The following is a 56507-nucleotide window of genomic DNA, read 5'->3' as shown; positions in this document are numbered from 1 at the left end:
GATCAATATTTTTTATGCCGACGCTGAAGATCAGGTGTTCTGGCAGGGCCTGGACTATGGCAATGTGCAGGCCGTAATCCTTAGCATGAATGACGTGGAAGCTAAGGTTATTGCCGCTAAAAAGTTGCGGGCATCCGGGTTTAATGGCTTTATCGTCTCGCACAGCATGCACAATGACGAGGCCCGTAATATTATCGCCGCTGGCGCTGATGAAACCTATTTAACGATGTCAGAAGCAGGAGTAGGTATTGCCGAACACGTTAAACAACAGTGTTTTAGCAGTAACACCGGAAAAGGATAAAGGCGCCGATAAGGCGCCTTTATGGGTAAACAGATAGCTTTTTAAAAAGCTGGATTTTGTGACGCAGCTTAGCTGGCGCTACGCTCTTTAATAGCGTTAATTACCGGTGACGCAGCAAAACCATTGCTTTGAGCCCACTCAGCATCACCAGAGGCGGCAACAACGCTGCCAGGTAACTGTTTAATCATAAACTCAGCTGTTTCATTGGCATTGTGTTTAATGGCATGACGCACTAACGGCAAACCGTCACATACTACACCACTGTAAACAGCTGATAAGCGGATGCGGTTGTCACTTAATACTTTGCGCAGGTTGTTACGGCTGTCTGAAGCAACGTAAGAGCAAATAGAGATGGCTAATTGATCGTCGGCGGCAACAGGAGCACTTACAAAAGAGGTGGCAGCGATAACAGCGGCTATAGCGATAAATTTGGTTTTCATATTCAAGCTCCGAATTGAGTCAGTTGACGATCATTGTTAGCAACCGGGGTTGCGGTACACGAAAGGTCTGCGTTTAACTCTGGACGAAACAGAATAAACATCGCAACTTGCGACGGCAGCCCAGCTATCATAGGGTTTCCCCGTTAGACCTGAAGCTTTGCGTGATCATCTTTTCAGATGTCTTGCCTTTCGAATTCGCGCATCTTAATTAATGCTTAATATTTATGCAAGCGTTAAATCTAAAATATTTTTTATGGTGAGAACTGAATAAGTTATCGCAATCTGATCAGACCACTGGCTGTTTAGGTCACTAGCTGGTCAGGGCGTTGCTGTAAGCTGGTTTCAATGACAATTTGCACGGCCGAGATCAACGTAGTCAGTGCCATGCTTGGTGTATTGGGTTTATGTATTACCTGTTCAGGTAAATAGGGTAGATGGATAAAACCACCTTTAATACTGGCGTACTGGTTTTTAATCAGGTGCATTAAACCATAAAAGCTGTGGTTACAGACGTAGCTGCCGGCAGATAACGACAGTTGAGCCGGAATGTGTTGCAGCTGCAGTGCGTTTAGCGAGGCGTGCAGTGGCAAATTACTAAAATAGGCCGCCGGGCCATGTGACGCCGTAAGGGAGTTGCGTGGTTGCTGACCGGCGTTATCAGCGATATGAGCATCAATGTAATTACTGGCAATTTTTTCAAGTTGCAGCTGTGCGCAACCACCAGCCTGGCCAAGCATGATAACCACCGCAGGTTTAAGCTGATTTATGGCTTGCTCCAGGCTAAGCAGGCACTGTTTAAACACACACGGCAGTTGCTGGGCAACCACACTGACCTCGTCATCCAATTGCCAGTGGTGTAACGCGTTGGCAACCTGCCACGAGGTATTTATAGATTCACCGGCAAAAGGTTCAAACCCGGTTATTAGTACCTTTGCCATGTTCAAACCTCTGTTATTAATATTATTTAGTTATTACTGTTATTTAGTTACTACTATAGCTGCTGGCTGAGCACTGCAGCAACTGCTGTTTGCCAGCGTTGATAAAGTTTGTTCTGTTCACTGGCAGCCAGTTGTGGGGTGAATTGCTGCTCGGCTTGCCACAACTGACTTATTGCGTCGATATCAGGGTAGTAATCGAGGCTAAGTGCTGCCAGAAACGCAACACCATACACGGTGGCATCAGCGGTATTACAGCGCAGCACCGGTTGCTGGCATAAGTCAGCCAGTGCCTGCAAAAACCAGTCGTTGCTGGTCATGCCGCCATCTACTCTAAGTTGTGCAACGTCAATACCATCCAGGTTCATGGCACTAAGTAAATCGGCACTTTGATAGGCCACGCTGCATAGCGCAGCGGCAGCCAGCTGCGTTTTGCCGGTATCGCGGGTCATACCAAACAGTGCTGCTTTTGCTTCAGGTTGCCAGTAGGGTGCGCCCAGGCCGGTAAATGCCGGTACCAGTAATTCAGTTTGCTGATAATGACTTTGTGCAGCCAGTGCTTCGGTTTCACAGGCCTGACTGATAATACCCAGTTTATCGCGCAGCCACTGTATGGTGGCGCCCGCCATAAAAATACTGCCTTCGAGCGCATAGGTGGCTTTGCCATTTAACTGCCAGGCGAGGGTACTTAACAGCTGATTTTTACTGCGTACTATCTTATCGCCGGTATTAACCATGGCAAAGCAGCCGGTACCATAGGTGCTTTTCAGCATACCCGGGCTTATACATGCCTGACCCAGCAACGCTGCTTGTTGATCGCCCAACATCGCCATTACCGGAATTTCAGCGCCCAATACGTCGGTCGAGGTGGTGCCAAATACACCGGCACAGTCTTTAATTGTCGGTAACAGGCCTGCTGGAATATTGAAAAGCTGCAGCAGTTCTGGATCCCAGTTCTGGCTGGTCAGATTATACAGCGCTGTGCGACTGGCATTACTGGCGTCGGTGGCATGTACCTTGCCGGCCGTAAGCTTGAATAGCAGATAGCTGTCTATGGTACCGAAACACAGCTGGCCGGCTTCTGCTTTGGCTCTGGCACCGGCAATATTATCGAGCAACCAGCCAATTTTGCTGGCTGAAAAGTATGGATCGGCGCGTAAGCCGGTTTTCTGACTAATGGTGTCTTCTAACCCGCGTTGTTGTAATACTTTGCAAAAGGCAGCTGTTCGCCGATCTTGCCAGACGATAGCGTTCGAAATCGGTTTGGCGGTGTGTCTATCCCATAACACCGTTGTTTCCCGCTGATTGCTAATAGCAATACCGCTGATATCAGCAGCGCATAATCCGGCTTTGCTAAGAACCTCAACAATACAGTCCAGCACGCTTTGCCAGATGTGCTGTGGATCTTGCTCTACCCAGCCGGACTGCGGATAGCTTAAGCTTAACTCGTGTTGAGCCGCAGCAATTTGCTGTAATTGCTGATTAAAAATAACCGCCCGGCTGGACGTTGTGCCTTGATCTATCGCAAGAATATAATGAGCGTTCTTAGTGGTTGCCATGTTAATACTGAAAAGTAAGTTATGCTTGCTATCAGAGTAGCAGGATATAACCAGGCAATACTATTAATGGAGCAATACTATGGTTACCTTTAAAAGCAAAGCAAGCCGGGATGTTGATTACCATACCAATGTGGGCATGCAATTACTGAAAATGATGGGACGTGATACTAAGTTGCCAAGCGCCATGTTTGCTGATGATGTGCCGGACGCGTTATCCCGCTTACAACAGGCCGTGGCAGAGCTGGATGACGATGAAGTGGCCAGGGAAAATAAAACCGGCACTGAAAAAAAGCAGAGTGATGATGAGGACAAGCCCGAGCGGGTAAGCTTGAAACAGCGGGCAGAGCCGCTGCTAAAACTACTGCAAAAAGCCAGCGAGGCTAATGTCGGATTGATGTGGGAGTAGCGCCCACACTTTTTTGTATACTGATAACACACTTGCCTGTTTTAAAATCGATGTTAAGTCCTAAATTGAGAGTTGACGATGGATCCGACGACACCGAAGTACTGTGACAACTGTAATACTGCGTTACACGGTGATTTTTGCCATCAGTGCGGTCAGGAAAAGAAAAATTATATCCGTAATGTCAGTGGAGTAGTAACTGAGTTTTTTGGGGAGTTCAGCAACTGGGATACCCGGCTCTGGCAAACATTAATCCCGCTATGGTTCCGGCCTGCTTTTTTAAGCTGTCGTTATGTTGCCGGTCACCGGGTGCCTTATGTACCGCCGCTAAGACTGTATCTGTTTACGTCGATTATTGCCTTTCTGATTTTTGCCCGGCTGGTGCCGGACACCCCGCCGGTTACCCGAGGGCCAGACAATGTGGTGGTACTGGGCACTGACAATGCGATACCAGATAGTAAAAACCTGACTAACTTAGCAGCTGAGCTGAATAATGATACTGCACAAAGTCAATCACAGACGACACCTGATGAGTCTGCGCCTGGTGTCCGCCTCTCTTTTTTGTCTGATGAAGCAGAGCAAGAGTTTACTGCCAAACTGGATACGATCCTGGCTAACCCCAAACTGGCGATCAGTAAGTTTTTCAGTCTGGCGCCGCAAATGATGTTTCTGTTGCTGCCCATTTTCGCCCTGTTGTTGAAACTGCTGTATCTCCGCTCCAGTCGATATTATATGGAGCACCTGATTGTGGCGTTGCATAGCCACACTTTTATTCTGCAAATGTTAGTTATTTTTCTTGCTATTGACTTGCTCGAAAAAAGCATAAGCTGGAACTGGCTGGCGACCGGATTGATTTTAGCGGGGCTGGAAACCGCCATTTTTTGGTGGATCCCACTGTATTTGTTGCTTTGTCAGAAGTATTACTATCAGCAGAGCTGGGGCAAAACGCTGTTAAAGTTCTGTTTAACCAGTACGATTTATACCGTGCTGTTTATCAGCGCTATGTTAAGCCTTGTTGTGCTGAGCATTCTTTGGGCTTAGCCGGTTACTGCGTGGTCTGCGGCGTCGTTTTACACTGTAGTAATTGTTTTTTTAACGCATTAATCTGCTGCAGGTTGGCTGTTTTATCAGCCGCAAGCATTTGCTGAAAAACAGCAAAGTGCTGATCAATCTGATCCAGCTCACATTTGCATTCGGCTTTAATGGCGTCGCTGCTATAGCCTTTGTTGTTAAGCACCTCAACACAACGTTGCAAATAGCTGTCCATGATGGCAGTTTTAAAAGCGGCGCTATCTGTGTCACTTGCTTGCGGCGCTTTGGTGGCATAAGCGGCCAGGCTGCTGCCAGAGCAGCTAAGGTAAAAGGTAAGCAGCAGATAGCGGGTTTTCATGCAAATAGACCTGTTGTTAAAAACGCTACCATAGCCGATCTCTGGCTTAAAATCAGCTATAAACCTGCTTGCTCCAATAAGCCTGCCATATGCTGCAATGCAGTAAGCCCCTGAATATCAGTGGCTTGCAGTGGCACTTTGTACCGGGTCAATTTGGCAAAATCTTGCTCTATCTGCGCTAAATGCTGCTTTTCCTGGCTGCGACGAGCCGCCAGAAAATCACCATCGGCGTGGTCTGGCAAAATGCGGTTTACCACCAGACCCGCCAATGGCAGGTTTTCCTGCATTAGGCTTTGCACGGCACGACCGGTTTCCAGAATTGGCAGCTTTTCCGGGGTCAGTACAAATAACAGCGCGCTTTGCTGTTTATCGGTCAGTACTTCACGGGTGCGCTGCAATAAACGCTGGCGGGCCAGCAGGGTTTCGGTAATGGCTTTGTTGCGGTCATCCATGCCGTCAGTAGCGTGCTCATTAGGATTTGCCAGTGGGTTGGGGATATCGCGACCGCCTTTAGGCGTTAAATGCGCCAAAACTTCGCCAAGCTTTTCAGAGCGCTTGTTGGCATTAAGTAAGCCCTGAGTCCAGGCGGCCATCGCCTCAGGCAAGCTTAGTAATCGTAAGGTATGACCGGTAGGGGCGGTATCAAAAATGACCAGATCGTAGTCACGTAATCCCAGTTCAATGACATTAGACATGCGTTCGAGCATTGCCGCTTCCTGGGCCCCCGGCGACAGCGCGGTCAGGCGCATTTGGCGTTCAATTTCACGGTACATTTCTGGTCGGGTAAAGCGCTTTAACTGCGCGCTGACTTTAGCTAAGTGCAGGGCAACTTCACGATCCGGATCCAGCTCCAGCCCATCCAGATCAGGGGCTAAGCGGGTGATGGTATCGCCAATGGGCCGGTTAAAGGCATCACTGAGGCTATGCGCCGGATCGGTAGAGACCAACAGCACTTTTTTACCGCGGTTGGTGGCTAACAACGCCAGCGCAGAGCTGGTGGTGGTTTTACCGACACCGCCTTTACCCCCAATCAATAACAACCGTTTATCGGTTAACAGCATTTAATATTATCCAGCGGTGAGTGCTCCATGCCTATCCGGGTATGCCAGTCGTGAAATCGCTCCATCAGTAACGGTTGCAGTTCCAGGGTGTAATAACTGGCTGGGTTGGGGACTCCCATCATTTCAGAGAAGATTAGCAACATAAACAAATCGTCCTGTTCTCGCTTAGCACGGGCAATAGCGCTGCGATAAGGGGCGTTATACGCTTCTTCGGCATAAAAACTGGCCTGGCGATACCAGGCCTTTAGTGTATCGAGTTTTATCACGAGTCACTGACCGGATTAGCTTTGTTGGTTTTGATTTGTTTGGTTAACGTGGCGGCACATTCCAGTGATACTAAAATAGCCGCAGCCAGCACAACTAAGTCCAGTCCAAACAAAAACCAGTCTGCTTTGTCATAGAAGGTTTTTAACTGGGTAAGCAATGCCAGGGTGGTCATGAACAGCAAAAAGATAAGGGGTGCCAGGGTGTACCACATTGGCCGGCGTTTTTTAACCAACATTACCGTAATAACAAGCAAGGTTAAGCCAGCCAGCAATTGGTTAGTGGTGCCAAATAATGGCCAGATAAGCATGCCACCGGCACCATCACCACCGGCGCCAAATGCCAGAAATAAACAGCTTGCGACGGCTAAAAAGGTAGCGGGAGCCGCTTTTTGCATCCAGCTGATATTATAAATGGCTCCCCATTCCTGGAAGATATAGCGTTGCAGGCGCAAGCCGGTATCCATGGTGGTACCGGCAAATAACACCACCATTACGGTCAGCAGCGTTTGTGACAGCACGGTATCCATGCCGATACCGGCCTGCAAAATATTGGCGCCGCCATTTATAAAGGCCGACACACCGCCCTGACCAAAGCTGGAGTATATTGCTTGCCAGTCAGCAAGGCTGGCAAAGCCGGCACAGGCGGCAATGATGGCAGCCAATGCCAACGAGCCCTCACCGACAGCACCAAAGTAGCCGACAAAACGCACATCCGGCTCTTTATCTAATTGTTTAGAGGTAGTACCGCTGGACACTAAGCCATGAAAGCCAGAAATAGCACCACAGGCAATCGTTACAAATAACAGCGGGATGATCGAAGGCGTGCCCTCTGGCACATTAGTATTAAACGCCGGTGCGACTAATTCCGGCCCTGAAATAAGTACCGCACCATAAAGTAAGATTAAGCCGACAAAAAGTTGAATGCCGTTAATGTAATCGCGGGGTTGCAATAACATCCACACCGGTAATAGCGAGGCGATGGCGGCATAGGCAAATAGTAGGATAATCCAGCTCTGATTGTCACTAAGGGGTCCCAGTGTTTCCGGTAGTGCTAAAGGCAACAATGGGCCTGCGTAAATCATTGCATATAACGCCACGACACCAATAATAGTGACGAGAAGTAAGCTAATCAGTTTGCGGTAAATAAGCTGACCGATAATAAGTGCGACCACTATGGCGCCCCAAACTGGCAGGGTGGCACTGGGGAATTTAATCAGCTGACTGGATATTACCACTGCAAACACGGCGTTAACCATCAGCAGCACCAGGAATATCACAATCATAAAAATAATGCGGGCCCGGTTGCCGACAATATCGCCGGTTAATGAGCCAATCGATTTTGCTTTATTGCGGGCACTGGCCCAGATGGCACCGGCATCATGCACACCAGCAAAGAATATGGTACCAAATACCACCCATAAAAACGCCGGCACCCAACCCCAGATAACGGCAATGGCGGGACCAATTATTGGTGCAGCTCCAGCAACAGAAGTAAAGTGATGGCCCCACAGAATGTATTTATTGGTGGGCACATAATCAATGCCATCCTGCATTTCATGAGCAGGCGTGCGAAAGTGTGGATCGACTTTAAAGATTTTCTCGCAGATAAACTTCGCGTAGACAAAATAGCCCAGCGCCATAGCGCCAAGACCCATCAACATCAAAAATATCGCATTCATTCAACACGCTCTGACCAGTCACCAGGAATGCTAAGCATAGTACATCAGGAAGAGGACGAGGGGGATGCGACTAAAGTCTAACGCCAGCGAACCTGAGGGTAGGCTGGCGCAAAACCGGGCTGTTACTAACGCTTCTGCAGCCACTTACCGTCGATCAGAATAAAATGGCCGCTGGCAGTTCGTTCAATGGCTTTCTGACCAGCAATAGCTTCAACATCGGCGACGGCAATATCATTTTGCTTCGCCATTCTGACGTATTCTGCCCGTCTGGCATCGTTAATCAGTTTTACCACTGCTTCAGTATCTGCCGAGCTTTCTACTACGCCCAGATATCCATTAGGTTGCTCCCCCACCAGGCCCTGAACTTTCGCCTGGCTTAACGCGGCCATTGCTTGTTGCAAATTCATCGCCAGCACCGGCAAGCTTACTGCCAATACCAGGGAGGCGAGCAACAGACGGGCTTTTCCAAAGCGTTTTTTGGGATTATTAATATTACTGTTCATTACCGTCTCCTTAGAATAAGCCGCTATTTTCACTGAATAATTCATCAAGTTGTTTATCTACCTTAATATAAATTTCATGCTGAATTTTTACGTTCAGATTAATATTTATCGGCTCGTTAGGTAGCTCTACCTGAACTTTGGGCGTACAGGCGAGCAACAGTACGCAAGCTGTTGCCAGCACTGTGGCTAATCGTCTCATGGTTTTTCTCCGTTGGCGGCAGCCGCCTTATGTTGTTTAAGATACTGTTGCTGTTTAAGATATTGTTGTACTCGTTTTGTGATGACTTCATTTAATTTATTGGTTAACTGCAAACTGGTAATCAGGGCAGGCAAGTCTTCTTCCACATTAACATTTAAATTAATGGCGCGGCCCTGCTGCAGGTTGGGATTGCTGCCCTGTAATCTTAAACCCAGATTGAGTTTGCCACTGGTGTCGTAACTGATCGTGCTGCTAAGCACGGTGTATTGAAAATTCTCCAGCGCATCTAACACCAGTTTCATATTACTGTTGGTTTTCGCCATAGCACCGGCACTCGCTGATTGGTACTGCAAGCGGCCACCCGGTGCTTCAGCGGCAATATTGCCGTCGCTAACACTTACCCCTTTGGCATTGATGGTAATGGGGACTTTACCAGATAGTTTACCGTTACCTGTTAAGTCACTGGATGGGTGCTGCTGCAGCAGGCTGGCTAAATCAATCTGCCGCAAGTGCAGGATAAGCTGGTTCTCTGGCTGGCTGAAATCCAGTTGCTGCTCGTTAACACTAACCATACCCTGCATGATCTGCATTTCAATTTGCTGCAAATCAATCTGCAGTTGCCCGGGGGCCAGCAGTGGCATAGTGGCAGAGGCTTTGACGGTAAGCGGACCCATTTCAATGCCATGATTCAGCCGGTTCAGGGTAAGATTACTGGTATTTAGTTGCAGTGTGTCACTGCTAACCGCGACGTCGACTATGCCATTTAAACCACTGAACAGGCTTCGGTCATAAATACCGGCGACATCGCCAAATTGTAGCTGACTGGCGCTGGTAAATGCGCTACCACGATAATTAGCCTCGCCAGACGCGGTAATTTTGCCCCGATTTACGCTAAGAAGCGGCGGCCAGTTGTTAAATGAGGTTGCTAAAGGGGTTCCTGCCAGCAAAAATATCTCTGCTAGCTGCCAGCGCAGCGCTATCGCTTTGTTTTCTGGCTGAAAACTCAGCTGATGGCTGAGCATCAGCCCGGCATCGTTGCTCAGCTGGGCATTGTCTAGCGCCAGGGTTTCTGCCTCCAGACGGACAGTGCCTTGCCATTGCCAGTGTTTACTAAGCAGTGCCGAGTGGCTTACGCTATTCGCACTGAGCTTAACATCGGTGTTTATGGCCGTGACACCCTTGTTGTCACCTGTGATAGTGCTGTTACTTGCCGTGAGGTCGAGACTGCCTATCTGCAGCAGATCTGACGAGACGCCAGTGCGGATATGAGTGTCGCTGGCCAGGGTCAGTTGCCAGTTCTCTGGTGTCCAGTCGCCACTGAGCGCACTACTTAGCACAATGTCTCTAAGCTTAACTTTAGGTGTGCTGCTCTGTTCGTTGGCAAGATCCAGTTTTGCAATCGCTGCGCTTACTACTGCCTTTTTAATCGTCAGTCCCGGGTTGTCGCTGATATCAAGGGTCAGCTCACTTTCCAGGGTAAAACGATTTTCACCACTACTGTTCAGGTTGAGTTGCAAGGGTAGCGCCTTCAAATCTGGCTTTTCATTTGCTTTAGCGCTAAGTACAACGTTGATTGGGCTTAGGTGAATGCCCATGGCCGTCAGGGCTTCGGGTAATTCAAGCTCAGAGAGCACCGCGCTGGCATTGAGCTGCCAATGCTCTACTATTTGATTTTTAAGTCGTAAATCTGCCGTTAACTCGCCCTGGATTAAGCCGAGTTTGGGTAAATAGAATGGATCGGGTACCCGGGCAACGACAATACCATTAAGATCATGACTGCTTAACAGGTTGGACAGATTACCATCCGCCGGCAGTTGCCACTGCAGCTTGCTATACAGTTGCACCGGTTGCTGGAACTGAGCCAGCCAGGCTTCGGGTAAAGTTACTCCCCATTGTTGAAATAAACGCTGGTTAGTCGGTGAGGGCGGGGAAAGCGCTAACACCAGCTCAGTCTCGGCCTGCCGGCTGTCGGGGTTAATATGCTGTTTTAAACTAAACCCAAGTTGCTGCGCTTGCTGTACCGTTAATTCCAGTGACGGTTGCGGTGTCGGCTGATATCGCAAGTCGATAAGCAGCTCGGCCTGGCCAGGCTCGAGTGGTTGAAACTCGCTAATGCTAAACTGGCTTTGCCAATAAGGTGGTGCAGCGTTATCTTCGGTGGTATTCGTTTCCCCGGAGATTAGCTGAGCCTGACTGGCGTGGTAGCGCAAATAACCCGTTAACTGCAGCGGGCACTGGCCGGCCGGGCAGGGCAGCACAAGCTGAGTATCGGCAAGCTTAATATGCTCTGGCAACCAATCTGGTAATTGCCACTGGCCAGGGACAAGCAAGGGACTGGCATCATTTGCGGTTGCAGGCTTGCTTGGTTTACCAACGATAATTTTACCCGGGCCTGACCCGATATATTGCAGTTGTGGTTTAAAAGCCTGTGGCCACAGCCACCGGAGTTCAACATTCTGTAAATCAAACTGATGCTGTGCGTCGCTCTGTTGCAGCTGAAACCGGACCCGGTGAAAAGAGACGCTGTGAAGGGTCAATCGGTTGAAATCCAATTGCAGCTGACTAATTCCCGCTGCTGCAATACTTTGCTGCAAATACCAATAAGCTGCGGCTGCTATTACCGGTAAGCCGATCACTAAAATGAGCACTGCTTTTAAAAAACGTCGCATAGCATGTCCATAGCAGCCAGAATAAAGTTATTCATTAAGATCAATGATCATCAATGTAGATAACCCTACCTGAATAAGTTCTGAATTAGCAAATTAGCTGGCTAAGACGAGAATAACCAGTAATACCCGGAAAAAAAGGGCAACCATATGGCTGCCCTTCGTCTAACGAATTACAACATCGTTTTGTTTTTACTGGCGGGCGTCGGCTGAGGCATCGCGGATAGCCCGGAATTCATTACCTTCATACCAGTTTGGCCACTGCCGGCTATTGGCCAGCTCATTGCCTACCCGGTAGTACAGGAACAAATCTTGCTGAGCGCCACGTAAGTCGAAATCGGCACGCCATTCATCCTGTACTTTGTGGTAACAACAGCGATTATATTCTGCACGTTGCGCTGCGCCCCATTCAGCACCTTGCTGATAATGATCGTTACCGCCTTTTGCATACAGAATAGGCACGCCTTTTTTCGATAAGTTAAAATGATCTGAGCGATAGGCAATACCTGCTTCCGGATTCGGCTCCTGGACGGCATAGCGGCCTTGCTGCTCAGTATATTTCACCAGAATTTTCTCAACATCAGTATTGCCCAGACCAACAATAACCATGTCTTTCATCGGCCCATACATGTTCATAACGTCCATATTAATAGCCGCAGCGGTTTTCTCCAGTGGGAATACCGGGTTGGCGGCATACCAGGCTGAGCCCAGTAAACCACGCTCTTCTGCTGTTACCAATACAAAGGCAATTGAACGCTCGGGTTGCGGCTGTTTAGCAAAGTGTTCGGCCAGTGCAATAACCGCGCCGGTGCCGCTGGCATTGTCCTGCGCACCGTTAAATACTTTGTTATCAGGGTTGGAGAAATCCATACCCAGATGATCCCAGTGCGCCATATACAGCACGTATTCATCCGGATATTTGCTGCCCTCAATATAGCCCACCACGTTGCTGGAGGTCAGTTCGCGCAGGTTATTATTAACCGTAACCGAAGCTTTAGCCTTCAGCGGTACCGGGCTGAAATCAGGCTCCAGCGCTTTTTTATGCATGGTGGCTAAGTCGGTACCCGCATTGGCAAATAATTTCTCGGCAGATTCAGTTGTCAGCCAGCCTTCAACTTTAGCCCGGTCCATATTTTTGTTGTCATTGACCAGATCAAATTTAATTGGCGAGCCATGGGCGACCACACCCCAACCATAACTGGCTGGTGCGGTCTCATGAATAATCAGCGCCATCGCCGCGCCCTGACGGGCAGCTTCCTCAAATTTATAAGTCCAGCGGCCGTAATAGGTCATGGCATTGCCATTAAACAGCTCTGGGTCCTGAGTTGCATAGCCGGGGTCATTTACGAACATCACTACGGTTTTACCTTTTACATCCAGGCCTTCGTAGTCGTTCCAGTTGTATTCAGGCGCCACGATGCCATAGCCGACAAATACCATTTCACTTTCTTCTACACTTACCTGATCGGTAACCCGGGTGGTCCAGGCAATCATTTCGTCGCGATATTTAAAGTTTTCAGGTAAATTTTCACCCGATAATGTCATATCAGATACTTGTTTTGGATCAATCTGCACCAGTGACACCGGTTGCTTATAACTGTCACCGTCGATTGGTTTTAAACCAATCCGCTTAAAATTTTCTTCCAGATAAGCGACGGTAAGCTCTTCGCCTTTAGTCGCTGGCGCCCGGCCCTGATACTCATCAGAGGCCAGCGTTTTAATATACTCGCCTAAGCGAGGGTTAAAATCGGTATCAACCAGTTCAGTTGTGGTTTCGGGTTCAGCCGGACTGTCGTCAACCGGTGCTGCCGGTTGTTTGGAGCAAGCGCTAAGGGTAAGCGCGCCTGCCAGGATCATAAATAGTGGTGAAAACTTTAGGTACGTTTTCATAGTGGCTCCAGTTATTGAAGGTTGTTTTTAGTTTTATAGTAAAAATGCTAGTCAGCATAGCCCCAGGGTGTTGGCGGTAAAGCAACAGGTTGTGTCAGGTCAAAATCAACCTTAAATTCGCGACCTTCCCGGATCAGCCGGTAGCTGAATTTCTCAGGGTAAATAAACATCTGCCAGATATTGGTATTTGACTGTGGTATCCCCCGCGCCGTAAACAGTTCTTTTGAATACTGATCAGCGTGAAACGACTGGGCATTGGCCCAACCCGCATCCAGTGTCTGGCCGCCATACATGGTTTGCTCATCATGACTGCCATCGGCATTGCGATGGTCATGCTTTAATGTTAAACCTGAGCCGGTTTTCGTGATAATCCAGGTACGTGAATGGTCATTACCAACATGAAACGGTATTTGCAACTGACTGTCGGTGCACTTACGCACATGCATGATTAACGCACCTTCAAACCCCGGAGCGGGCGGGTTGTCGACCGCAATCTCACCGGCGAACGCTTTACCGCAGAGGGCTTTTAGCTGATTAAAATAGGCGTCATGGGTATCGATAGAAACTAACGGCGCATCCTGCACGATGTTGGCGCTGGCACCAAGACTAAAGAGCAGGACGGAAGCGATAAGCGTCTTTTGCATTTTTTTCTCCTGTAAGACAACCGTACTATACCTGCATTACGTAAACTCATCAAACCAATGGCTTTTAACTGCTATGCTAAAAGCCAACCTCAGAATACTCTGCATCACAGAAATACGCACAACCAAAGATAAAGGGCTGACTATGCACAATGAACTTGATGGTAAATTGCTTTTAAATGTCTACGCCAAAGTAGAAAAACATGGCAAAGCGGTAGACACTGATCATGGGGCCGGTTTTACCCTGGATGGGTTGACGGTAAGCCAGGGCTTCGACGGCTACGAAGTTTATTTCCAATCAGCCAAGGTACAGCTGACGCTGGGGTTTCATCATAAATGGCACAGCGATGCTCAGAACGAAAAAGATATGGACACATTTATCGAGCTGATTAAACACATTAACAACCAATACAGTTAATTAAAGTTATCCTTACTAAGGCAGCATTCAGTTATTACTGTTATCATGCGGCGCATTATAACCGATGACAATCGGTAGACGTGCGCTAAGCTGATAGACGGCTAAAAGGCTATTGCTATCTGGCGGCTAACGAGTTAAAGTGGCCGCCGTCAATCATATCTGATAGACCAGAAGAGGCGCGTTAACCAGGTAACCCATGTTAGAAGACTATACTTCGCAGCGTGGGCCAGGGGGATTAACGCCGAGAAAGTGCGCCATATAGTTGGGGGTGCTTTCGGTTGAGCAGGCTGAATCCTGCCAACTGTCACCTGTTTGTTTGGTGGAGAGCTTCTGGCCTTTGTTATCGATAGCAACGGTCTGTACTATTCCCGTTTTGCTGCAATTAGCAAAAGCCATGCTCTGCTTATTTTCTTTGTAAGGAGAGACACCCTTGTCCAATCTTATTATCGCCAAATTTGGTGGCACCAGTGTCGCTGACTTTGATGCCATGAGCCGCTGCGCCGATATTATCCTGGCCAACAATGCCATCAGGGTTGTGGTGGTCAGCGCCAGTTCCGGTGTTACCAATCTGTTAGTCGACATTACCAAAACTACCCGGGTTACCGAGCGCTATGACGCTTACGCCGGCATCGAAGCGATTACCCTGGCGGTACTAAACCGTTTAAACCATCCAGAGCAGGTTGCACAGGCCATTGAGCTGCTGCTGGGCGAGCTTAAGGGGCTGATTGAAAACGGCGGTGCCGTTTACAGCAGTGCCCACAAAGACCTTATTCAATCATTTGGTGAGCGTTTAAGCTCGGCCTTGTTCAGTCAGGTGTTGCTTGAGCGCGGCTTAGCGGCGCAATGTTTCGATATTCGCCGTATTATGCGCACCGATAGCCGCTTTGGCCGGGCGGAGCCACAGGTAAAGCAAATTGCACAACTGGCTGAAGTACATTTGCAACCATTAATTGCCGAGCAGTGTATCGTAACCCAGGGCTTTATTGGTCAGGACGAGTTTGAGCAAACCACAACCCTGGGTCGTGGCGGTTCAGATTATAGTGCGGCTTTGCTGGCAGAAGCCTTACAAGCCAGTACCGTACAAATATGGACTGACGTAGTCGGCATATTTACCACCGACCCTCGCTTAACCGATCAAGCCCGCTGTATTGGTGAGATTAGCTTCGATGAAGCAGCGGAAATGGCCACTTTTGGTGCCAAGGTACTGCATCCTGCAACATTAATACCGGCCATGCGTCGCAATATCGGGGTGTTTGTTGGTTCCAGCCGTGAACCACAGGCAGGCGGTACCTGGATCGCCAAAGAGGTAAAACAGCGGCCACCTTACCGGGCGATTGCGCTGCGTAAATCACAAACGCTAATTACCGTGAAAAGCCCGGACATGCTGCATGCTGCCGGTTTTTTAGCCCGGGTATTTGATATTTTAAGCCGGCATCAAATCTCAGTTGATTTAGTGACTACCTCAGAAATCAGTGTCGCGCTGACCTTAGATGAAGGCGGCATGACCAGCGCGTTTAGTCATGCGGTAGAGCCGGCGCTGCTGGAGCTAAGAGCATTTTGTGATGTGGTGGTGGAGCAGGGATTGAGTCTGGTAGCCGTTATTGGTAACCATTTACATAGCAGTAAAGGTATAACCGGTGAGTTGTTTAAAACCCTGGAGCGGATAAACATGCGGCTTATTTGCCACGGGGCTTCCAAGCACAACCTGTGCTTTTTAGTACAGGATGCCGATGCGCCGGCGGTGGTAAAGCAGCTACATTCAAGTTTGTTCAGCGGTTAACATCGTCGAATGTACCAAGCGGCCACCCGGCCGCTTTTTTACACTCTGAATTATCTAAACAGGAATACGCCGTTACTCATAGGGCAGGGGATCGGTGGCGTTATTCAGGTTAAACGCTTCTAAGCGCTCCTGACAGGAGCCGCACTTGCCGCAGGCTTTATCGCGACCGTTGTAGCAGGTCCAGGTTTTGCTGTAATCAAGGCTCATAGCCAGGCCATCGGCTAAAATTTCAATTTTAGTCTGATACAGGTAGGGACTGACAATATCGACTGGCTGATAGTTGGCAATCTGGCAGACATCATTCATTTTCTGGACAAATTCCGGCCGGCAATCCGGATAAATAAAGTGATCACCCGAATGGGCACCGTAATAGACGGCGCGGGCACCAATTGAATCAGCGTAACCCACTGCCAAAGACAGTAAAATCATATTGCGGTTGGGCACCACGGTTGATTTCATATTATCTGCCGCGTAGTGGCCTTCTGGTACATCAATGTCGCTGGTCAGCGAGGAGCCACTGATTAGCTGATTAATGGCTGAAATATCGACAATTTTATGATTAATATTCAGCTCTTTACAGACTTCAGCCGCACAAATCAGCTCTTTAACATGGCGCTGACCATAGTTGAAAGATAAAGCATAAACGTCGTGGCCGGCAGCAATTGCTTTGTGCAGTATGGTAAAGGAATCCATGCCTCCGGAATAAATAACCACAACTTTTTGGCTCATCTTTGCCTCTCTCTGTATAATAGCGGGTAAACAGGCCGCGCATTGTACTTGAACATTGCGGTCAGATCACCTGCTTGTCATTAAGGAACCCGCGGATTGCTATACAAGGTTAATGAAATATTTGAAACGATTCAGGGGGAAGGCAGCTTTACCGGGGTGCCTGCTATTTTTATCCGGCTGCAGGGCTGTCCGGTCGGATGCTCCTGGTGTGATACGAAGCACACCTGGGTGATTAACCCTGATTTGCAGGTAACACCGAAAATTGTTATGGCAAAATCGGCTGAAACGGAACAGTGGGCAGAGCTTAGTGCCGAGCAGGTACTGACGCTATTTCGTGAAAACAGTTACCAGGCCAAACATGTAGTGATAACCGGTGGTGAACCCTGTATGTATGATTTAAACCCGCTTTGTACCACGCTGCACGATGCGGGTTATCAGACGCAGATTGAAACCAGCGGCACCTTTGACATTTTAGTCCCGCCACAAAGTTGGGTAACCGTTTCACCCAAAGTAAATATGAAAGGCGGCTACAAGGTATTGCAAAGTGCCCTGAACCGGGCTGATGAAATTAAGCATCCGGTGGCAATGGATAAACATGTGGTCGAGTTGCAGCAACTGCTGGCGCAAACTGATATCAGCAAGAAGCTGATTTATCTGCAGCCAATCAGTCAGCAGGCAAAAGCCACTGCACTGGCCATTTCCTATTGTAAAAAACACAATTGGCGCCTAAGTGTGCAGGTTCATAAATACATTGGTATTGAGTAGTAGCCGGGCGGCAATACTGTCAGATGGCGGCAATAGTGCTAGGAATTATGTTCCAGCCAGTGTTGCAGGTTATCCAGACAGACAAAAGGGTCTTGCTCTGCAGACAGTTTTTGTTTTAAGCCCGGCTGTATGGGCATCAGCTCCAGCCAGCGCGATGCCAGCCAACTGGCGTTATCAAGCTCGGGCTCCGGATAAAGTTGTTGCAGTTGCGGATAGTCTGCCAATAATTGGAGGAATGAACGGGATAAATCGGGATAGCGCTGGCTTAAGCGGGTCTCTGGCCAGCTACTCAATTCAGTCACGGATGCAACATTCAAGCTGTCTTCTTCCTGCCAGCGCTCAATAATTTCTATCCGGCGTACCCCTCTGACTGTAATGCCCAGTAAACCATCTGAAAGTTGTTCAAAATCATCGATTACCGCTTCTGTCGCCAGTGGTAAGATCCGGTCTCGATGGTGTTGGGTAGCAAACGGGTTAAGCAATGCCATTGCGAAACTGCGCTTACCCAATCCGGCCTCTTTAACCAGTCTGATATAACGTTTTTCGAACACCCGCAAACGCATTTTACCGCCAGGCAAAATAAAGCTGCTCAATGGAAATAATGCTAATTGTTTACTCATACTGCAATTCACTGCCACTTGTTTCTGACTTGCAAAATAATACGGCCTGCATGGTTTATCAGATCGGCTTTGGCAAAATTTATCTTGAAACCGGTTTTCTGGCTATTTTAACATTTCATGATAAATTTAAGATCGACGCCATTATTCTGAGCGCAGCTCAAAGGGTCTTATGCGATTAAATCTGCGTCAATGTGTCAGCGTGTCATTATTGCTCCTGGCGACAGGTTCTGGCACAGCAGCCACTGAGCAACAGGTATTGCGAGCGGCGGTTAGTGACACCAATACGCCGCCCTATGCCATATTTGATGACGCAGGTAAGTTAAGTGCGGGATTAAGTAAAGATATTCTGGATGCATTGGCGTTATTAACCAAACTGGAAATTCAGTATCTCGATTTACCCAGAACCAGAATCGAAGGCTGGTTAGAGAACGGCCAGGCTGATGTCGCTTGTTTTCTGAATCCGGATTGGGTGGCAGAGCCAGATCTTTTTCACTGGAGTCCACCGTTGTTTGCAACGCAACAGCTGTTTATTCGCCGAGCCGATAGCTCGCCTATTATTGCCTTACCTGATCTGGTCGGCAAGCGGGTGGGTACCACCCGTGGTTTTACTTATCCTGAGCTAGAACAGGTGTTTGCACTTGGCGATGTTATCCGGGACGACGCACATACCTTGGAAAGCAACCTGAAGCGCCTGGAGCAGGGAAGACTGGATGCAGTAATGAGTGTCGACTTGTCTTATTATTTTTTTATGGCAAATGGCGGGCTGGGTAGCTTTGCAGCCGATCCCCTCTGGTCTGCACCGCCGTCAGTTTATTGTGCTATCAGCCGTTTTAACCCTGAGCTTGCGGCAAGTTTAATGCAGGGCCTGCATACCTTGGTGGAGAACAAGTTTATTGACAGGCAACTACGCCGTTATAAAGGCGAAAGGCTCGAATAACGGCAGTTACATACTGTTACTGGCGTGGGTCGTCTTTCAGTCTTGGAATTTTTAATCCAAGTTCTATGCCGCGATGCCTGGCGAAGTAAGTACAACCTATAAACATAATTGATGCCAGCAGCAGCTCAATAAACGCCAGCATCTGATACAGCCCGGTGCTGACCCACAAGTTAGTCAGACTGTGCAAAAAATAAATCATCACAATAAAATTAGCCCAGGCAAAGGTATAAGCTTTTCCTTTAATAATGCCATACATCGGCAACCATAACGGCAGCCACAGCAACGCTGTACTGATTAATTTATTGCCGGTTATCTGGCTGGTACTGCCGTATGTTGCAGGCGCGAGCCAGAGTAACCATAGTGGTATCAGCAGCCATAAACCCCAATAACCAAACCGTGCCAGCAAAAGGTAGATTTTCGTTCGTGGCGCCATCGCCACTTCAGTATGTTCATTCATTATTTATCAAACCCTGCAGATTTTAAAGACATACTCAGATGAGCCAGGCGCTTACCAAAAGCAACAGCCAACCGCTGTTCATCAACACTCAGTTTAGTATTGCCTTGCAAGCCACTAATATGAGTGGGGCCATAAGGGGTGCCACCGGTTTGAGTATTGTGCAACTCCGGCTCAGCGTATGGGATACCCATTAACACCATGCCGTGATGCAGCAGTGGCAACATCATACTTAACAAATTAGCTTCGTTGCCACCGTGCATACTGCCTGATGAAGTGAAAACGCCAGCAGCTTTGTTAATTAACTCACCTTTGAGCCAAATGCTGCTGGTGCTGTCCCAGAATGCTTTGGCTTCAGCAGCCATATTGCCAAAACGGACCGGACTGCCAAATGCCAGGCCATCACATTGACTGAGATCTGCCTGAGTTACCGTCGGATGCCTGCCTGGCGACTCTTTGTCAAAACCGGCGATACTGCGAACAACAGCAGTGGCTCCTGCCTGAGCGATACCAATAGCAATTTTTTCAGCCAACGCAGCCACGCTGCCATGTTTTGAGTAGTAAAGTACCAGCACCTGAGCACTCATCAGAGAAGCGCGCTTATATTGCTAAGGGGACGACCAATAGCGGCTTGATCACCCTTGACAACAATAGGTCGCTCAATCAGCCTGGGATGCTCTACCATGGTATTAATCAGTTGCTGTTCGCTTAACGCCGGGTTATTGAGTTGCAAATTACGGTATTCTTCTTCTTTGCTACGCAGTAATTCTCTGGCTGAGATATTCAGCTTCATCAAGATTGCAGCCAGTTCTGCTGCAGTGGGTGGTGTCTTCAGATATTCAATTACTGCAATGTGTTCACAATGTTGTTGCAGCAATGCTAACGCCTCACGGCTTTTTGAACAGCGGGGGTTGTGATAAATCGTAATCATAAATCTTCCATTAACTCGCGATATCGGTGTAATGTTGCGTATCTGGTCAGTGCTAAACCTGCTTACATTTGCTTCAGGCGGTCAAACTCGGCTTGAAGTTGTTGCTTTTTAGCCTCGACCCGTCTGTTTTCGAGGCGGGACTTCTCACCAATATGATTCAGCGCTTCGTTAAGATCATCAATTGCTTTCGGGTAATTTGCCATCTGGTAGTATAAGTCTGCCCGGGCTTCATAATATTTCGGATAGTCTTCCAACCTTTTGTAGGCATCAGATAATAAATCGTAAGCCAGAATATTATCGTTTTTGTAATACAATAAATTACGCAATAAATGAATGGCAAGGCGGTAACTGCCGGCTTTGATAGCGGCATTGGCATAGTTTAAGGTAACAACCTGGTTATTGGGTCTGATCAGGTACTCTTGCTCCAGAATTTCCAGTGCTTTGGTAAATTGATTCTGGCCAAGCAAAATATCGGTATAAGCATCGACATAATATAAATTGTGCGGTTCTTCCAGCAGTAAGTCTTCAATAATTTTCTGGGCATCAGCAAACAGGTTGTTATCAAGTTTAGCCAGCGCTAAACCATAAAGGTTGGCTCTGGTATTGCCGCCGGGCTGGCTTAATCGTTGCTGGAAAACTTCTACCGTTTCAGTGCTCTGGTACTGATATCTGGCTAACACCCGTGTTTTACTCAGAATGTAATCCTGGCTGTCGGGCACATAACGTTTTTCAAATTGCTCTGCCCGCAAACGGGTATCGCTAACCCGCGCTTGTGATAAGGGGTGAGTTTGTAAGAAAGCCAGTTGCTGATTAACAAAGCGGCTTTGCTGAGTGAGCTTATAAAAAAATTCAGGCACAGCGTAAGGGTCAAAGCCTGAATCTGCCAGAATTTTCATACCTATCCGGTCGGCTTCCTGCTCGTTACCGCGGGTAAAGTTAATGGCACTTTGCTGGGCGGCGCCCTGAGTTGCCATCATGGCTGCCATTCCTGCTTCAGGATTAACGGTTGCCAACACGATGGCACCTAAAATGCCAGCCATGGATACCGGTGCGCGTTGATTTTGGGCTTCAACAAAGCGTGCAATGTGGCGTTGGGTGACATGAGCAACTTCATGGGCCATGACTGACGCAAATTCGCTCTCCGATTCTGAGACTGCCAGCGTGCCGGTATGTGAGGCAATATTTCCGCCTAACGTAGCGAAAGCATTAATATTTTTGTTGTTAACCCAGTAAAATTTAAAAGGGAATTTAACGTCATTGGCGCGGGCAACTAACCGGTTTCCTAAATCATTAATATATTCGTCAAGCAGTGGATCGTAGACCATGGGCAAACTACCACGGGTTTGACGCATCAGCACATCACCCAGTTGCTTCTCTTTTTCAGGTGTGATGGTCGAAAATGCATTGCCACCAATATCAGGCAAGCCGGATTGTGCTATGGCAGGGCTAACCAGCAGGCTGACACTGGCGATGCATCCTAAGAAAAATTGCTGGATTGCTTGATATGACATACTGCCCCGGCTTTCGTGTCAGATGATGATGTTAACTGCATATTTGGTCTGTTAACTGAAGTATTAGTTCAAAAGTAAGTAGTTAAGTGGTGCATTATTACGCAATTAGCTAACTTACCAGCAAACTACGCCAATTTAGCATATTCAGCTGTGGGTCTGACAGATAAGCCACAAAATTTGTTCCAAGTTAGTTATACTGAGACACTACGTTGTTATTGTTCGCAAAGGGTTGGAGTGGCGCTATGCTCGATTGGTTAAAGAAGTGGTATACCAATAAGTTTTCAGATCCTCAGGTGGTAACCCTGTTTTTAACGCTCTTTTTGGGTTTTCTGGCCATTTACTGGTTAAGTGGCATGCTGGGACCAGTATTGGTTGCGATTGCTTTTGCCTATCTGCTGGAATGGCCGGTAGCGCGCCTGAGCCGGCTGGGTTTTAGCCGTACGATTAGCACTACCGTGGTGGTAATAACGTTTATTTCAATTATAACCCTGATAGTGATGTCAATTATACCGGCAGCATGGGCACAGGGGCGCAATTTGGCAAAAGACTTACCCAGCATGATAGCCTCTGGTAAAACTTACCTGCTGGAGCTGCCGGAGTTATTCCCGGGTATTGTCAGTGCTGAGCAAATTTACCTGATGATTCAAACCGCTGATGAACGGCTAATGACATTCAGCCGGGAAATTCTGTCATTGTCGCTCGCCTCAATATTTGATGTTGTCGCCGTGCTTATCTATTTGGTGCTGGTGCCGGTGATGGTGTTTTTTATGCTCAAAGATAAGGCCTCATTAAGCGCAAGCTTTGTTGAACTGCTTCCCTCCGAGCGCAAGCTGATTAGTCAGGTCTGGAACGAAATGAACGGTCAGATTATGAATTACATCCGGGGTAAAATTCTGGAGATATTGATTGTCGGCGCGGTGAGTTTTGTTGTTTTCACCCTGTTTGGTCTGAACTACGCCTTATTACTTGCCGTGTGTGTCGGCTTTTCGGTGCTGGTTCCGTATATTGGCGCCGCATTAGTGACCTTACCCATTGCTCTGGTGGCGTTGTTTCAATGGGGACTTACCGCAGAGTTTGGCTATCTGATGCTGGCCTACGCTATTATTCAGGCCTTAGACGGTAATGTACTGGTGCCATTGCTGTTTTCTGAAGTCGTTGATCTTAATCCGGTATTCATCATAATAGCCGTGTTGTTTTTTGGCGGTTTATTTGGTTTTTGGGGCATCTTCTTTGCTATTCCGCTGGCATCACTGGTAAAAGCGACGATTAAAGCCTGGTCGAGCAGGGTGCATCCACAGTCTGAAAAGACCGACGAACCCCACGCGAGTTCTCTGTGAACTAACCACCTTGAATTAAATGTTCTGGCCCTGCTCACAGCACAACGCTGTCGCAGGGCCAGCGAAGGCTACCACTGATAACTGACGGTAACCCCGGCGGCTAATTCACGCCCGGCTGCAGGCTCAAAAGATCGGCCATTTCCCTGATTCACGACCACAGCACCTACGTAGCGCTTGTCGGTAATATTATTCAGGCTAAGCCACTGTCTAAATTGCCATTGCTGGTATTGTTGCTGGCTGTTCACAGCGGCACTGAAATAGATGGCAGCTGGCGCGGCATCGCTGTTGTTATCATCGGTATAAACCTTGCCACGATAATGGCCTTGCAGGGTTACCTGCAATGGTATCGCCAGGCGGAGGCTATAACGCCATTGCCAATCCACTTCAACCGCTGCAACACCAGGTAACTGCTTACCGGCCCTCTGCCCTTCGTCAAACTCTGCTTGCAACAGATGACCAGAGAGCTCGGAGCGCCATTGCGCTGACAGTTGATAATGCCATTGCCACTCCAGACCCAACCTGCTGGTTTCACTGACATTAGCAAAACTGGTGCGGCCACCCTCGCTATTCTGAGCAATAATTTCATCGTCAGTGGCGATTGCAAATACGCTTAAACTGGCACGCTGCTGGCTATTTTGCCATTTCAGGCCGGTTTCCCATTGGTGGTTAGTACTGGCAGCCAGTTGCAGGTTAATGCCGCCTGCTGGGCTATATGCCAGCTCAGCAAGGGTAGGGGTTTCATATCCGGTACCGGCACTGGCGAACCAGGCCAGTTGCTGGTTGAGTTGCCAGTTTACACCCAGTGCATAGGCTTGCTGATAGTAGTTGCGAACGCCACTGTCATCCGGATTATCGCCCTCGCTAAAATAGTCTGTTATCTGATAGGCCAAATCGGAATAGCGCCAGCCACCGTGCCAGTTCAGTGCAGCAGTGGGTTGATAGTTTAGCCGGATAAAGCCATCAATATTACTGGCCTGATTATCCTCGTCCCGGCGCAGATCACCACGCTGTCCAAAGTCATTAATAAAGCCGAACCGTCGATCATCTGTCTGTACCGCACTGCCGCCAATTACTGCGTTAACACTATCTGATAGCGTAAATTGGTATTGGCCTTTTATACCGTGATATTGGCGGTTTAACTGCACTTCTCCACCAGAGGACGTGATCGCAGAGCCCGTAAAAGGCAGACGTTGGTTGATATCTCGTTGGCCTTGCCATAAGCCGATTTGGAAAGGGGTGTTACCCTCACCGGTTAAACTGACACTGGTCTGGCGCTGTTTGACCGACTTTTCAGTATCAAACAGCTCAGCGCCAGCCACGGTTTGCCGGGGGTTTTCCCGCCACTGCGCCGGGCTTAAGCTAAGCGGATCTTGCAGGTAGGGGTCATACGACCAGTCATAACGTAAGTGCAACTGCAGGGTGCTGGTTAATTGCCGGTGCCAGTTAAATTGTAGCTGATCTTTTTCTGCGCTTGAATGCGGCCGGTACCCATCCGTTTTAAACTGTTTTAACGCAATTTGCAGGCTTTGTTTATCGTCTACTGCCGCGAGGTTAATGTGTTGCTGTTGATGCCGCTCGCTCAGTGCAATGCTGGTTGCTAACGTGCTCTGGCTTGGTTGACGGCTGTTCAGTGAGATAACGGCACCGGCGCCATTGCCATAAAGCACTGCCAACGGACCACGCAATACTTCAATACTCTGGACGTTATCTAGCAACACGCTGGCAAGCTGGCCCTGGCCGTCTGGTGCGCTGAGCGGAATACCATCCTGTTGCAGATATATGCCTCGGATCCCAAAAGGGCTTCTGCTACCAAAGCCCCGAACACTCAGGCGGGTATCCTGGGCAAAATTAGCTCTGCTGTCAGCCTGCACACCCGGGATACCCTGCAATAGCTGGGCGCTGTCAAACAGCAGGCCAGACTGTGGTGTGTCGCTGATATCTACACTTGCCGGGCTTTGTAACCAGCTCTGGCGCTCACTGGTGGCAGTAACCACGATGATTTCAAGGGGCTCATCAGCGTAAATTACTGAAGCATTAAAAAGTACCGCCAGTGAACTGGCGGTCGCGATAGGTTTAAAACAAAGCAAAGCTGGCATCCTGTTATTTTTTCGGTGTGACCCGCAAAATCTGACCGTTCTTTTGATCGGTCAGTAAGTAAATTGCACCGTCCGGACCCTGTCTGACATCACGGATCCGCTGGCCAATCATGATTCTTTCTTCATGAATGACGGTATCTTCTTTTAGCTCCAACCTGACAAGCTGACCAAACTTCAACGATCCGACCAGAAGATTTTGCTGCCATGGTTTAAACAGATTGGCGGTATAAAATGTCATGCCGCTTGGCGCAATGGACGGTACCCAGTAGTGCAAGGGTTGCATCATTCCTGCTTGCTCAGTTTTACCAATCTTACCACCGCCATATTCTTCACCATAGGTAATGACCGGCCAGCCGTAATTAACATCAGCCTGGGCAATGTTTATTTCATCGCCGCCTTGTGGGCCATGCTCGTGGGTCCAGAGCTGCCCGGTTTGTGGATGCAGTGCTGCACCCTGAATATTCCGGTGACCATAGGACCAGACATCAGCAAGGGCATTTTCCCGCTGCAGATAAGGGTTCAACACCGACGCTCTGCCGTCCGTTTGCACTCTGACGACTTTACCGTGGTGAGTATTTAGGGTCTGGGCATCATCGCGACGGCTACCACGATCACCCAGAGTAATAAACAGATCACCGTTAGCGGCGAATACTAAACGACCGCCAAAGTGATGCCGAGTGTCGATTTTGGGCTGAGCACTGAAAATTACCTGAACATCGGTCAGGGTATTACCGCTTAATGTGGCCCTGGCTACTGCCGTGCTGCTACCACTTTGACCCGGTTCGTTATAACTAAAAAATAGTTGGTTATTTTCAGCAAATCTGGGATGCAGAATAATGTCTAGTAAACCACCCTGACCAGCGACAGTAATGTCTGGTAATCCTGTGATTGGCTCACTCAGGCTGCCATCAGCGCTGACATAACGTAAACGTCCGGCGCGCTCTGTAACCAACATCTTTCCGTCGGCTAAAAATGCCAGTCCCCAGGGGTTTTCCAGTCCGTCGGTTACTGTCTCAACCTGCAATATGGCTTTTTCTGTTTTGATTTCCAGCGTCTGCGCCTGGCTAACGCTGTGCAGCGCCAGTAGCACCGTGCTTGCGTAAATTATTTTGAGCAGCGTTTTCATTGCATCTCCATTTAAGTTTTTCACCATACTAGCGATTGCATCGGCAATTGGCAGGAAGACAAGTCAGAATAGCCAGCCGATACGATAAATGTCGTTTTTAAATAAAATTACTGCTGTGGCGCCCGGTGCTGAAGATAGTCCAGCACGACCTGATGATGGTCTTTTGTTTTAAACTTATCAAATACATGGTCAATAGTGCCATCCTGATTAACCAGAAAACTTAGCCGGTGTAAGCCATCATAAACTTTACCCATAAATTTTTTAGTACCCCAAACACCAAACTGCTCTGCAACCTGATGATCTTCGTCGCCCAGCAGGGTGAAGTTAAGTTGGTCGCGCTCGGCAAACTTCGCCAGTCTGGCGGGGGCGTCCGTACTGATCCCGACAACTTGCACACCATGTTCAGCAAGCGATGACTGAATGTCCCGCAAACCACACGCCTGCACGGTGCAACCCGGAGTCATCGCTTTGGGGTAAAAATAAACCAGTACCTTACTTTGCTGCAGCAGGTTGCTCAGACTGATCGCTTTGCTATGTTGGTCTGGCAGAGTAAAATTCGGGGCTTGCTGGCCGGCGGTTAATGTTTGCATAATAACTCCTTATTATAAATGATGTGTTTGCCTGACAGTTCTTTGAATGCACCGCGGCTGGTTTATCGCATCACAAAAGTGCCAATAAGATTAAGCTCGTTTAGCAATGCCATCACAGCAGTTTCAATATCTGAGGGGTTAATACCCAGCGGTATTTCGACCGTTATCTGGCTGTGTAATTGCACGGTATTGTCATTGTTAAAGGTAGTGGCCGATTGCAAAGAGCCAATGTAAATATTATGGCTGGCCAGCAGGCCGGTTATTGCACCGAGTGTGCCTACCCGATCTGGTCCTGAGTAATCAAGAACGTAGTGAGCAGCAACTTGAGTGCGTGGCCGGGCAGTTGTACGTTTGGTCATTGTTGTCAGATCAAGTTCTGAACCTAGCGACGGGATCAGATACTCTATTTTGCTAATAGCAGCCTGATCGCCCTGGATCAGCATAATAAAAGTGAATTCGTTACCAAATACTGCCATCCGACTGTCAATGATATTAGCATTATAGTCAGTGACCAACCGGGCCAGTTTGCTGACAATACCAGTGCGGTCAGTCCCGATAGCCGTTATTACAAGTTGCTGCGACATAAAACTCCGATCAGAACATTTAACGATGCCGAAGAAGGCGTTAAGTTTATCATAAGCCGTTTAGACGAACTATTAGCATTATCGGATTGCCGGCTTGTGTTTGTCTGCAGCACTCTTTAACATAGGACGCCTTATTCTATTACCCTTGTATGTTGTGGAGCCTGTGACTGTGATGTTCAGTGGAAGTTTTGTTGCCTTAGTGACCCCTATGTTGCCGGACGGCGAAATTGATTATAAAGGGCTGGAACAGCTCGTTAGCTTTCACCTGCAGCAAGGCTCAGATGGCCTGGTTATCATGGGTACCACAGCTGAAGCCGCAACCATCAGTTTTCCTGAGCAGCTAGAGATAATTGCCCGGGTGGCAGGTCAGGTAAGTGGACAGATCCCGGTGTTAGCCGGTAATGGCACCAATGCCACCGCTGAGGGCGTGGCGCGTACCCGTCAACTTGATAAACTGGCAATTGATGGCTTTCTGACCGTAACGCCCTTCTACAATAAACCCATGCAAAAGGGCTTATTGGCGCATTTTCAACAGGTTGCAGCAGCGACGGCTAAACCGGTGCTGTTATATAATGTGCCAGGCCGTACCGGGGTAGATCTGCTGCCTGAAACTGTTGCTGAACTGGCTACTACAGCGAATATCGTCGGCATTAAAGAGGCGACCGGCTCGCTGGCACGACTGGCAGAGTTACAGCAGCGTTGTCCCGCTGACTTTGCGTTATTTAGTGGTGACGACGCCACCAGTCTGGCTTTTATGCAGGCGGGAGGACATGGGGTTATTTCAGTTACCGCCAACGTCGCTCCGGCGTTGTTAGCACGTTTATGCCGGTTGGCCCGCTCAGGGCAAACTGAAGAAGCTCAGACGCTGGATGACATGTTGCAGGGGCTGCATCACCAGTTATTTATTGAATCTAATCCCATTCCAACAAAGTGGGCATTACAGCGAATGGCGTTAATTGAATCAGATTTTATTCGCCTGCCGTTGACACAGCTGGAACCAATTCATCACGGAACAATCGAACAGGCATTGCAACAAGCGGGTCTGCAGTTTTAATGTCCGTTTTTAGTAACTCATTAAATTAATCTGGCGAAATAACCCGGGTTTTTGGCAATACCTTTTCAGGAGTAGTACAGGTGCATTATTGGAAAAAAAGTTGTATCACATTGTCGCTGAGCGCCATGTTAGTAAGTGGCTGTTCTGTTTTTAAGGATGAATCTGACACTCGTATACAACGGCAACAGGTTACCCTGGATATTCCTGCCGATTTGGCCACCCCCCGTCAGCCAGGTAAATATGATATTCCGCAAGTAGGCAACGCTGCGGGCGATGTTGCAGATAAGTCACCGGTGTTAGTGTTGGCCACCGCAAGCAGCAGCAGAATAACCGATGAAGCTGAAAAGCTGGCCCGGGTTATGTTTGAACGGAACGATTTAACCGGTGAGCTGGTACCCTTTTTACAAAGCGAAATTCGTGACTATTTTGCGGCCCAGAATATTCAACTTACTGCCACAGATAGCGCAAATCTTAGTTTTGAAACGGATTGGATTAAACGTTTTAAAACAGAGGGCTTCTGGTTTTGGCAAAATGCTCAGCAGTTAGATGAAGCGCGCTATGCGATAACCGTTGACCCGAAGCCACACGGCAGAACGGCGATTGTCACCGTTAGTTTGCTGGAGCATCGTTATTTTGATCGGCAGGCTGAACTGAGCAGCGCGGCCGCCAGGGATAATGAAGTGATGTTGTTAAATGGACTGATTAATCAGGTGGCTGTAGCTGAAATAGAAACTGCTATTGTGAATCGGGATAGGGTACAGGAAGTGGCACTTGAACCTGGTTTAAATAAAGCAGGCGAGCCAGCGTTTATTACATCACAATCAATAGATGTCACCTGGTCGCAGTTAGAGCCGGTGTTTGAGCAGCTTAACTTTACCGTCAATGATATTAATCGCTCGGTTTACACATATTACGTTAGCTACACTAAACCAAGTCGGGGCATGTGGTCATCATTGATGGGTAAGGAGGCACCGCCGGTTTTACCAATTGCCGACAGCGACTATCAGATTGTATTGCAGCGCAGTGACGCGGGTACAGTAATTAACCTGTTGAGCAAAGATGGCCAACCTTTGGCAGCGGACACTATTGTTGCTGCATATGAGCCTTTTGTTGCGGCAATCAGAGCGGCAAAAGTCGAACTTTGAGTGTTAGACAGAAAAAGTCATTTGCCAATAGCATAAAGATCTTTATACTTTCGCCTGATTTTTTCGCCAGGCGATTGGAGTGAGTAATGGTTCAAAAAACGACAGAATTGTACCGCGGTAAGGCTAAAACAGTATTTAACACGACTGATGACAACTTACTCATCCTTCACTTTCGTAATGACACCTCAGCCTTCGATGGCGAGCGTATTGAACAGCTTGATCGCAAAGGCATGATAAATAATAAATTTAACTATTTTATTATGCAAAAACTGGAGCAGGCAGGCATACCCACTCAGGTGGAAGCCTTATTGTCAGATGACGAAGTTCTGGTAAAAAAGCTGGCGATGATTCCGGTTGAATGTGTGGTTCGCAATTATGTAGCTGGCTCACTGGTCCGCCGTTTGGGTGTGACAGAAGGCATTGCGTTGACGCCTGCGACCTTCGAGTTGTTTTTAAAGAACGATGCATTACATGATCCTATGGTAAATGAGTCTCTGGCAACATCGTTTGGCTGGGCAACTGGCGAGCAGTTAGCAGAAATGAAACGTTTGACCTTTATGGCAAATGATGTGCTGCAGGCATTGTTTGACGATGCAGGTATGTTGTTAGTTGATTTTAAATTGGAATTTGGCGTGTTTAATGGCCAGGTAGTACTTGGAGACGAGTTTTCGCCAGATGGCTGTCGTCTGTGGGACAAAGCCACTCGCAAAAAGCTGGATAAGGATCGTTTTCGTCAGGGACTGGGTGGTGTGGTTGAAGCATACGAAGAAGTAGCTAACCGGCTCGGTGTTAACTTAGGTTAACGCTGTAACAAAGCCACCGAAAGGTGGCTTTGTTGTGTTACACCACCCTGTACAGGCAGCAAATTAATAGTTGAGGAGTTCAGATGGCATTTCAGATGCAACCTGTTAAATTGTTGCTGGCAACCGTGCTTGTGCTTTGCAGTACTCTGGTATCTGCCATTGAAGTGAACAACTTATATGTCGCCGATGTCAGCGCTGAGCAATCCCAGCGTCAATGGCAGAGTAATGCACTTACTCAGGTTATCACCCGTTTGACCGGCATCAGTGACCTTTCAGCCTTTCCGGCGATTACCAATGAGCTGAATAATGCCGGTAAGTATGTTAAACAATTTGAATCCGTACGTCAGAATGGAACAAGTCGCTTAAAAGTATTGCTCGATGCCAAATTGATTAACCTGTTACTGCAACAGCAGGAAATTGCTATTTGGGGAGCGCACCGTCCAGAAATATTAGTCTGGATTGTGCAGCAGCAAGGCGCCGACCGGTCTTTTTTGCGCCGGCCAGATAATGAGCTGGTGCAATTGTTGCGGCAAAGTCTGGCCGAGCATGGTATTCCGGTAACACTGCCACTTTATGATATGGATGATCTGATGCTGCTGTCGGAAACCGACGTCTGGGCGGGGTTCTGGCAAGCCATCGGTCAGGCGAGCAGCCGTTACCGGCCGGATATGGTAATGACCCTGGCATTTGATGAAGTCAGTCAGGATGGTGAGAAAAAGTTAAGGTTAAGCTGGCAGAGACAAAGTCCGGTGCAAGGGACAAACCAGACCCGAATTGTTCGCAATGAGATTACCGCAGCAGAACCCTCTGAGCTGATGAGTGCCTTTGGTGTAGCATTAACAGCTGAATTGGCAGCAGAGCAAGCTGTGGTCTTGCAAGCTGAACAAAAAACGTATCAGTTGGCAGTCAGTAACTTGCTGAACCTGGCCGATGTGGTAACTGTTGAAACGTTATTAAATCGGGTGCTTGGTGTGGCCGCAGTGACGTTAAGCGAATACTCAGCAAATGAGGCTCGGTTTGCGGTTAACTTACATATTGAACTCGCCCAGTTAACCCGTATTTTGCAATGGGAAACGGCGTTGCAATTATCGGATACACCGCATATGGCATCGTTAGGCGTCAATGAGCCGGCAGTGTCTGCTGTTGAATTAAATTTGGTATCGCAAGCTGATGCCCGATACGTGTTTATCAGACGTTAAATGCAACCGCTGCAATATACCCTGGCGGTGACGTTGCCAGACGATGAGACCTTAGATAGTTTCTATGCTGCCGGTCAGACTGAAGCGGTTAGCATCGTTAAGCGCTATCTGCAGCAACCTGGCGGTCAGCCACCGCTGTATTTGTTTGGTGCAAGTGGTAGTGGTAAGTCACATTTACTCTATGCTTCCTGTATTTTTGCTCAGGAGCATGGTTTAACCAGTCAGTTACTGGCGCTACAGGATTATCAGCAGTTAAGCCCTCGTTTGCTTGATAATTTAGAGCAGCTTGATGTGGTGTGCCTGGATAATATTCAAGCGATTGCCGACGATCTTAGCTGGCAGATAGCAATATTTGATTTATACAACCGGATGGTTGAACAGGGAAAAGCCCTGATTATTGTGGCAAACCAACCGCCTCCTCAGTTGGGCTTTAAACTGGCTGATCTGGTTTCCCGGCTGCAGGCCTGCCATAGTTTACAATTACGATTACTGACTGACGATGATAAGCAGAAACTTTTAAAACAAAAAGCGCACCAGCGGGGTATGGAACTGGGTGATGATGTCGCGCGCTTTCTGCTCAACCGCTATGAGCGGGATATTCGCTCTTTAGTCGCTATCCTGGATCAGCTGGATAAAGCTTCCATTGTTCATCAGCGTAAATTAACCATTCCCTTCGTTAAATCTATTCTCATTTAGCAACTTAAGTATTATTTTAGCCGAAAAAACCCACTTAGCTACTGCGTGTTAGCGCCCTTTTTGGTGTATCATTAGCGGTTTTAATCTTACTGACGATGTTGGCTGCTTTGAGGACAAAGATGAATCTGACTGCAATATTAGACAATGCACTGCAAGCGGTTGCTGCTGCCCCAGATATAGCTGCGCTGGAAGAAGTTAGGGTAACCTTTATGGGGAAAAAAGGCAGTATTACCGAACTGCTTAAATCCTTAGGTGCGATGGACCCTGAACAGCGCAAACTGGCTGGTCAGCAAATTAATGAACTTAAACAGCAGGTGCAGGATGCGCTTAATCAAAAGCGGGACCATCTGCAACAGGCGCAGTTAGCAGCAAAGCTGGCTCAGGAACAAATAGATGTTACCTTGCCAGGACGTAAACTTGATGATGGTGGTTTACACCCAGTTACCCGCACTATTGCCAGAATCGAAAGTTTTTTTACGGAGCTAGGTTTCGCTGTTAAACATGGCCCTGAAATTGAAGATGACTTTCATAATTTCGACGCACTGAATATACCTGAGCATCACCCGGCCCGGGCCGATCATGACACCTTTTATTTTAATCCGAAGCTGATGCTGCGTACCCAGACCTCTGGTGTACAAATCCGAACTATGGAGCAACAGCAGCCGCCCCTTCGGATTATTTCGCCAGGGCGGGTATATCGCAACGATTACGATCAAACTCACACGCCGATGTTTCATCAGGTTGAAGGGTTAATGGTCGACAAAAATGTCAGCTTTACCGAGCTTAAAGGTATTTTGCATGACTTCTTACAGAATTTTTTCGAAGAAGATTTAAAGGTTCGTTTTCGCCCTTCCTTTTTTCCGTTTACTGAGCCATCCGCTGAAGTGGATGTAATGGGCAAAAACGGCAAGTGGCTGGAGGTATTAGGCTGCGGCATGGTACATCCAAATGTGCTGCGTTCCGTTGGGATTGACCCCGAAATATACAGTGGCTTTGCCTTTGGCATGGGTGTGGAACGGCTGACAATGCTGCGCTATGGCGTGACTGACCTCAGGTCCTTTTTCGAAAACGATTTACGCTTTTTAAAGCAGTTCAGATAAGCGGAGTATTCTAAGCATGAAATTTAGTGAAATGTGGCTACGGCAGTGGGTTAACCCGGCAATTGATACTGCAACCTTATCTGAACAACTGTCGATGGCTGGCCTTGAAGTAGACGGCATTGAGCCCGTTGCTGGCGTATTTAGCGGTGTAGTCGTAGGCGAAGTAGTAGCCTGTGGTCCTCATCCCGATGCCGATAAACTGCAAATTACTCAGATCAATGTCGGTCAGCCGGAATTGCTGGATATTGTATGTGGCGCAAAGAACTGTCGTATGGGTTTAAAAGTGGCCGTGGCGAAGGTTGGCGCAGTTCTTCCTGGTGATTTCGTCATTAAGAAGGCCAAGTTACGCGGTCAGCCCTCCAATGGCATGTTATGTTCGTTTTCAGAGCTTGGTATGGCCGATGATTCGGACGGTATTATGGAGTTGCCGGCTGATGCACCGGTAGGTATCGATATCCGGCAATATTTGGAACTGGATGACCATACCATAGAAGTTGATTTAACGCCGAACCGAGCTGACTGCCTTGGCATTAAAGGGTTGGCTCGTGAAGTTAGCGTACTGAACAATTCCTCAGTTTGTCAGCCAGAGATGGCAGCAGTGACGTCAACAATCAACGCGCAGAAAGCCATTACACTGTCGGCCCCGCAAGCGTGTCCGCGCTATCTTGGCAGGGTAATTAGAGATGTTGATCTCAGCCAGAGCAGTCCATTGTGGTTAACGGAAAAGCTGCGTCGCTGCGGCGTTCGCAGTATTGACCCAGTGGTTGATGTAACTAACTACGTTTTGCTGGAGTTAGGTCATCCGATGCACGCATTTGACTTAGATCAGCTATCGGGTGATATCGATGTTCGTTATGCCCATGAAGGCGAAAAGCTGGTTTTGTTGGATGAAACCGAAATTGAGCTTAAAACCAATACTTTACTCATTGCCGATAGCGAAAAAGCATTGGCAATGGCTGGTATCTTTGGTGGTTTGCAAAGCGGTGTTACGGGAGAAACCAAACATATTTTTCTCGAAAGCGCTTTTTTCTCTCCATTGGCAATCGCTGGTAAAGCGCGTCAATACGGGTTGCATACTGATGCGTCGCACCGTTATGAACGTGGCGTTGATCCTCAGTTACAACGGACCGCTATCGAGCGTGCGACTGCCTTGCTGTTACAGATAGTTGGTGGTGAGCCAGGCCCGGTAGTAGAAGCTGTTGCAGCAGAACATTTGCCAAAAACCGCTGAGATAAGCCTTTCAGAAGCGAAACTATTACGTTTACTGGGCCATGCTATTGCCAAACCTGAAGTGACCGGTATCTTAACTCGGTTAGGGTTAACCGTGTTAGAAACCGATCTGGGTTGGCAGGTTACGGTACCTGGCTATCGGTTTGACATCTCGATAAGCGAAGACTTAATAGAGGAAATCGCCCGGGTTTATGGTTACAACAATATCCCAAACGTGTCGCCCCAGGCTGCATTGAGTATGCGTAAGTTTAGTGAAGCAGAGCTTAGTGTGCAGCGGATGCGCGATTTGTTGGCAGACCGTGGCTATCAGGAAGCAATTACTTATAGTTTCGTTGACCCCAAAGTGCAGCAGATATTATTCCCCGGACAACCGTCACTTGACTTGCCAAACCCGATCTCTGCTGATATGTCGGCGATGCGGCTGAATCTGTGGCCGGGCTTACTGCAAGCAGTACAACATAATCAAAACCGGCAGCAAACTCGTCTGCGCTTTTTCGAGTATGGCCTTAAGTTTATACCCGATGCAGCGGCCGCAGGCGGCGTTCGTCAGGTCGAAGTCATTGGTGGTGTTGTAGTGGGTTCACTAAGCAATGAACATTGGGCCATGACGGAGCGGCCAGCAGATTTCTACGACATTAAAGGTGATGTTGAGGCATTGCTCAGTATGACATCCGCTGCGGCTGAATTTAGTTTTAGCAGTGGCGAGCAAAGTGCGTTGCACCCCGGGCAAACGGCGCTGATTAGCAGAGCTGGCAAGACTGTGGGTTATCTTGGAGCTTTGCATCCGGAAGCTGAACGTAAACTGGGAATTAAAGGCAAAGCCTATCTGTTTGAGTTGGAACTGGCAGCGTTTGGACAACGTGCTATTGTTGAAGCAGCAGACTTATCTAAATACCCGGCGAACAGACGCGATTTAGCTGTGGTAGTTAAATCCGATGTGCGTTTTGCCGACATTACTGCTAGTATAAAAAAAGTTGGCGTAAATCAATTGGTTGACCTAAAATTGTTTGACGTATATACCGGACAGGGTGTAGCAGACGGTTACAAGTCACTTGCTATTGCTCTGACTTTGCAGGACAAAACACGCACACTTGAGGATAAAGACATCCAACTTGTTGTAAATCAAGTGGTTAGCGTGCTTAAAGACGAATTCGACGCAACGTTGAGGGATTAAGAATGGCGCTTACCAAAGCTGATTTAGCAGAACGTTTGTTTACCAAATTTGGCGTTAGCAAACGTGATGCTAAGTTGATAGTAGAAGCTTTTTTTGAAGAAATTCGTACCGCGCTGGAAGCGGGTGAGCAAGTAAAGTTATCTGGCTTTGGTAACTTTGACTTAAGGGTGAAAAATGAACGGCCTGGTCGTAACCCGAAAACGGGTGAAGACATTCCGATCTCTGCCCGCTGTGTCGTTACATTCCGACCAGGTCAGAAGCTTAAATCCAGGGTTGAAACAGGCACCAGCAAAGCCTGATTTAAGCCGGCGAGTATACTGACACGGGTAATGCAGATTGCTGGTAAGCTGGCCAGACGGTGTTGTATTCCTTTTAAAAGTTTGCTGGTAAATCACATGATGAAAAAGACGATAAGTACCTTTGGGTAATTATCGTTTTTTTTTGCTCGCAACGATGCCAAAACTGATCCGCTATCCTGCTTTGCTTGTAAAGAAAAAGAGTCACCACCGTGTTTAGTGATTGAGTAGCAAAGTAGAGTTGAGAGTGTATGTTTAGAGTAAATAGTAATGAGTATTAAAATTGGGATAAGTGCATGTGTGCTGGGCGAACCCGTGCGGTTTGACGGTGGACATAAAGCCTCAACGTTTTGCCTGCAGCAACTCAAACCACTGGTAAAATTCGTTGCCATTTGTCCTGAGCAGGCAATCGGCCTGGGTGTGCCAAGGCCGGCAATCCGGTTACAACGTGATGAGCATCAGCAAATCAGGCTGGTACAAAGCCGGGACAACCGTATTGACCATACCGAACAGATGCAGCAATACACCGAGAAACTGTTACCGACATTGACAACCTTAAGTGGTTATGTGGTTTGCGCGAAATCACCGAGTTGTGGCATGGAGCGGGTTAGAGTTTATGATGCTGCCGGGCAGCAACTTGGAAAAGTTGGAACCGGTATTTTCACTCACCAGCTTATGCAGCGTTATCCGTGGTTGCCAGTAGAGGAAGATGGTCGCCTGCTGGACCCGGCGCTACGCGAGAATTTTATTACCCGGATATTTGCCTGTCATGACTATCAACAACAGATGCAAGATGGCTTTAGTGTTGCCAAACTGGTGCAGTTTCATAGCCGCTACAAGTTTTTAGTGATGGCGCATAGTCCGCTAGCATATCGTGAACTTGGCAGACTGGTAGCCGGCGCAAAATTATTTAATCCTGTGCAGTTGGCTGAGCGCTATCTTTGCGATTTAATGCAGGCGCTGAAAAATATTGCCAGTCGGAAGCAACATGCTAACGTGCTGCAACACCTGCAGGGCTTTTTAAAAAAATCACTAAGCAGCACTGAGAAAAGTGAACTGACGGACTTGATCCATCGCTATCGTCAGGGGTTTTTACCACTGATGGCCCCACTTACTTTGCTGGGGCATTATTTACGTCAGTATCCCAATCAGTATATTGCAGCGCAACGCTATTTAAATCCTTATCCTGAACAACTTGGATTGCGAGCCTGATATGTCGAAATCGACTTCTTTACATATTGTCTGGTTACGAAATGATCTCAGAGTATTTGATAACGCATCGTTGTTCCATGCGGCACAGAACGCCCGTGAGCAGCAGAGCAGCGCTGTTGTCGCACTTTATATTGCCACGCCGACAACCTGGCAGCAGCATAATATGGCGCCAATTAAACAGGACCTGATCCGCCGTCGCGTTAAACAAATGCATCAAGAGTTGGCCCAGCAGGGTATACCATTACTGGCTTTGGAAGCTGATACCTATCAGGATTGTGAAGCCATATTTGCCAGTTTGGCCAGCGAGGGCATGGTGGCATTATATGGCCAGGTTGAATACGAGCTAAGAGAGCAGCAACGTGACAACGTAATAACAGAGCAGTTGCAAGAGAAGGGGGTGGAGGTTAATTGGTACGATCGACTCTGCATAATGCCCCCTGCCAGCATTCTGACCCAAAGCGGGGATACCTATAAAGTATTTACCCCGTTTAAACGAAACTGGCTTGGCAGGCTGCAGGAGCAGGGAGTTCATTGTTACCCGAGAATAAAGGGCACCGCAGAATTCTCTACAGACAATTTGGCTAAACATTTGGGGCTATCTGCTATGGCAGATGGAGATGAGAGTTCGGCGGACTGGCCAGTGGCCGAGCAGCAAGTGCTGGATAAGATGCGCGAGTTTTGTCAGCAGTATGTTGCTGACTATCAGAAAACCCGGGATTTGCCAGCAAAAAAAGGTACCTCCGGGTTATCTGCTTACCTGGCGTGTGGCGTCATCTCAGCCCAGCAATGTGTTAATCGGTTGCAAATGGAGGCAGGGCCAGAACTTGAGCTGGAAAAAACTGGTGCCAGTGTCTGGCTATCTGAGCTTATCTGGCGTGACTTCTATAAACATATCTTGGTCGCTTATCCAGAATTGATAAAACACAAACCCTTTCAAACAGATACTTCGAAAATTAAGTGGCACAACAATAAAAAGCAGTTTAAAGCCTGGTGTGATGGTAAAACCGGTTACCCGCTGGTTGATGCTGCCATGCGTCAGCTTAACCAAACCGGATGGATGCACAACCGACTTCGCATGATCACGGCCAGTTTTTTGGTAAAAGATTTGCAAGTAGATTGGCGTTGGGGTGAGCAATATTTTATGTCTACTTTAATAGACGGCGAATTTGCTGCAAATAATGGTGGTTGGCAATGGGCGGCTTCAACCGGCACCGATGCGGCCCCTTATTTTCGGATTTTTAATCCAATAACCCAGAGTGAACGATTTGATCCGCAAGGGGAGTTTATCCGCCGTTTCATGCCAGAGCTGGAACATGTGAGTAACAAAGAAATTCACTGGCCGCATAAAAAAGCAACGCCTGATAGTTATTGGCCAGCAATAGTTGACCACAGCGAAGCCCGCAAGATAACGCTTGCCCTGTTTACTGAGGTTAAAAAGTCTGATGAATGAAATTAATGAGAGCACTGGAAGTACTGAGAGTATTAAGAGTACTGAAAGTAAATTAGCGCGTTTTTTAAATTTCTATAATGCTTTATCACATGATGGTCTAAACCAGCTTGCTGAAATTTATACTCAAGATGTAACCTTTATTGATCCGGTACACCAGATAGACGGCCGTAAGCAACTCACCGACTATTTTTCTCATGCATACCAGCGACTGACTTATTGTCAATTTGATCCAATAAGTCAGACTGATGGTGATCAGCTAAGTTTTATCAGCTGGATTATGACCTTGTCTCATCCTGCAATTGGTAAAGGCAAACCAATTAAAGTCCATGGCTGTACCGAGCTTCGTTGGCGGGAGCAGCATATTTGTTATCATCGTGATTATTACGATCTTACCGAGTTGGTTTATCAACATTTACCAGTACTCGGTTGGGCAACCTCATTAGTTAAACACAAAATGGCAAAAGCCTGATTAAGGAAGCGTGAATGCGTATAGCAGTAATTGGCGGGGGCATTTCAGGTATGCTCAGCTGGTATTTATTACAGCAAAAACACGATGTTACCCTGTTTGAAGCAAATGATTATCTTGGCGGACATACTGCTACTGTTGATGTTGAGGTGGACGGCAAGTCTTATGCTATTGATACCGGCTTCATTGTCTTTAACAATTGGACGTATCCAGTATTCAATAAGTTTATTGCAGACCTGGCGGTGGAAAAACTCGATACCGAAATGAGTTTTTCGGTTAAAAATTCGCAGCAAAATCTGGAATACAATGGCAACACATTTGGCAGTCTTTTTGCTCAGAAACGGAATATTTTCCGGCCCTCTTTCTGGCGTATGCTGCGTGATATAGTCCGCTTTAATAAGTTAGGTAAGCAATTAGTTGCTGAAGATCATCCCGATCTTGATTTAAAACTGGGTGAATTTTTACTTAAATATAAGTTTGGCAGCGGGATGCGCGATAACTATTTATTACCCATGGGCGCGGCTATCTGGTCTGCGGGATTAACAGAGATGCCATCATTTCCGGTAAGATTTTTTCTACGTTTTTTTAATAATCATGGTTTGCTCAATGTCACGGACAGGCCGCAGTGGGCAGTCATTAAGGGCGGCTCAAAACGTTATGTTGAGGCGCTGCTTGCCAGGCTTGGTACTGACAACCTAAAATTATCGCAACATATCCTCTCTGTCAGCCGTAATGAGCAGGGTGTTATTCTGAAATTTGCTGACGGACAACAGCAGCAGTTCGATAAAGTAGTGTTTGCCTGTCATAGTGATCAGGCATTGGCGTTACTTGGGCAAGACGCCACAATGGATGAACAGTCGATTCTTGGTGCTATTGCGTATCAGAAAAATGAAGTGGTATTGCACACCGACACAGGTTTATTACCAAAACGGCGTGGTGCCTGGGCTTCGTGGAATTATAATTTAGACGCGCCAGAGCGGGACCGTGCAACCCTGACTTATAATATGAATATATTACAACGCCTGGATGCTCCGGTTACGTTTTGCGTTACTCTGAATGACACTGGCGCCATTGATAAAGATAAAATCCTCAGGACTTTTCATTACGCCCATCCTGTTTACAACATGATGACCATGGCGGCGCAATTGCATCGCAAAGTGATAAATGGCCAAAATCATAGTTATTTTTGCGGCGCATACTGGTATAACGGATTCCACGAGGACGGTGCCAGAAGCGCGGTCGATGTTGCTGAAATGTTTGGAGTCAGTTATTAATGCAAGCGGGACATGCGGTGTATTGCGGTGTTGTCGGTCATAAACGCTTTATTCCGAAACCTCATGGCTTTCATTACACTTATCATGCTTATTGGCTTGATTGCGAGGCTTTATCGACAGAAAGTCTATCTCAGGTTGGTATTAATTATGAGGTTTTCGGCGCCATAAGTTATCGGCGTCGTGACTATTTGCCGGGCAATAATACATTATCAGCTGCGGTACAGAATAAAGTACGTGAATTAGGTGGCGTTAAGCCGGTCGTCAGCGTGTATTTACTGACCCCACTGGCAAATTGGGGTTATTATTTTAGTCCGATTACGCTTTACTATTGTTATGACAGCGATGGGGCCTTTTGCTATTTGTTGGCAGAGGTAAGCAACACTCCCTGGAATGAACGGCATTATTATTTGCAAAAAATTGATAGCCAAAGTAGTGATCCTGGTTTTTATCAGCATGATAAGGCGTTTCATGTGTCGCCTTTTAATCCAATGGATATGCAATATCGTTGGCAAATACCGGCGCCTGCCAGCGAGTTGTACTGTAGTATTACCAATATTAAAGCACAGCAGGCAGTGTTCAGTGCCTGGATTAAGCTCAAGCGCGTTACTCTGAACAACGCCAACCGGCGTCGGATCTTGATCCGCCACCCTTGGCAGAACGTACAGGTAATGTGGCGCATATATTGGCAGGCATTAAAACTTTTTGTTAAGCGGGTACCGCTGCATCAACATCCAAAATCCAGGGAAAAGTAGTTATGAGTTTATCGCTTACCGACCAGGCGGTTTTTACAAATTTGGGCTGGTTTGACCGGCTCTGCCGGAAATTTACGTTGTCATTTTTAGGGCAGTTAAAGCACGGTGATATTACCCTCGTCGAGGGAGAGCAACGTTTTCAACTGGGTGAAGAGGGTAGTGATTTAAAAGTAACCCTTACGGTACTGGATCCGGCGTTTTACCAGAAGTTAGTTTTGGCAGGTTCTGTTGGTGGTGGTGAAGCTTATATTCAGGGATATTGGCGCTGCGACAATTTGACCGCATTAGTTCGTATCTTTGGACGAAATTTACTACTGCTGGATAAAATGGATTCTACCTGGGCAAGATTAAGCCGACCTTTTTTAAAAGCACTTAACTGGCGCAACAGTAATTCAAAACATCAGGCGAAGAAGAACATTGCGGCGCACTACGACCTTGGCAACGACATGTATCAGTTGTTTTTGGATGACAGCATGATGTATTCGAGCGCTGTTTTCCCAACAGAAACTTCTGACCTAGCCAACGCTCAGCAATATAAACTTAAACAGATTTGTGACAAGTTACAGTTAAAGCCAACTGATCATTTAATTGAAATTGGTACCGGTTGGGGAGGTATGGCAATTTACGCGGCCCAGCATTATGGCTGCAAAGTGACCACGACGACAATTTCAGCCGAACAACTGGCTTACGCTAAAGCAAAAGTTGCGGCTTTAGGCCTGGAAGATAAGATAACCCTGCTGTTTGAAGACTACAGGGATTTGTCCGGTCATTACGATAAGTTAGTATCGATAGAAATGATTGAGGCAGTGGGCGACGATTATCTGGATGAATACTTTCAGAAATGCGCCAGTTTGCTTAAGCCAGATGGCGTAATGGTATTGCAGGCAATCACTATTGTTGATCAACGCTATAAACAATATGTTCGGGAGGTCGATTTTATCAAGCGTTATGTGTTTCCAGGCGGATGTTTACCCTCCATTGGCAGGATGGCCACAGCGGTGAGCAGCAAAACTGATTTAGTGATACGTCAGGTTCAGGATATTGGCTTTGATTATGCTAAAACCCTGAAGTTATGGTGTGATAACTTTATGCATCATCGGGATGCTGTGCATCAGTTAGGCTACGACGATAACTTTATCCGGCTATGGCATTTTTATCTGTGCTATTGCGAGGGTGGTTTTATGGAGCGCGCTACCAGTGCTGTGCATATGGTGTTATCAAAACCAGATAATCGAGGTAACTGGTCATAAGATTGTGGTTACCGGTCAGCCTGCAATTTTTTCAAGCTGACCGGTAAATTGTGCTTTATTCTTTAATTTTACGTTAACCTTTATATCCTTCTCTGAAATATAGTTAGTAATTTCAGTGTTATAGCTAAGTCTGCTTTGTTGGTATGGCCATTGCAGCAATTAGACTGTAGGTGTCGCGGCATGAAGTTACACAGTTTCCCTGCGGCAAGGCTATGTTAATGATCTAAGGGAGTCCGAAGATGAATAGTGATATTGCAGAAGGTAAATGGCGTCAGATGAAAGGCTCTGTGCAAGAGAAATGGGGCAAGTTAACTGACGATGACGTTGATCAGGTTGAAGGAAATTTCGAGAAGTTCTGTGGCAAAATGCAAGAGCGTTACGGAATGAGTCGGGATCAAGCTGAAAAAGAATTTAATAGACTCAAAGACTAACGTTTTCGATGCAGTCGTTATTAACACTATAATTCAAAGGGCCTGATGGCCCTTTTTTAATCGTTATCTTTATTGTTATTGCCACGCGTTACGGTAAATCGGGTCAGGCCAATCAACCTACCCGATTCCGTTACAACTTGCACCTGCCACTTGCCTGCAGGATAGGGCGGAAACACTAATTTATGGCTCCAGGCCCGGTAACCGGCATCCCGGCCACCGGTTATGTCCAGCACAATCCGATCGACTTCTTTGCCATTTAACAGCCAGACATGATGAATTTTTTCCTTTAAACCACGTGGAGCACTTACTGCTGTCCAGGCGAACAGACCTTGCTGCAACTCTGTAACGTCAAGCTCGGTAATATTGCTGCCAGCACTGCGCTGAGTGGCATCAACCTGGTGCGAGATAGTAATTTCAGACAGACGCATACCTGCAGGAGGGATCCAACTACGTAAGTGCCATAACACTAATGCCATCACCGCGAGCATCGTCAGTAAAAGTGGTAAACGCCACCAGCGGGCCGGGGGTAGAATCCGATCCAGACTGGGTAAACTGAAAACCAATGCAGCAATAATTGCTGCAATAAGGCTTTGCTGTGTAGTCAGTTGCAATAATAAAGGAAGAACGACCAGCATCACTACAAATAGTGCCAGAGTGTGAAATGCGACAAACAACGCATATCGGGTCGCGAGATGCTTGTAGTACAAGGGATCAATAATGGATATTAACGCACAAAGCAGCAGTACGCTGGTAAATACCGCCTGGCCATGATCCCAGTTGGTTACAGCTAAAAAGAAGGGTAGGGCAAAAAACAAACTTTCCTGATGGACTAACTGGGTTAGAAAGCGCACCACTAGTGGTGACAAGCGCCAGCCAAAACGTCGTTCCAAGGTGGTTGTTAGCCAGTTATCTGCAACCAGTACTACCCAGCTTACCAGCATAAAAGCCGCAATAAACTGCGCTATCGACTCTTTACGATCTATCAGTACGTAGCTGGCGATCCCAGAGACAAAGGCTAATACCGCCATCAAGCCGGCGTGGCGCTGAAATAACTCAAAAAGCCAGTTAAATGCTGGCTGTAACCTGGAAAGCGTGTTTTCTACAGTACGTTTAGCTGCCAACTAACATAATACCTGCATCTAAGATGACAATTTTTTTATCTTTATACAGCGCACCAATCGCTTGCTTGTAGGCTTTTTTACTGACACCAAAGGCCTGATAAATGAGCTCTGGTGAACTTTTATCTGTTAATGCGAGCTTGCCACCATTCTGCTCTAATTTTGTTAGTATTTTAGTGGTGAGTTCTAACGCCTGTTTGTAGGTGGTGGCAGTTAAGCGTAAATCAATTTTACCGTCATCCCGCACCTTCACGATATACGCGGTTAACTTGTCTCCCTTGCGCAGCGGCTTAAATACTTCGTTTTTATACAGTACGCCCCAGTGACACAGTTCCACAACCGCTTTATACCCTATATCGGTTTGCTCACTGATAATGATATCGACCTTATCGCCAATATTGTAACGGGGTTCCGTTTTATGCAAATGGCGGTCTAGTTTTGTAGAAGCAACAATTCGGTTACTGACATCGACGTAGCAATAAACCAGATACTTCTGGCCTTCTTTTAAAGGGATCTGTTGCTCACTAAACGGCACCAGCAAATCTTTTTTCAGGCCCCAGTTTAAAAAAGCACCCACTTTTGTGACCGCAACAACGGGTAGCATAGCAACTTTACCAACCATTATTGCTGGTTTTTCTGTCGTTGCAATAAGTTGATCTTCTGAATCCAGATAAAGAAAAACCTCTAATTGCTGACCAATTTCCAGACCAGCTGGCGCCACATTATTGGGTAACAAAATTTCGCCCCAACTTAACCCGTCTAAGTAAAAACCAAACTTAACCTGCTTTTTAACGGTTAACGTGTTCAGGGTGCCCAGTGCAATCATCAGTAATCCAAATTAAGTTGCTATGGGCGTATTGTAACTCCTTTTATGGCACGCTGCAGGGCTTATTTAGCATCACGTTTCATAAGTTGATACAGGGATTTGATCGAGCGATGAGGGACGAACGTAACGTATTATTGTGTTGCGCAAATTAACGCGATATGTTTTATGCAACACTATAATTACTGCCTTGCAGTGATTATGACGTGAAATATTTTTCCAACACACTAACGGGTTTAAGTAGCATGATGGATTGTCGGCAATGGCTCGATATTAAACAGTATGAGTTTTTACTTAACTGGTTTATGCGCAGGCAGCGGGAAGTTGGGTTGGCTGACCTCGATGAGCCTTATTCTTATGATGGTTACAGCCAGTATGATCAGTTATGTCAGCAGTTAATCAAAGATGCGCAAATCGCCTTTCTGGAGCGTTTTCATGAGCCGGTGCCGCCCATTGTTTATACCAATTTACTCCATTTAGCTGAGTTAGAGCTTGCAGGTAAAAGGCCGAAGATAAGAGCGCCTAAAACCCTGCAATAAACTCAGCTATTTGTTTCTCGCAATGCCTGGCGGGTTCAGTCTGTCGTGTTTTCCAGCCTTTTTAAGGCGTCAGTCAGCATCGGAATATCCAGTTTTTCGTTCAACGGTAGCAATGTGCCTGCTGACCAAACGCCGTAACTACCGTCTTGTCGCAGTACCACCATTTTGTCTTTGCGAATACTGACAATATCCTGTTTGCTGATACTGAGCTTAGGTAAAGTAGGGGTTTGCAGCAGGTTGTCACCTAACCAGCTTTTTTCAGTAACGCACCCGGCCCAGCTAAGTGATGTCGGCAGTAAATCAAGATGCTGCGAGCTTAAATTTGTTAACTGTGCGTGTAGCTGTGGCCAGCGGATCATCGACGTAACCGGTGCTAAAACAAAGGTTGGCTGTTTACTGGTTAGCGGTAATAGCACGATATACTTATAGTGTTTATATTCTTCCCAATTCGCTTGTGGCGAGTCATCAAACACAATATTAACTAAGGCGTTATTTGCATTTGTTTCAGAGTCTATCCAGGGCAACTGCATGTTAATAGAAGACGATTTACTGTCAATATGCAAAGTGCCGGCCGGTAGTTGCTGAATAAACGCAGGAGGTTCATTCAGTTGCTGCTGGCTGTCTTCTGCCAGAAAAAACTGGCCGTACAACAGGTGCAGAAGTGCTTCATTCTTATTGTTCGGCGCAAAGTGTTGCTGATGCAGACGTAAACCCTGCTGGCGCATAAACTCCATGGTTTGATGCGATATGTCGTTAGCAATGATGATCTGAATGGGTTCAACCTGAGTTGTGGCACATTGTAACTGGCGCAAACTGAGCTCCGGGCTGGATATACTGAGTTTGTCTGCCTGACGCTGTGCTCGTTTTGCCAGATCGACCAGTTGATACCTTGCCAGGAAGCTTTTTGCTGTCGCCGGGTATGAGAACGGTAATACATTATCCAGCTTGGTCACGTCCCATTTTAAACGGGCGTCAGCATAAATATGGATCAAGTGGCTTAACATAAAGCTACCGATAAAGATCACCATTAATGGTTTACTAATCTGGCTTTGTTTCAGCCTGGCAATTTTTTTCCAGCAGTAATTACTGATAACAAGCTCAACAGCGATCAATATGGCTGCTACACAACTGACAATAAGAATAAAATTACGCAGATTTGTGACAATTTGCTGCTGCAACAACTCTATTGTCTGATGGTAAGAGGTACTACCGATATGATAACCGAGATTGGCATAAACATAGGCATCGAAAATTAATACCACCATGCCAATGGTAGCCAGCAGGGCCGCCAAACCCCGTACATGTTTTTGATAAGGGAAAATCAGTGATAATGGAAACACCGTAATGATAAAAAACATAAAACAAAGAAAAGCGGTATGACCCAGCCAATAACAGATTAAGTATATCCAACCGAGAAGGGTCGCTGGCGAGGGTTCAGATAACCAGTAAATACTGGTGACAGCTAAAGCCAGTAAAACATTAAAAAAGCTAAACCAATGGCCCCAACTTAGCAGCCGATTGACTTTTTTAACCAGCGATAAGTTATGTTCAATAACCATTGTGGATTAATTACTTTTTGTACTGATGGCGTCAGCTAACGCCTGGCTAAAATGGCTGGCGACAGCGGCGCGTTGTGGTGCGGGGACACTACTGTTAATGACATGACTAACGGCATTGCCCAAACACATCAGACTAAGCTCAGTGGTTGCATTGTTGGCGTGAAAGGTATCCAGAAGCTGATTTACCAGATTTTCAATTTGTGCAGTGGAATACTTTGATACAATGGGCATGCGTCACTCAGATTATGATGATATTAAGACTAAAGAATAGTATCAGATTTCAGTTAAAACAGGAAAAATTATGTCCGTCGATGTACTGCATTTAGCGATTAATTATATTGATCTGTCAGCCAGCGGGGAACACAGTGCCCATTACCGTGAGCAATTGATCGGTTCAGACGGGTCAGTTTCAACCTTATTGGAACAATTGCACCTGGCTTACAATGGCAAGCCTGCTAAAGGATACGCTAGTTTTACTGAGGAAAAAGATCCTGCCGTACCGCAGGCACTCGCCAGCTGGCAACGCGGCGACACCGATTATCTTGGTTTTACCAAAGCCATGACCGATTCTTTAATTAGCCAGTTAAGCAGCCACCAATTGCCCGAAACGGGTTATTTATTACTGGGGCATTACCGATATTTGGCAAGCGAGTTTTTGTTAGTCTGTTTACTTGGTAGCAAGGATCATTTTGCACTTACTGAACAATTGGATTTGTCGACGTCACGACATCTTGATATCGCCAGAATGCAGTTGGCGGCGCGTTTAGATCTTACGGAATATAAGGTTAATGCCGAGGCGGGTAACTACATCAGTTTTATTCGGGGTCGTGCGGGCAGAAAAGTGGCTGATTTTTTCCTTGATTTTCTCGGCTGCCTGGAAGGCGCAGACGCACGGCAAAACAGCCAGAAAGTGTTATCCTCTGTTGAAGAATATTTTGCTGCGGCTGAATTTGAGCAAGGTGAAAAAACGTCCGCCCGACGTCAGGTGTTTGATTATTGTGAAGAGCGGGCCAAGGCAGGTCAGGATGTAGTACTGGCTGAGCTTTCAGCGGTGGTTGACCCAGAGCAGGAGAATGGTTTTTTACACTATTGTGCTGAACAGCAACTTGAAGTCGCCGAGCAATTTCCGGTAGAAGTAAAAGAATTGAAGAAGATGGTAAAGTTTAATGGCGCGGGAGGTGGATTATCGTTGAGTTTTGATGAAAAACTCATTGGTGACAGGGTGCAGTATGATGTAGGCACTGACACCCTGATAATTAAAGGTACCCCACCTAATTTACGGGATCAGCTGCAACGTTTCATTCAGGGCTATTCGGCTTTTCAGCGTCAGACTGACGACGAGTAGTCTTGTCAGCAGTGCTATCTGACCTGGGTTGGGTTTCTTTAGCATCTTTTAGGCTTGGCATTTTCATCTTCGCAGAATGCTTAACCAGCATAATGTTGCCGACGATCATGCCAAAGCCAAACAACAGCGCCCAGAATAGTGGCCAATTCATTAGCTTTCCTCGCAAATATTGGTAACGTAAGTCTGATACAGTTGCGGTAAATTAGCCAGCACGCAATGTTGCTCTGCGATAGGATGCTGTTGCAGGCAGGACGTTAATGTCGCAATATTAAATTCCTGCAAATAAGGCTTGGCAATGGGGGCATAACTCAGATGCCATGGTTCAGCGGCAACACCACCGCGGTATTGGCGGTATGGTCGGAAAAAACCGAACTTAACCGCCTCAGTACTTAACCACTGGTTTAATTTGGTAAACGGGCCCTGTGCCTCATATTCACTTGGCAATAACCGGGGTTGGTAGTCTGATGCGACTGCGCCAGCATCATAGATATCCAGCTCTGTCCCCCAGTGATGCCTACTGGCACCGGGCAGGGCAGAGTACAATAAAATTGCCTGTAGTTTCGCCAGCCCGTTCAACCGGGTGACAGCCACTTGCTGCTGTTGCAAATCATATGTCGGGCGCAGGCCATCGCATTTCGCCTGCCAGATGGCGGCCTGACGCCGAAAACCTCGAAATGCAGAGACAATTCTAATCTCGATGCCGTCTGTTGCAGCCGCCTGACACAGGTTATGCCAGGCATTTTGCATCTGGTTGTGAATAAGTGCACCATCTTCCAGCGCTACCAGATGGGCCTCAGTACAACCGGTTAATATGGCGCTGCTGGGTTGCTGGATGTTCATACTGACAGTTTTTGCTGAAGTTGTTGCAACAGAGCCTGGTAAATATCTGCGAGTACCGTTAGATCATGGATAGAAACACATTCATTCACTTTATGTATAGTGGCGTTGCAGGGGCCAAGCTCTACGACCTGAGCGCCCGTTGGCGCAATAAAGCGACCATCTGAGGTGCCACCTGTTGTTTCCAGTCGTGGACTGAAACCTTGCACCTGTTCAACAGCATTAACCACCGCTTCAACTAAACTGCCACTATCTGTCAGAAAGGGTAAGCCATTTAGCGTCCAGTCTAGTTGATAATTCAGCCCATACTTGTCCAGCATGGCATATACCCGTTGTTGCAGTTGCTCTGCAGTAACTTCAGTGCTGTAACGAAAGTTAAACATGACTTTCAGCTCGCCAGGCACAATATTGGAGGCGCCGGTACCCGCGCTAATGTTGGCAATCTGAAAACTGGTAGCCGGAAAGTAGTGATTACCGGAATCCCATTGTTCACTGGCCAACTCTGCCAGTGCTGGAACAGCTTTATGCACAGGGTTATCTGCCAGGTGCGGGTAGGCCACGTGGCCCTGAATACCATGCACGGTCAGATGACCGGTTAAAGAGCCACGGCGGCCATTTTTGATCACATCGGCGAGTTTCTGGCCACTGGAAGGTTCACCTACCAGGCACCAGTCTATTTTCTCATTTCTGGCTTCGAGGGTTTCAATTACCCGAACCGTACCATTAATAAAAGGACCTTCTTCGTCACTGGTGATGAGATAGGCAATATTGAAGGCCGGATCAGGGCACTCAGTTAAAAAGCGTTCGGTGGCAATAACCATTGCCGCCAGGCTGCCTTTCATATCCGCTGCGCCACGGCCGAATAAATTATCACCAATAATAGAAGGGGTAAAAGGAGGAGTATGCCATTGAGACAGAGGCCCGGTTGGCACGACATCGGTGTGCCCGGCAAAGCAAAATAGCGGCTTGTCTCGGCCATGCCTGGCCCACATATTTAACGTATCTGCAAATTCCAGCATCTCAATGTCAAAACCGACTGAGGCTAATCGTTTTGCCATTAATGGCTGACATCCTGCGTCGGACGGGGTAACGGACTCTCTTGAAATTAAATCCATTGCCAGGGCAAGTACCGGGTTTTGTTGTGGATCAAGCCAGCTCATTTCAATCTTCCAGTAGTTGTTGGTAAGTTTCGGCATTGAAGCCCAAAATATAGCTGTCATTTCGTTGTAACAATGGTCGCTTAATCATTGCCGGTTGTTGCAGCATCAGATGCTGCGCAAGTGATTCTGTCAGGTTGTTCCTGCGCTCTGGTGGTAGCGCCCGGTACGTGGTGCCGCGGGTGTTTAACAAGTTTTGCCATCCCAGTTGCTGACAGAAAACAGCGAGTTGCTCTGCGGTCAGCCCATCCTGGCGATAATCTATGAACTGATAGTCCAGTTGATGCTGTTCCAGCCATTTTCTGGCTTTTTTAATGGTATCGCAGTTTTTGATACCGTACATTTTAATCATAAACAGTTTTCCGTTATCAGCAGTAATTGTATTACTAAAATCAACACTCAGTGTTTTTCCGATCTGCAGGCAGCACTTATCTGCAACAATACTATCGTAATAATAATTTATTTTCTGTAGTTAGTTTTAGCTAAATGCACCTTTATTAAGGGCTCTGACTTAATGGCTTACGCCTAACATGTCAGAAAGATGACTTGATGATGAATTTTTTTCGAAACGTGGTTTTTTAATGGTAAAAATACTGACAGCTGCTGGTGGTTAAGCGTTTCAGCTATGAAACTTGTCCACAGCTTCTGTGGGTAAGATTGTTGGTAACACAGCTGATTCAAGCTAAATGCATGATAATTATTAATAAATTACTTGGCCTGAAAGTTGCTTTAATCTTACATGGTCAATTTTAATGCTATTTAAGTTAAAAAGAACAGTTGCCATGTTCTGGCAGCGCTTTTATCGGTTATGCAGCTCGGCCGACGATAAACTGATACAGATGCATTGATACAGTTGTGCCTGCGCAACGTATCATAATTATGCTAAAGTAGAAGTTGGCCGTAGTAATGTGAGGGGCTTGAACAATGAAATTAATTACGTTATTACAGGAAGGGCGTCATTACAGTCAGACATGGCCTGTTAAACCTGAGCTTAACGCCTTGTTCCCTGAAAATAAAATTATTCAACTTACCCGTCTTGGCTTGCGGTTTTTGCCCGGTTTGGCGGTGCTGACGGCATTTTTCCAGTTAACTTTACTTGGCAGTAATTTTACCGGTCAAATTTTGGCAATGATGTTGTTTATTTTATCACTGCCGTTACAAGGCTGGTATTGGCTTGGGGTTCGCTCTTCAACACAATTGCCCCCGGCGCTGGTAAGCTGGTGCAGGCAAATTCGTATGCAGATGCAAGAACAAGGCATTAAGCCCCACACGGCCAGCGAGCCACGTAATTATTTAGACTTGGCCAATACATTGGCGGCAGCATACAAACAACTGGACAAAACATTTATGCGGCCCTGGCTATAGGCCGCATTAGCAATAACTAATATCAGTTGTTTAAATTAAAGACTGACCATACCGGCGCATGATCTGAAGGCCTTTCAATACCCCGTAACTCGTAGTCAATGCCTGACTCAATGCATCGCTCAGCCATTGGTAAGGTGGCCATTACGACATCGATACGCAGTCCTCTGTTATCGTTAAACCCTTTTGAACGATAATCAAACCAACTGAACTGGCTATTTTCGTCTGGATACAGCTGACGGTAGGTATCAATTAAACCCCAGTCTTTCAGCCGTTGCAGCCAGGCACGCTCTTCTGGCAAGAATGACGTTTTACCTTCACGCAACCAGCGTTTAGCGTTGGCTTCGCCTATACCAATATCGGTATCAACAGGCGAAATATTGATATCACCGATGACTGAAAGATACTCGTCAGGACGGTGGTGTTGCTCTATATAATGCTGCAAGTCAGCATAAAACTTTTCTTTTGCCGGGAATTTTGTCGGATGACTGCGGTTTTCCCCTTGGGGAAAGTAACCATTAAGAACCGTGAGGGTTTTACCATTTTCCAGCAAATAGCGGCCAATCAACATTCTGCGTTGGGCATCTTCTGCATCACCGGGAAAACCATATTGCATCTCGGTGGCAGCTTGTTTACTTAAAATAGCTACGCCATAATGACCTTTCTGGCCGAAATGGTATACGTGGTAACCCATTGCCATGACTTGCGTCATCGGAAATTCATCGTCATGGACTTTTATTTCCTGCAAACCAATAATATCGGGTTGATGTTTGTCAATCAGCGCCTGCAGTTGATGCAGTCTTGCGCGGATACCATTAATATTAAAAGAGATTATTTTCATGTTGCACTATATGCCTCAACCTGGAACAAGTTTGCATCATAGCATGCGAAGCGCTCAGACGGTAAGTCAGACTGACCCCGGAGTTTGCTGACAATGCTGGCTGACTACAAAATTGTATACAGTCGTCGTCGAACCCTGGCAATTGTTATACGGCATGGCCAGGTGACGGTTCGGGCACCAGTGGGATGCAACAGCAAACGTATTGAACACCTGATACAAACTAAACAGCCCTGGATACAGCGTCATTTGTTACATCAACAGTCTCAGCCCCCGGCATTGAGCTGGCAGCAACGCGCAGAAATATTATTTAAAGGAAACACGTTAGAAGTAGTATGTTGCAGAGCAACTAAAAGTGACGTGGCTGTTGCCGGGCAAAAGATAATAATCACGGTTAGTAACCGGGTTAGCAGTACTCATCTTTCGGCATGGCAAAATCAACTTCTTGCGCAGTGGCTAAAAGCACAGGCTAATATTGTATTTAAGCAACGTTTGTTATCGTGGGCAAACGTGATGGACATTTCATTTTGTGAAATAAGGCTGGGGCAGTGGCAACGACGCTGGGGTTATTGTGACAGCAATGGTGTAATAGGTCTGAACTGGCGGCTTATTATGGCGCCGGAATGGGTTTATGATTATGTCATCGTTCATGAACTGGCTCATCGTCAGGTGATGGATCACTCGGTGGAATTCTGGCGCATCATCAACCGTTATGTACCTGACTACCCACAGGCACAGGCCTGGTTGAGTTATTTTCAGCAGCAGTTGGTAGAGTAAGGGTAATTACTGCCTTGAGCTGAACAAAAAAAAGCGCCGGTATAAAACCGGCGATAAACTAAGGACAACTCAATTTCAGGGAGAGAAGTAAACACAACATTACAACTATTAACTGTGACTCGCTAATTTCTAAAAAATTCCAAAAATAATATTTTTTTTCTCTTTTTTGCATTTTTGCGCTTATTTGGTTTACTCTTCCAGTCAAATTTAGCCTGTCAAAGTTTGCTGTCGATGCGCAGTATTGCAGTTGTTCAGGCCAGAATATCGTTAATGGAAGTTACCATGACCAATCGATTACGTTTATTACAACTGAGTAAATTACTTGATGTTACCCGATTAAATGATGCGGATAATACTGAGCAGATGGCGAAATGGTTAGCGCAGTTACCGACGTTGCCGGTTGCTGTTGCTGCTTATTGTGTTTACCCGGCGTATTTACCCCAGTTAAGCCGTTTTATGTTTGAATCTGAACATCCTGCTGGTTTAGCCTCAGTAGTAAATTTTCCCGATGGTAATGCACCGCTCGATGTTGTTTGTCAGCAAATTAGCAGCGCCCTGGCCGCCGGTGCCACAGAAATTGATTGCGTAATACCGTATCAGGCGCTAATGCGTGGTGAGCACCAATACGTTAGTACGTTTTTAAGTGGCGTTCGCCGTGCATGCGGGGCACATTGTTTAAAAGTCATTCTAGAATCTGGCGAGCTTATCACCGCGCAGCAAGTTGCTAAAGCGACCGAGTTGGCCATAGATGCGGGTGCTGATTTTATTAAGTCGTCAACCGGCAAAGTGCCGGTGGGAATAACAGAGGAAGCGGCGCGGATCATGTTAACGATAATTGCGGCGGCGAATCGCCCGGTAGGGTTCAAAGCCTCAGGTGGGGTACGCACTGTTGGCCAGGCGCTGCAATTAGTTGACCTGTATGAACAGTTAACGGGAGTCACTGCCACCAGCGCAACGATGAGAATTGGGGCCAGCGCACTGGTTACTGAGTTAGCAGAGCAGCTTGCGACGTACTAACGCCCGTTGCGATTTTGCACATTAGGGTATTAGCGTCGCTTTTCCTGTTTTAACTTTGAAAATTGATTCAGCAGTTCCTCATAGCGTTTTCGGTGATGTTCGGGTAATGGCATATTATCGACAATTCTAAACGCTTTTTTACAGCGCTCCAGCATACTGCTACCTGGTGCTTTACTATGGGTTTTAAGCAATTGTAAGCTGGTTTGAATAACGTTCAGAGCACAGCCTGTATTCATCGGTGCCAAATCCAATGCTTGCTCAAACAAAGCAAGTGCAGCCAGATACTGTCCGTCTTTATATTGGCGGATCCCGTCTTTGTTTAATTGCGCAAAATGTTGCTGATGAGACTGGTTCTGCCGCTGTTGCTCTGATAATAGTCGCTCCAACACCGGATCGTTTCTTTGGTCTGCGTCAATAAACATTGCCAGCCGATCTGCTTGTTCAAACTCGCCAATCTGATTAAGAAGTAGTACGGTATCCGGTATTACCTGTTGCTGTGTTTCAGCAAGTTGTGCAACCGCAGCGTAAGTTTTCTTTGCCTGATACTGCTGACCGCTTATTGAGTCAAGCCTTGCTTGGCATAAAATTTCAAAAAGATCGAAGTCAGTTTCCCTGATTAAGCTGTCATCACGTCGTGCCCGCTGTAAAGCAATTGCTACTTCCTGAGAATAACGATTGCGTTGCTGTGGATCATCGCTAAGGGTAGCGGCAGCGATGATACTTCGAATGTAATTGAGTAAATGACTTACATCCTGTCGAATAGAGCGGCGGGTTATTTCATAAAGCTGTTTGCTGGCGAGTACTTTAGCTGTGGTATCTTCTAAAGCGTGAGCGATATCCATATACAAATACTGGCGATGCATAGAGTAAGGGGCAATATCAGTGGCCGCCTGAATGCTAACGAATGCTTGCTCGGGATCATCTTCAGCCAGACAACTACGTGCTTTAATATCATATGCTTCGGCGAATAAACGGTTATCTTCCAGCGCTTCATCACACAATGTCTTACTTTCCGAAAAACGCTTTTGCTCAAAATACAACCTGGCCATCAATATCAGCGCCCAGCCATTGCGTCTGAGTTCAAGGCAGCTGCTTAAAATCTGCTCTGCTTCACTATAACGTTTTAATGCTAATAAATTCTCAGATAAAACACGTTTGCAAAATTGCTGATAGCGACCTGTCTCTGCTATTTCCTGTTGGCAAAATGCAATAACCTGCTCGGAGTCATTGCCATATAAGGCGTTAAATAAGCCAGCTAACCGCTCTTTTTTGTGCTGGATCCGAATTATTCTGCTTCGCAAAACACTTTGAGAAAAGGGTTTGACCAGATAATCGTCAGGTTCAAGCTCGACAGCACTAACCACCACCGGTACTGAGTTTTCTCCGGTAATTAACATAAATATGCTATGGGGTTTAAGGAGCTTCTTTTCCCGCAGATCTTCGAGCAATTGTTTACCGTTTTTCCCGATACCCAGGTGATAATCAACAAAAAGGATATCGAAGTCGGTATTGCTGCATTTAGCCAGAGCCTGTTCACCGGTTGGTGCAAAGGCGACATTGGTTGCGCCCATTGAGTAAAGAACACCTTTAAACATTAACTGGAATGCGCGCTGGTCATCAACAATTAATATCCGTTGATTCTCCAAAGTCTTATTTTGCATTAGCGCCTTACACTATAGCCTGAATACGCTAAGTGTCGGAAAAATAGCGCGGTTTAGCAAGTTAATTAAAACAGTTGAGACAGTGGGTGCTAGGTATAGCAGCAGGCAATGGTGGAGGGGGAAGGATTCGA

The 56507-nt window shown here is 47.0% G+C and carries 60 protein-coding genes and 2 riboswitches (1 of these 62 running past the window's edge); of the genes, 28 read left to right on the top strand and 32 right to left on the bottom strand.

Annotated features, from left to right (window positions below):
* Positions 1 to 301, top strand: the 3' portion of a protein-coding gene (locus B2X65_RS17840) for an NAD-binding protein (RefSeq protein ID WP_414631418.1). Its footprint begins 110 nt before the window's first position; only the last 301 of its 411 coding nucleotides appear in the window; the start codon falls outside the window, past its left edge; its stop codon occupies positions 299 to 301.
* Positions 302 to 369: 68 nt separating this feature from the next.
* Here B2X65_RS17840 and B2X65_RS09950 read toward each other — a convergent pair whose 3' ends face one another.
* From B2X65_RS09950 to glpK, 3 genes are all read right to left on the bottom strand, one after another.
* Positions 370 to 741 (bottom strand): DUF3718 domain-containing protein, encoded by a 372-nt coding sequence (locus tag B2X65_RS09950; RefSeq protein WP_290612371.1) that lies wholly within the window; start codon positions 739 to 741, stop codon positions 370 to 372.
* 111 nt (positions 742 to 852) lie between these two features.
* A riboswitch (cyclic di-GMP riboswitch) is annotated at positions 853 to 938 on the bottom strand.
* 105 nt (positions 939 to 1043) lie between these two features.
* On the bottom strand, positions 1044 to 1679 hold the full coding sequence (pcp, locus tag B2X65_RS09945) for a pyroglutamyl-peptidase I (RefSeq protein WP_290612370.1): 636 nt from the start codon (positions 1677 to 1679) through the stop codon (positions 1044 to 1046).
* Positions 1680 to 1732: 53 nt separating this feature from the next.
* Positions 1733 to 3235, bottom strand: a complete 1503-nt coding sequence (gene glpK / locus B2X65_RS09940) for a glycerol kinase GlpK (RefSeq protein ID WP_290612369.1) — start codon at positions 3233 to 3235, stop codon at positions 1733 to 1735.
* A gap of 79 nt (positions 3236 to 3314) precedes the next feature.
* On the opposite strand from glpK, the gene B2X65_RS09935 reads away from it, so the two are divergent.
* Together B2X65_RS09935 and B2X65_RS09930 are read left to right on the top strand one after the other, a co-directional pair.
* A complete protein-coding gene (locus B2X65_RS09935) occupies positions 3315 to 3641 on the top strand; it encodes a DUF1840 domain-containing protein (RefSeq protein ID WP_290612368.1) in 327 nt (108 codons plus the stop codon).
* Positions 3642 to 3719: 78 nt separating this feature from the next.
* On the top strand, positions 3720 to 4679 hold the full coding sequence (locus B2X65_RS09930; RefSeq protein ID WP_290612367.1) for a DUF3667 domain-containing protein: 960 nt from the start codon (positions 3720 to 3722) through the stop codon (positions 4677 to 4679).
* 4 nt (positions 4680 to 4683) lie between these two features.
* Here the strand turns inward: B2X65_RS09930 and B2X65_RS09925 are convergent, their stop codons facing one another.
* The 9 genes from B2X65_RS09925 to B2X65_RS09885 all read right to left on the bottom strand — a co-directional run bounded on the left by B2X65_RS09925 (position 4684) and on the right by B2X65_RS09885 (position 13936).
* Positions 4684 to 5028: a hypothetical protein gene (locus B2X65_RS09925; RefSeq protein WP_290612366.1), complete on the bottom strand. Its 345-nt coding sequence runs from the start codon at positions 5026 to 5028 to the stop codon at positions 4684 to 4686.
* 56 nt (positions 5029 to 5084) lie between these two features.
* A complete protein-coding gene (locus tag B2X65_RS09920) occupies positions 5085 to 6089 on the bottom strand; it encodes an ArsA family ATPase (RefSeq protein ID WP_290612365.1) in 1005 nt (334 codons plus the stop codon).
* Positions 6080 to 6355, bottom strand: a complete 276-nt coding sequence (locus B2X65_RS09915) for a cory-CC-star protein (protein ID WP_290612364.1) — start codon at positions 6353 to 6355, stop codon at positions 6080 to 6082. Before B2X65_RS09915 ends, B2X65_RS09920 begins: the two co-directional genes overlap by 10 nt.
* Positions 6352 to 8034, bottom strand: coding sequence for a carbon starvation CstA family protein (locus B2X65_RS09910; protein WP_290612363.1), 1683 nt, complete (start codon positions 8032 to 8034; stop codon positions 6352 to 6354). The genes B2X65_RS09915 and B2X65_RS09910 overlap by 4 nt, the downstream gene beginning before the upstream one ends.
* Before the next feature lie 125 nt (positions 8035 to 8159).
* Positions 8160 to 8537: a YdbL family protein gene (locus B2X65_RS09905; protein WP_290612362.1), complete on the bottom strand. Its 378-nt coding sequence runs from the start codon at positions 8535 to 8537 to the stop codon at positions 8160 to 8162.
* 10 nt (positions 8538 to 8547) lie between these two features.
* Positions 8548 to 8736 (bottom strand): YnbE family lipoprotein, encoded by a 189-nt coding sequence (locus tag B2X65_RS09900; RefSeq protein WP_290612360.1) that lies wholly within the window; start codon positions 8734 to 8736, stop codon positions 8548 to 8550.
* Positions 8733 to 11405, bottom strand: coding sequence for a YdbH domain-containing protein (locus B2X65_RS09895; RefSeq protein WP_290612359.1), 2673 nt, complete (start codon positions 11403 to 11405; stop codon positions 8733 to 8735). Before B2X65_RS09895 ends, B2X65_RS09900 begins: the two co-directional genes overlap by 4 nt.
* 189 nt (positions 11406 to 11594) lie before the next feature.
* Positions 11595 to 13292 (bottom strand): M28 family metallopeptidase, encoded by a 1698-nt coding sequence (locus tag B2X65_RS09890; RefSeq protein ID WP_290612358.1) that lies wholly within the window; start codon positions 13290 to 13292, stop codon positions 11595 to 11597.
* A gap of 47 nt (positions 13293 to 13339) precedes the next feature.
* A complete protein-coding gene (locus B2X65_RS09885; protein WP_290612357.1) occupies positions 13340 to 13936 on the bottom strand; it encodes a hypothetical protein in 597 nt (198 codons plus the stop codon).
* Positions 13937 to 14078: 142 nt separating this feature from the next.
* On the opposite strand from B2X65_RS09885, the gene B2X65_RS09880 reads away from it, so the two are divergent.
* Positions 14079 to 14351: a DUF3081 family protein gene (locus tag B2X65_RS09880; RefSeq protein ID WP_290612355.1), complete on the top strand. Its 273-nt coding sequence runs from the start codon at positions 14079 to 14081 to the stop codon at positions 14349 to 14351.
* A 163-nt stretch (positions 14352 to 14514) separates the two neighbouring features.
* A riboswitch (Lysine riboswitch) is annotated at positions 14515 to 14689 on the top strand.
* Positions 14690 to 14781: 92 nt separating this feature from the next.
* On the top strand, positions 14782 to 16131 hold the full coding sequence (gene lysC, locus B2X65_RS09875; protein WP_290612353.1) for a lysine-sensitive aspartokinase 3: 1350 nt from the start codon (positions 14782 to 14784) through the stop codon (positions 16129 to 16131).
* A gap of 72 nt (positions 16132 to 16203) precedes the next feature.
* Here the strand turns inward: lysC and queC are convergent, their stop codons facing one another.
* A complete protein-coding gene (queC, locus tag B2X65_RS09870) occupies positions 16204 to 16860 on the bottom strand; it encodes a 7-cyano-7-deazaguanine synthase QueC (RefSeq protein WP_290612351.1) in 657 nt (218 codons plus the stop codon).
* Between the two features lie 96 nt (positions 16861 to 16956).
* Here queC and queE point away from each other — a divergent pair, with 96 nt between their 5' ends.
* Positions 16957 to 17625: a 7-carboxy-7-deazaguanine synthase QueE gene (gene queE / locus B2X65_RS09865; RefSeq protein ID WP_290612349.1), complete on the top strand. Its 669-nt coding sequence runs from the start codon at positions 16957 to 16959 to the stop codon at positions 17623 to 17625.
* Between the two features lie 38 nt (positions 17626 to 17663).
* Here the strand turns inward: queE and B2X65_RS09860 are convergent, their stop codons facing one another.
* Positions 17664 to 18245, bottom strand: coding sequence for an LON peptidase substrate-binding domain-containing protein (locus tag B2X65_RS09860; protein ID WP_290612347.1), 582 nt, complete (start codon positions 18243 to 18245; stop codon positions 17664 to 17666).
* A gap of 169 nt (positions 18246 to 18414) precedes the next feature.
* Between B2X65_RS09860 and B2X65_RS09855 the strand changes: the two genes are divergently transcribed.
* Positions 18415 to 19182: a substrate-binding periplasmic protein gene (locus B2X65_RS09855; protein WP_290612345.1), complete on the top strand. Its 768-nt coding sequence runs from the start codon at positions 18415 to 18417 to the stop codon at positions 19180 to 19182.
* 16 nt (positions 19183 to 19198) lie between these two features.
* Here the strand turns inward: B2X65_RS09855 and B2X65_RS09850 are convergent, their stop codons facing one another.
* The 4 genes from B2X65_RS09850 to B2X65_RS09835 form a co-directional block, all read right to left on the bottom strand.
* A complete protein-coding gene (locus B2X65_RS09850) occupies positions 19199 to 19639 on the bottom strand; it encodes a DUF2069 domain-containing protein (RefSeq protein WP_290612344.1) in 441 nt (146 codons plus the stop codon).
* Positions 19639 to 20223, bottom strand: coding sequence for an NAD(P)H:quinone oxidoreductase (wrbA, locus tag B2X65_RS09845; protein ID WP_290612343.1), 585 nt, complete (start codon positions 20221 to 20223; stop codon positions 19639 to 19641). The genes B2X65_RS09850 and wrbA overlap by 1 nt, the downstream gene beginning before the upstream one ends.
* The gene (gene arsC, locus B2X65_RS09840; RefSeq protein WP_290612342.1) at positions 20223 to 20567 is read right to left on the bottom strand and encodes an arsenate reductase (glutaredoxin); all 345 of its coding nucleotides are present in this window, start codon (positions 20565 to 20567) and stop codon (positions 20223 to 20225) included. Before arsC ends, wrbA begins: the two co-directional genes overlap by 1 nt.
* Before the next feature lie 62 nt (positions 20568 to 20629).
* Positions 20630 to 22078 carry a M48 family metalloprotease gene (locus tag B2X65_RS09835; RefSeq protein WP_290612341.1) on the bottom strand — a complete coding sequence of 483 codons (1449 nt, stop codon included), beginning with the start codon at positions 22076 to 22078 and terminating at the stop codon, positions 20630 to 20632.
* Between the two features lie 242 nt (positions 22079 to 22320).
* Between B2X65_RS09835 and B2X65_RS09830 the strand changes: the two genes are divergently transcribed.
* Positions 22321 to 23415, top strand: coding sequence for an AI-2E family transporter (locus tag B2X65_RS09830; protein ID WP_290612340.1), 1095 nt, complete (start codon positions 22321 to 22323; stop codon positions 23413 to 23415).
* A 68-nt stretch (positions 23416 to 23483) separates the two neighbouring features.
* Here B2X65_RS09830 and B2X65_RS09825 read toward each other — a convergent pair whose 3' ends face one another.
* The 4 genes from B2X65_RS09825 to B2X65_RS09810 all read right to left on the bottom strand — a co-directional run bounded on the left by B2X65_RS09825 (position 23484) and on the right by B2X65_RS09810 (position 27811).
* Entirely contained in the window at positions 23484 to 25502 is a 2019-nt protein-coding gene (locus B2X65_RS09825) for a TonB-dependent receptor family protein (RefSeq protein ID WP_290612339.1), read from the bottom strand.
* A gap of 13 nt (positions 25503 to 25515) precedes the next feature.
* Entirely contained in the window at positions 25516 to 26637 is a 1122-nt protein-coding gene (locus B2X65_RS09820; RefSeq protein WP_290612338.1) for a PQQ-dependent sugar dehydrogenase, read from the bottom strand.
* A gap of 107 nt (positions 26638 to 26744) precedes the next feature.
* Positions 26745 to 27227 (bottom strand): thioredoxin-dependent thiol peroxidase, encoded by a 483-nt coding sequence (gene bcp / locus B2X65_RS09815; RefSeq protein WP_290612336.1) that lies wholly within the window; start codon positions 27225 to 27227, stop codon positions 26745 to 26747.
* A 62-nt stretch (positions 27228 to 27289) separates the two neighbouring features.
* On the bottom strand, positions 27290 to 27811 hold the full coding sequence (locus tag B2X65_RS09810; protein WP_290612335.1) for a glycine cleavage system protein R: 522 nt from the start codon (positions 27809 to 27811) through the stop codon (positions 27290 to 27292).
* Between the two features lie 172 nt (positions 27812 to 27983).
* On the opposite strand from B2X65_RS09810, the gene dapA reads away from it, so the two are divergent.
* The 15 genes from dapA to B2X65_RS09735 all read left to right on the top strand — a co-directional run bounded on the left by dapA (position 27984) and on the right by B2X65_RS09735 (position 43343).
* On the top strand, positions 27984 to 28865 hold the full coding sequence (dapA, locus tag B2X65_RS09805; protein WP_290612376.1) for a 4-hydroxy-tetrahydrodipicolinate synthase: 882 nt from the start codon (positions 27984 to 27986) through the stop codon (positions 28863 to 28865).
* 80 nt (positions 28866 to 28945) lie between these two features.
* Positions 28946 to 30010 (top strand): outer membrane protein assembly factor BamC, encoded by a 1065-nt coding sequence (gene bamC / locus B2X65_RS09800; RefSeq protein ID WP_290612334.1) that lies wholly within the window; start codon positions 28946 to 28948, stop codon positions 30008 to 30010.
* 86 nt (positions 30011 to 30096) lie between these two features.
* Complete coding sequence (purC, locus tag B2X65_RS09795; RefSeq protein WP_290612333.1) at positions 30097 to 30813, top strand: phosphoribosylaminoimidazolesuccinocarboxamide synthase; 717 nt, start codon at positions 30097 to 30099, stop codon at positions 30811 to 30813.
* Between the two features lie 83 nt (positions 30814 to 30896).
* Positions 30897 to 32012 (top strand): DUF2066 domain-containing protein, encoded by a 1116-nt coding sequence (locus tag B2X65_RS09790; RefSeq protein ID WP_290612331.1) that lies wholly within the window; start codon positions 30897 to 30899, stop codon positions 32010 to 32012.
* Positions 32013 to 32708, top strand: a complete 696-nt coding sequence (gene hda, locus B2X65_RS09785) for a DnaA regulatory inactivator Hda (protein WP_290612330.1) — start codon at positions 32013 to 32015, stop codon at positions 32706 to 32708. It abuts the gene before it with no gap.
* Positions 32709 to 32827: 119 nt separating this feature from the next.
* Positions 32828 to 33808: a phenylalanine--tRNA ligase subunit alpha gene (pheS, locus tag B2X65_RS09780; RefSeq protein WP_290612328.1), complete on the top strand. Its 981-nt coding sequence runs from the start codon at positions 32828 to 32830 to the stop codon at positions 33806 to 33808.
* A gap of 16 nt (positions 33809 to 33824) precedes the next feature.
* Positions 33825 to 36212 carry a phenylalanine--tRNA ligase subunit beta gene (gene pheT / locus B2X65_RS09775; RefSeq protein ID WP_290612326.1) on the top strand — a complete coding sequence of 796 codons (2388 nt, stop codon included), beginning with the start codon at positions 33825 to 33827 and terminating at the stop codon, positions 36210 to 36212.
* Between the two features lie 2 nt (positions 36213 to 36214).
* Positions 36215 to 36511: an integration host factor subunit alpha gene (gene ihfA / locus B2X65_RS09770; protein ID WP_213997103.1), complete on the top strand. Its 297-nt coding sequence runs from the start codon at positions 36215 to 36217 to the stop codon at positions 36509 to 36511.
* Between the two features lie 267 nt (positions 36512 to 36778).
* Positions 36779 to 37720 carry a YbgA family protein gene (locus tag B2X65_RS09765; RefSeq protein ID WP_290612324.1) on the top strand — a complete coding sequence of 314 codons (942 nt, stop codon included), beginning with the start codon at positions 36779 to 36781 and terminating at the stop codon, positions 37718 to 37720.
* Between the two features lies 1 nt (position 37721).
* Positions 37722 to 39170: a deoxyribodipyrimidine photo-lyase gene (phrB, locus tag B2X65_RS09760; RefSeq protein WP_290612322.1), complete on the top strand. Its 1449-nt coding sequence runs from the start codon at positions 37722 to 37724 to the stop codon at positions 39168 to 39170.
* Positions 39163 to 39639, top strand: coding sequence for a nuclear transport factor 2 family protein (locus tag B2X65_RS09755; protein WP_290612321.1), 477 nt, complete (start codon positions 39163 to 39165; stop codon positions 39637 to 39639). Before phrB ends, B2X65_RS09755 begins: the two co-directional genes overlap by 8 nt.
* 14 nt (positions 39640 to 39653) lie before the next feature.
* Complete coding sequence (locus tag B2X65_RS09750; protein WP_290612320.1) at positions 39654 to 40910, top strand: NAD(P)/FAD-dependent oxidoreductase; 1257 nt, start codon at positions 39654 to 39656, stop codon at positions 40908 to 40910.
* On the top strand, positions 40910 to 41662 hold the full coding sequence (locus B2X65_RS09745) for a DUF1365 domain-containing protein (protein ID WP_290612319.1): 753 nt from the start codon (positions 40910 to 40912) through the stop codon (positions 41660 to 41662). Before B2X65_RS09750 ends, B2X65_RS09745 begins: the two co-directional genes overlap by 1 nt.
* Positions 41663 to 41664: 2 nt before the next feature.
* A complete protein-coding gene (locus B2X65_RS09740) occupies positions 41665 to 42912 on the top strand; it encodes an SAM-dependent methyltransferase (protein ID WP_290612318.1) in 1248 nt (415 codons plus the stop codon).
* 239 nt (positions 42913 to 43151) lie between these two features.
* Complete coding sequence (locus B2X65_RS09735) at positions 43152 to 43343, top strand: CsbD family protein (RefSeq protein ID WP_290612316.1); 192 nt, start codon at positions 43152 to 43154, stop codon at positions 43341 to 43343.
* Between the two features lie 56 nt (positions 43344 to 43399).
* Here B2X65_RS09735 and B2X65_RS09730 read toward each other — a convergent pair whose 3' ends face one another.
* Together B2X65_RS09730 and B2X65_RS09725 are read right to left on the bottom strand one after the other, a co-directional pair.
* On the bottom strand, positions 43400 to 44464 hold the full coding sequence (locus B2X65_RS09730) for a DUF5924 family protein (RefSeq protein ID WP_290612314.1): 1065 nt from the start codon (positions 44462 to 44464) through the stop codon (positions 43400 to 43402).
* Complete coding sequence (locus B2X65_RS09725) at positions 44454 to 45287, bottom strand: CvfB family protein (protein ID WP_290612313.1); 834 nt, start codon at positions 45285 to 45287, stop codon at positions 44454 to 44456. The genes B2X65_RS09730 and B2X65_RS09725 overlap by 11 nt, the downstream gene beginning before the upstream one ends.
* Before the next feature lie 203 nt (positions 45288 to 45490).
* On the opposite strand from B2X65_RS09725, the gene B2X65_RS09720 reads away from it, so the two are divergent.
* On the top strand, positions 45491 to 45823 hold the full coding sequence (locus B2X65_RS09720) for a hypothetical protein (RefSeq protein ID WP_290612312.1): 333 nt from the start codon (positions 45491 to 45493) through the stop codon (positions 45821 to 45823).
* Between the two features lie 35 nt (positions 45824 to 45858).
* Here B2X65_RS09720 and B2X65_RS09715 read toward each other — a convergent pair whose 3' ends face one another.
* A complete protein-coding gene (locus B2X65_RS09715; RefSeq protein ID WP_290612311.1) occupies positions 45859 to 47382 on the bottom strand; it encodes a DUF3413 domain-containing protein in 1524 nt (507 codons plus the stop codon).
* Positions 47383 to 47388: 6 nt separating this feature from the next.
* Positions 47389 to 47613, bottom strand: a complete 225-nt coding sequence (locus B2X65_RS09710) for a DUF1414 domain-containing protein (protein ID WP_290612310.1) — start codon at positions 47611 to 47613, stop codon at positions 47389 to 47391.
* A gap of 70 nt (positions 47614 to 47683) precedes the next feature.
* Between B2X65_RS09710 and yejK the strand changes: the two genes are divergently transcribed.
* Entirely contained in the window at positions 47684 to 48727 is a 1044-nt protein-coding gene (yejK, locus tag B2X65_RS09705; RefSeq protein WP_290612309.1) for a nucleoid-associated protein YejK, read from the top strand.
* On the opposite strand, the gene B2X65_RS09700 is transcribed toward yejK, so the two are convergent.
* From B2X65_RS09700 to B2X65_RS09685, 4 genes are read right to left on the bottom strand one after another with little or no spacing between them, the layout of a single operon-like run.
* The gene (locus B2X65_RS09700; protein ID WP_290612308.1) at positions 48681 to 48878 is read right to left on the bottom strand and encodes a DUF2897 family protein; all 198 of its coding nucleotides are present in this window, start codon (positions 48876 to 48878) and stop codon (positions 48681 to 48683) included. The two genes, yejK and B2X65_RS09700, sit on opposite strands and share 47 nt — an antisense overlap.
* Positions 48878 to 49567, bottom strand: coding sequence for a M15 family metallopeptidase (locus B2X65_RS09695; protein ID WP_290612306.1), 690 nt, complete (start codon positions 49565 to 49567; stop codon positions 48878 to 48880). Before B2X65_RS09695 ends, B2X65_RS09700 begins: the two co-directional genes overlap by 1 nt.
* Positions 49564 to 50724 carry a succinyl-diaminopimelate desuccinylase gene (gene dapE / locus B2X65_RS09690; protein WP_290612305.1) on the bottom strand — a complete coding sequence of 387 codons (1161 nt, stop codon included), beginning with the start codon at positions 50722 to 50724 and terminating at the stop codon, positions 49564 to 49566. Before dapE ends, B2X65_RS09695 begins: the two co-directional genes overlap by 4 nt.
* A gap of 1 nt (position 50725) precedes the next feature.
* Positions 50726 to 51073: an ArsC family reductase gene (locus B2X65_RS09685; protein WP_290612304.1), complete on the bottom strand. Its 348-nt coding sequence runs from the start codon at positions 51071 to 51073 to the stop codon at positions 50726 to 50728.
* Positions 51074 to 51645: 572 nt separating this feature from the next.
* On the opposite strand from B2X65_RS09685, the gene yfbV reads away from it, so the two are divergent.
* Positions 51646 to 52086 carry a terminus macrodomain insulation protein YfbV gene (yfbV, locus tag B2X65_RS09680; RefSeq protein WP_290612303.1) on the top strand — a complete coding sequence of 147 codons (441 nt, stop codon included), beginning with the start codon at positions 51646 to 51648 and terminating at the stop codon, positions 52084 to 52086.
* Positions 52087 to 52108: 22 nt separating this feature from the next.
* On the opposite strand, the gene xthA is transcribed toward yfbV, so the two are convergent.
* The gene (gene xthA, locus B2X65_RS09675) at positions 52109 to 52924 is read right to left on the bottom strand and encodes an exodeoxyribonuclease III (protein ID WP_290612302.1); all 816 of its coding nucleotides are present in this window, start codon (positions 52922 to 52924) and stop codon (positions 52109 to 52111) included.
* A gap of 93 nt (positions 52925 to 53017) precedes the next feature.
* Between xthA and B2X65_RS09670 the strand changes: the two genes are divergently transcribed.
* Positions 53018 to 53698 (top strand): M48 family metallopeptidase, encoded by a 681-nt coding sequence (locus B2X65_RS09670; RefSeq protein WP_290612301.1) that lies wholly within the window; start codon positions 53018 to 53020, stop codon positions 53696 to 53698.
* A 282-nt stretch (positions 53699 to 53980) separates the two neighbouring features.
* Positions 53981 to 54715, top strand: coding sequence for a deoxyribose-phosphate aldolase (deoC, locus tag B2X65_RS09665; RefSeq protein WP_290612299.1), 735 nt, complete (start codon positions 53981 to 53983; stop codon positions 54713 to 54715).
* Positions 54716 to 54744: 29 nt separating this feature from the next.
* Here the strand turns inward: deoC and B2X65_RS09660 are convergent, their stop codons facing one another.
* Positions 54745 to 56376, bottom strand: a complete 1632-nt coding sequence (locus tag B2X65_RS09660; RefSeq protein WP_290612298.1) for a response regulator — start codon at positions 56374 to 56376, stop codon at positions 54745 to 54747.
* Positions 56377 to 56507 lie beyond the last annotated feature (131 nt).

It is taken from the genome of Arsukibacterium sp. UBA3155, assembly GCA_002364615.1.
Lineage (GTDB): Bacteria > Pseudomonadota > Gammaproteobacteria > Enterobacterales > Alteromonadaceae > Alishewanella.
The sequence above is the reverse complement of the archived record's forward strand: the minus strand, read 5'-3'. Positions and strand labels throughout refer to the sequence as shown.

Excerpts from the sequence above, each read along its gene's own strand:
- B2X65_RS09950 (WP_290612371.1), bottom strand. The coding sequence starts at position 741 with ATGAAAACCAAATTTATCGCTATAGCCGCTGTTATCGCTGCCACCTCT.
- pcp (WP_290612370.1), bottom strand. The coding sequence starts at position 1,679 with ATGGCAAAGGTACTAATAACCGGGTTTGAACCTTTTGCCGGTGAATCT.
- glpK (WP_290612369.1), bottom strand. The coding sequence starts at position 3,235 with ATGGCAACCACTAAGAACGCTCATTATATTCTTGCGATAGATCAAGGC.
- B2X65_RS09935 (WP_290612368.1), top strand. The coding sequence starts at position 3,315 with ATGGTTACCTTTAAAAGCAAAGCAAGCCGGGATGTTGATTACCATACC.
- B2X65_RS09930 (WP_290612367.1), top strand. The coding sequence starts at position 3,720 with ATGGATCCGACGACACCGAAGTACTGTGACAACTGTAATACTGCGTTA.
- B2X65_RS09925 (WP_290612366.1), bottom strand. The coding sequence starts at position 5,028 with ATGAAAACCCGCTATCTGCTGCTTACCTTTTACCTTAGCTGCTCTGGC.
- B2X65_RS09920 (WP_290612365.1), bottom strand. The coding sequence starts at position 6,089 with ATGCTGTTAACCGATAAACGGTTGTTATTGATTGGGGGTAAAGGCGGT.
- B2X65_RS09910 (WP_290612363.1), bottom strand. The coding sequence starts at position 8,034 with ATGAATGCGATATTTTTGATGTTGATGGGTCTTGGCGCTATGGCGCTG.
- B2X65_RS09905 (WP_290612362.1), bottom strand. The coding sequence starts at position 8,537 with ATGAACAGTAATATTAATAATCCCAAAAAACGCTTTGGAAAAGCCCGT.
- B2X65_RS09900 (WP_290612360.1), bottom strand. The coding sequence starts at position 8,736 with ATGAGACGATTAGCCACAGTGCTGGCAACAGCTTGCGTACTGTTGCTC.
- B2X65_RS09895 (WP_290612359.1), bottom strand. The coding sequence starts at position 11,405 with ATGCGACGTTTTTTAAAAGCAGTGCTCATTTTAGTGATCGGCTTACCG.
- B2X65_RS09890 (WP_290612358.1), bottom strand. The coding sequence starts at position 13,292 with ATGAAAACGTACCTAAAGTTTTCACCACTATTTATGATCCTGGCAGGC.
- B2X65_RS09885 (WP_290612357.1), bottom strand. The coding sequence starts at position 13,936 with ATGCAAAAGACGCTTATCGCTTCCGTCCTGCTCTTTAGTCTTGGTGCC.
- B2X65_RS09880 (WP_290612355.1), top strand. The coding sequence starts at position 14,079 with ATGCACAATGAACTTGATGGTAAATTGCTTTTAAATGTCTACGCCAAA.
- queC (WP_290612351.1), bottom strand. The coding sequence starts at position 16,860 with ATGAGCCAAAAAGTTGTGGTTATTTATTCCGGAGGCATGGATTCCTTT.
- B2X65_RS09860 (WP_290612347.1), bottom strand. The coding sequence starts at position 18,245 with ATGAGTAAACAATTAGCATTATTTCCATTGAGCAGCTTTATTTTGCCT.
- B2X65_RS09855 (WP_290612345.1), top strand. The coding sequence starts at position 18,415 with ATGCGATTAAATCTGCGTCAATGTGTCAGCGTGTCATTATTGCTCCTG.
- B2X65_RS09850 (WP_290612344.1), bottom strand. The coding sequence starts at position 19,639 with ATGAATGAACATACTGAAGTGGCGATGGCGCCACGAACGAAAATCTAC.
- wrbA (WP_290612343.1), bottom strand. The coding sequence starts at position 20,223 with ATGAGTGCTCAGGTGCTGGTACTTTACTACTCAAAACATGGCAGCGTG.
- arsC (WP_290612342.1), bottom strand. The coding sequence starts at position 20,567 with ATGATTACGATTTATCACAACCCCCGCTGTTCAAAAAGCCGTGAGGCG.
- B2X65_RS09835 (WP_290612341.1), bottom strand. The coding sequence starts at position 22,078 with ATGTCATATCAAGCAATCCAGCAATTTTTCTTAGGATGCATCGCCAGT.
- B2X65_RS09830 (WP_290612340.1), top strand. The coding sequence starts at position 22,321 with ATGCTCGATTGGTTAAAGAAGTGGTATACCAATAAGTTTTCAGATCCT.
- B2X65_RS09820 (WP_290612338.1), bottom strand. The coding sequence starts at position 26,637 with ATGAAAACGCTGCTCAAAATAATTTACGCAAGCACGGTGCTACTGGCG.
- bcp (WP_290612336.1), bottom strand. The coding sequence starts at position 27,227 with ATGCAAACATTAACCGCCGGCCAGCAAGCCCCGAATTTTACTCTGCCA.
- B2X65_RS09810 (WP_290612335.1), bottom strand. The coding sequence starts at position 27,811 with ATGTCGCAGCAACTTGTAATAACGGCTATCGGGACTGACCGCACTGGT.
- dapA (WP_290612376.1), top strand. The coding sequence starts at position 27,984 with ATGTTCAGTGGAAGTTTTGTTGCCTTAGTGACCCCTATGTTGCCGGAC.
- purC (WP_290612333.1), top strand. The coding sequence starts at position 30,097 with ATGGTTCAAAAAACGACAGAATTGTACCGCGGTAAGGCTAAAACAGTA.
- B2X65_RS09790 (WP_290612331.1), top strand. The coding sequence starts at position 30,897 with ATGGCATTTCAGATGCAACCTGTTAAATTGTTGCTGGCAACCGTGCTT.
- hda (WP_290612330.1), top strand. The coding sequence starts at position 32,013 with ATGCAACCGCTGCAATATACCCTGGCGGTGACGTTGCCAGACGATGAG.
- pheS (WP_290612328.1), top strand. The coding sequence starts at position 32,828 with ATGAATCTGACTGCAATATTAGACAATGCACTGCAAGCGGTTGCTGCT.
- pheT (WP_290612326.1), top strand. The coding sequence starts at position 33,825 with ATGAAATTTAGTGAAATGTGGCTACGGCAGTGGGTTAACCCGGCAATT.
- ihfA (WP_213997103.1), top strand. The coding sequence starts at position 36,215 with ATGGCGCTTACCAAAGCTGATTTAGCAGAACGTTTGTTTACCAAATTT.
- B2X65_RS09765 (WP_290612324.1), top strand. The coding sequence starts at position 36,779 with ATGAGTATTAAAATTGGGATAAGTGCATGTGTGCTGGGCGAACCCGTG.
- phrB (WP_290612322.1), top strand. The coding sequence starts at position 37,722 with ATGTCGAAATCGACTTCTTTACATATTGTCTGGTTACGAAATGATCTC.
- B2X65_RS09755 (WP_290612321.1), top strand. The coding sequence starts at position 39,163 with ATGAATGAAATTAATGAGAGCACTGGAAGTACTGAGAGTATTAAGAGT.
- B2X65_RS09750 (WP_290612320.1), top strand. The coding sequence starts at position 39,654 with ATGCGTATAGCAGTAATTGGCGGGGGCATTTCAGGTATGCTCAGCTGG.
- B2X65_RS09745 (WP_290612319.1), top strand. The coding sequence starts at position 40,910 with ATGCAAGCGGGACATGCGGTGTATTGCGGTGTTGTCGGTCATAAACGC.
- B2X65_RS09740 (WP_290612318.1), top strand. The coding sequence starts at position 41,665 with ATGAGTTTATCGCTTACCGACCAGGCGGTTTTTACAAATTTGGGCTGG.
- B2X65_RS09735 (WP_290612316.1), top strand. The coding sequence starts at position 43,152 with ATGAATAGTGATATTGCAGAAGGTAAATGGCGTCAGATGAAAGGCTCT.
- B2X65_RS09725 (WP_290612313.1), bottom strand. The coding sequence starts at position 45,287 with ATGATTGCACTGGGCACCCTGAACACGTTAACCGTTAAAAAGCAGGTT.
- B2X65_RS09715 (WP_290612311.1), bottom strand. The coding sequence starts at position 47,382 with ATGGTTATTGAACATAACTTATCGCTGGTTAAAAAAGTCAATCGGCTG.
- B2X65_RS09710 (WP_290612310.1), bottom strand. The coding sequence starts at position 47,613 with ATGCCCATTGTATCAAAGTATTCCACTGCACAAATTGAAAATCTGGTA.
- yejK (WP_290612309.1), top strand. The coding sequence starts at position 47,684 with ATGTCCGTCGATGTACTGCATTTAGCGATTAATTATATTGATCTGTCA.
- B2X65_RS09700 (WP_290612308.1), bottom strand. The coding sequence starts at position 48,878 with ATGAATTGGCCACTATTCTGGGCGCTGTTGTTTGGCTTTGGCATGATC.
- B2X65_RS09695 (WP_290612306.1), bottom strand. The coding sequence starts at position 49,567 with ATGAACATCCAGCAACCCAGCAGCGCCATATTAACCGGTTGTACTGAG.
- dapE (WP_290612305.1), bottom strand. The coding sequence starts at position 50,724 with ATGAGCTGGCTTGATCCACAACAAAACCCGGTACTTGCCCTGGCAATG.
- B2X65_RS09685 (WP_290612304.1), bottom strand. The coding sequence starts at position 51,073 with ATGATTAAAATGTACGGTATCAAAAACTGCGATACCATTAAAAAAGCC.
- yfbV (WP_290612303.1), top strand. The coding sequence starts at position 51,646 with ATGAAATTAATTACGTTATTACAGGAAGGGCGTCATTACAGTCAGACA.
- xthA (WP_290612302.1), bottom strand. The coding sequence starts at position 52,924 with ATGAAAATAATCTCTTTTAATATTAATGGTATCCGCGCAAGACTGCAT.
- B2X65_RS09670 (WP_290612301.1), top strand. The coding sequence starts at position 53,018 with ATGCTGGCTGACTACAAAATTGTATACAGTCGTCGTCGAACCCTGGCA.
- deoC (WP_290612299.1), top strand. The coding sequence starts at position 53,981 with ATGACCAATCGATTACGTTTATTACAACTGAGTAAATTACTTGATGTT.
- B2X65_RS09660 (WP_290612298.1), bottom strand. The coding sequence starts at position 56,376 with ATGCAAAATAAGACTTTGGAGAATCAACGGATATTAATTGTTGATGAC.